56 protein-coding genes (1 of these 56 cut by a window edge) are annotated in these 55,605 nt (G+C 70.6%); 23 read left to right on the top strand and 33 right to left on the bottom strand.

What is annotated here, in order from left to right:
• On the bottom strand, positions 1–1,599 hold the 5' portion of the coding sequence (locus tag ABZ815_RS26490; RefSeq protein WP_357702362.1) for a 1-deoxy-D-xylulose-5-phosphate synthase. The gene continues 150 nt to the left of window position 1, outside the view; the window shows 1,599 of its 1,749 coding nt (coding positions 1–1,599); it begins with the start codon at positions 1,597–1,599; the stop codon falls past the left edge of the window.
• A gap of 131 nt (positions 1,600–1,730) precedes the next feature.
• Between ABZ815_RS26490 and ABZ815_RS26485 the strand changes: the two genes are divergently transcribed.
• From ABZ815_RS26485 to ABZ815_RS26465, 5 genes are read left to right on the top strand one after another with little or no spacing between them, the layout of a single operon-like run.
• Positions 1,731–2,774 (top strand): polyprenyl synthetase family protein, encoded by a 1,044-nt coding sequence (locus ABZ815_RS26485; RefSeq protein WP_357702360.1) that lies wholly within the window; start codon positions 1,731–1,733, stop codon positions 2,772–2,774.
• A gap of 11 nt (positions 2,775–2,785) precedes the next feature.
• On the top strand, positions 2,786–3,727 hold the full coding sequence (locus tag ABZ815_RS26480; protein ID WP_357702358.1) for a 4-hydroxy-3-methylbut-2-enyl diphosphate reductase: 942 nt from the start codon (positions 2,786–2,788) through the stop codon (positions 3,725–3,727).
• A gap of 27 nt (positions 3,728–3,754) precedes the next feature.
• Positions 3,755–5,164, top strand: coding sequence for a family 2B encapsulin nanocompartment shell protein (locus ABZ815_RS26475; RefSeq protein ID WP_357702356.1), 1,410 nt, complete (start codon positions 3,755–3,757; stop codon positions 5,162–5,164).
• 44 nt (positions 5,165–5,208) lie between these two features.
• A complete protein-coding gene (locus tag ABZ815_RS26470) occupies positions 5,209–6,579 on the top strand; it encodes a family 2B encapsulin nanocompartment shell protein (protein WP_357702381.1) in 1,371 nt (456 codons plus the stop codon).
• Complete coding sequence (locus ABZ815_RS26465) at positions 6,579–8,786, top strand: terpene synthase family protein (RefSeq protein WP_357702354.1); 2,208 nt, start codon at positions 6,579–6,581, stop codon at positions 8,784–8,786. The genes ABZ815_RS26470 and ABZ815_RS26465 overlap by 1 nt, the downstream gene beginning before the upstream one ends.
• Here the strand turns inward: ABZ815_RS26465 and ABZ815_RS26460 are convergent.
• Both ABZ815_RS26460 and ABZ815_RS26455 read right to left on the bottom strand, forming a co-directional pair.
• The gene (locus ABZ815_RS26460; protein WP_357702352.1) at positions 8,753–9,100 is read right to left on the bottom strand and encodes an STAS domain-containing protein; all 348 of its coding nucleotides are present in this window, start codon (positions 9,098–9,100) and stop codon (positions 8,753–8,755) included. The genes ABZ815_RS26465 and ABZ815_RS26460 overlap by 34 nt on opposite strands.
• 452 nt (positions 9,101–9,552) lie before the next feature.
• Positions 9,553–9,819 (bottom strand): hypothetical protein, encoded by a 267-nt coding sequence (locus tag ABZ815_RS26455; protein WP_357702350.1) that lies wholly within the window; start codon positions 9,817–9,819, stop codon positions 9,553–9,555.
• Positions 9,820–10,271: 452 nt separating this feature from the next.
• On the opposite strand from ABZ815_RS26455, the gene ABZ815_RS26450 reads away from it, so the two are divergent.
• Entirely contained in the window at positions 10,272–10,706 is a 435-nt protein-coding gene (locus ABZ815_RS26450; protein ID WP_357702348.1) for an NlpC/P60 family protein, read from the top strand.
• Between the two features lie 248 nt (positions 10,707–10,954).
• Here the strand turns inward: ABZ815_RS26450 and ABZ815_RS26445 are convergent, their stop codons facing one another.
• The 3 genes from ABZ815_RS26445 to ABZ815_RS26435 all read right to left on the bottom strand — a co-directional run bounded on the left by ABZ815_RS26445 (position 10,955) and on the right by ABZ815_RS26435 (position 12,980).
• Positions 10,955–11,221, bottom strand: coding sequence for a hypothetical protein (locus tag ABZ815_RS26445; RefSeq protein WP_357702346.1), 267 nt, complete (start codon positions 11,219–11,221; stop codon positions 10,955–10,957).
• 650 nt (positions 11,222–11,871) lie between these two features.
• A complete protein-coding gene (locus ABZ815_RS26440) occupies positions 11,872–12,366 on the bottom strand; it encodes a MarR family winged helix-turn-helix transcriptional regulator (protein ID WP_357702344.1) in 495 nt (164 codons plus the stop codon).
• Positions 12,363–12,980 (bottom strand): DJ-1/PfpI family protein, encoded by a 618-nt coding sequence (locus ABZ815_RS26435; protein WP_357702342.1) that lies wholly within the window; start codon positions 12,978–12,980, stop codon positions 12,363–12,365. The genes ABZ815_RS26440 and ABZ815_RS26435 overlap by 4 nt, the downstream gene beginning before the upstream one ends.
• Positions 12,981–13,041: 61 nt before the next feature.
• On the opposite strand from ABZ815_RS26435, the gene ABZ815_RS26430 reads away from it, so the two are divergent.
• On the top strand, positions 13,042–14,388 hold the full coding sequence (locus ABZ815_RS26430) for an NERD domain-containing protein (protein WP_357702340.1): 1,347 nt from the start codon (positions 13,042–13,044) through the stop codon (positions 14,386–14,388).
• 7 nt (positions 14,389–14,395) lie between these two features.
• Here ABZ815_RS26430 and ABZ815_RS26425 read toward each other — a convergent pair whose 3' ends face one another.
• Complete coding sequence (locus ABZ815_RS26425) at positions 14,396–17,077, bottom strand: BTAD domain-containing putative transcriptional regulator (RefSeq protein WP_357702338.1); 2,682 nt, start codon at positions 17,075–17,077, stop codon at positions 14,396–14,398.
• Positions 17,078–17,192: 115 nt separating this feature from the next.
• Here ABZ815_RS26425 and ABZ815_RS26420 point away from each other — a divergent pair, with 115 nt between their 5' ends.
• A complete protein-coding gene (locus ABZ815_RS26420) occupies positions 17,193–18,101 on the top strand; it encodes a M23 family metallopeptidase (protein WP_357702336.1) in 909 nt (302 codons plus the stop codon).
• A 6-nt stretch (positions 18,102–18,107) separates the two neighbouring features.
• Here the strand turns inward: ABZ815_RS26420 and ABZ815_RS26415 are convergent, their stop codons facing one another.
• Positions 18,108–18,923, bottom strand: a complete 816-nt coding sequence (locus ABZ815_RS26415) for an FKBP-type peptidyl-prolyl cis-trans isomerase (protein WP_357702334.1) — start codon at positions 18,921–18,923, stop codon at positions 18,108–18,110.
• Between the two features lie 95 nt (positions 18,924–19,018).
• On the opposite strand from ABZ815_RS26415, the gene ABZ815_RS26410 reads away from it, so the two are divergent.
• Positions 19,019–20,065: a DUF2293 domain-containing protein gene (locus ABZ815_RS26410; RefSeq protein ID WP_357702332.1), complete on the top strand. Its 1,047-nt coding sequence runs from the start codon at positions 19,019–19,021 to the stop codon at positions 20,063–20,065.
• A gap of 16 nt (positions 20,066–20,081) precedes the next feature.
• Here the strand turns inward: ABZ815_RS26410 and ABZ815_RS26405 are convergent, their stop codons facing one another.
• Entirely contained in the window at positions 20,082–20,687 is a 606-nt protein-coding gene (locus ABZ815_RS26405; RefSeq protein ID WP_357702330.1) for an inositol oxygenase family protein, read from the bottom strand.
• On the opposite strand from ABZ815_RS26405, the gene ABZ815_RS26400 reads away from it, so the two are divergent.
• Positions 20,686–21,060 carry an MmcQ/YjbR family DNA-binding protein gene (locus tag ABZ815_RS26400; protein ID WP_357702328.1) on the top strand — a complete coding sequence of 125 codons (375 nt, stop codon included), beginning with the start codon at positions 20,686–20,688 and terminating at the stop codon, positions 21,058–21,060. The two genes, ABZ815_RS26405 and ABZ815_RS26400, sit on opposite strands and share 2 nt — an antisense overlap.
• On the opposite strand, the gene ABZ815_RS26395 is transcribed toward ABZ815_RS26400, so the two are convergent.
• The 7 genes from ABZ815_RS26395 to ABZ815_RS26365 form a co-directional block, all read right to left on the bottom strand.
• Complete coding sequence (locus tag ABZ815_RS26395; RefSeq protein ID WP_357702326.1) at positions 21,040–21,648, bottom strand: LysE family translocator; 609 nt, start codon at positions 21,646–21,648, stop codon at positions 21,040–21,042. The two genes, ABZ815_RS26400 and ABZ815_RS26395, sit on opposite strands and share 21 nt — an antisense overlap.
• A 247-nt stretch (positions 21,649–21,895) precedes the next feature.
• Positions 21,896–23,107 (bottom strand): serine hydrolase domain-containing protein, encoded by a 1,212-nt coding sequence (locus ABZ815_RS26390; RefSeq protein ID WP_357702324.1) that lies wholly within the window; start codon positions 23,105–23,107, stop codon positions 21,896–21,898.
• A 123-nt stretch (positions 23,108–23,230) separates the two neighbouring features.
• Positions 23,231–24,427: a kynureninase gene (kynU, locus tag ABZ815_RS26385; protein WP_357702322.1), complete on the bottom strand. Its 1,197-nt coding sequence runs from the start codon at positions 24,425–24,427 to the stop codon at positions 23,231–23,233.
• 118 nt (positions 24,428–24,545) lie between these two features.
• A complete protein-coding gene (locus ABZ815_RS26380) occupies positions 24,546–25,061 on the bottom strand; it encodes a 3-hydroxyanthranilate 3,4-dioxygenase (protein WP_357702320.1) in 516 nt (171 codons plus the stop codon).
• Complete coding sequence (locus ABZ815_RS26375; RefSeq protein WP_357702318.1) at positions 25,058–25,483, bottom strand: RidA family protein; 426 nt, start codon at positions 25,481–25,483, stop codon at positions 25,058–25,060. Before ABZ815_RS26375 ends, ABZ815_RS26380 begins: the two co-directional genes overlap by 4 nt.
• Positions 25,480–26,277, bottom strand: coding sequence for a fumarylacetoacetate hydrolase family protein (locus ABZ815_RS26370; RefSeq protein ID WP_357702316.1), 798 nt, complete (start codon positions 26,275–26,277; stop codon positions 25,480–25,482). The genes ABZ815_RS26375 and ABZ815_RS26370 overlap by 4 nt, the downstream gene beginning before the upstream one ends.
• Complete coding sequence (locus ABZ815_RS26365; RefSeq protein ID WP_357702314.1) at positions 26,270–27,679, bottom strand: aldehyde dehydrogenase family protein; 1,410 nt, start codon at positions 27,677–27,679, stop codon at positions 26,270–26,272. The genes ABZ815_RS26370 and ABZ815_RS26365 overlap by 8 nt, the downstream gene beginning before the upstream one ends.
• A gap of 198 nt (positions 27,680–27,877) precedes the next feature.
• On the opposite strand from ABZ815_RS26365, the gene ABZ815_RS26360 reads away from it, so the two are divergent.
• The 3 genes from ABZ815_RS26360 (at position 27,878) to ABZ815_RS26350 (ending at position 29,680) form a co-directional block, all read left to right on the top strand.
• Complete coding sequence (locus ABZ815_RS26360; protein WP_357702312.1) at positions 27,878–28,420, top strand: VanZ family protein; 543 nt, start codon at positions 27,878–27,880, stop codon at positions 28,418–28,420.
• Between the two features lie 153 nt (positions 28,421–28,573).
• The gene (locus tag ABZ815_RS26355; RefSeq protein WP_357702310.1) at positions 28,574–29,326 is read left to right on the top strand and encodes a GntR family transcriptional regulator; all 753 of its coding nucleotides are present in this window, start codon (positions 28,574–28,576) and stop codon (positions 29,324–29,326) included.
• A 123-nt stretch (positions 29,327–29,449) separates the two neighbouring features.
• Entirely contained in the window at positions 29,450–29,680 is a 231-nt protein-coding gene (locus ABZ815_RS26350) for a hypothetical protein (RefSeq protein ID WP_357702308.1), read from the top strand.
• A 157-nt stretch (positions 29,681–29,837) separates the two neighbouring features.
• On the opposite strand, the gene ABZ815_RS26345 is transcribed toward ABZ815_RS26350, so the two are convergent.
• A complete protein-coding gene (locus ABZ815_RS26345) occupies positions 29,838–30,869 on the bottom strand; it encodes a hypothetical protein (protein ID WP_357702306.1) in 1,032 nt (343 codons plus the stop codon).
• Between the two features lie 147 nt (positions 30,870–31,016).
• Between ABZ815_RS26345 and ABZ815_RS26340 the strand changes: the two genes are divergently transcribed.
• On the top strand, positions 31,017–31,538 hold the full coding sequence (locus ABZ815_RS26340) for a gamma carbonic anhydrase family protein (protein WP_357702304.1): 522 nt from the start codon (positions 31,017–31,019) through the stop codon (positions 31,536–31,538).
• Here the strand turns inward: ABZ815_RS26340 and ABZ815_RS26335 are convergent.
• On the bottom strand, positions 31,510–32,412 hold the full coding sequence (locus ABZ815_RS26335) for a hypothetical protein (protein ID WP_357702302.1): 903 nt from the start codon (positions 32,410–32,412) through the stop codon (positions 31,510–31,512). The genes ABZ815_RS26340 and ABZ815_RS26335 overlap by 29 nt on opposite strands.
• Positions 32,413–32,465: 53 nt before the next feature.
• Here ABZ815_RS26335 and ABZ815_RS26330 point away from each other — a divergent pair, with 53 nt between their 5' ends.
• Both ABZ815_RS26330 and ABZ815_RS26325 read left to right on the top strand, forming a co-directional pair.
• Positions 32,466–33,794, top strand: a complete 1,329-nt coding sequence (locus tag ABZ815_RS26330) for a hypothetical protein (protein ID WP_357702300.1) — start codon at positions 32,466–32,468, stop codon at positions 33,792–33,794.
• A gap of 214 nt (positions 33,795–34,008) precedes the next feature.
• The gene (locus ABZ815_RS26325; RefSeq protein ID WP_020540796.1) at positions 34,009–34,170 is read left to right on the top strand and encodes a hypothetical protein; all 162 of its coding nucleotides are present in this window, start codon (positions 34,009–34,011) and stop codon (positions 34,168–34,170) included.
• A gap of 118 nt (positions 34,171–34,288) precedes the next feature.
• Here ABZ815_RS26325 and ABZ815_RS26320 read toward each other — a convergent pair whose 3' ends face one another.
• The 7 genes from ABZ815_RS26320 to ABZ815_RS26290 all read right to left on the bottom strand — a co-directional run bounded on the left by ABZ815_RS26320 (position 34,289) and on the right by ABZ815_RS26290 (position 41,028).
• The gene (locus ABZ815_RS26320; RefSeq protein ID WP_352327377.1) at positions 34,289–34,570 is read right to left on the bottom strand and encodes a metal-sensitive transcriptional regulator; all 282 of its coding nucleotides are present in this window, start codon (positions 34,568–34,570) and stop codon (positions 34,289–34,291) included.
• A gap of 29 nt (positions 34,571–34,599) precedes the next feature.
• The gene (locus tag ABZ815_RS26315) at positions 34,600–35,667 is read right to left on the bottom strand and encodes a glycosyltransferase (protein WP_357702298.1); all 1,068 of its coding nucleotides are present in this window, start codon (positions 35,665–35,667) and stop codon (positions 34,600–34,602) included.
• Complete coding sequence (locus ABZ815_RS26310; protein ID WP_357702297.1) at positions 35,664–36,458, bottom strand: hypothetical protein; 795 nt, start codon at positions 36,456–36,458, stop codon at positions 35,664–35,666. Before ABZ815_RS26310 ends, ABZ815_RS26315 begins: the two co-directional genes overlap by 4 nt.
• A 147-nt stretch (positions 36,459–36,605) precedes the next feature.
• Positions 36,606–38,705, bottom strand: coding sequence for a (Fe-S)-binding protein (locus tag ABZ815_RS26305; protein WP_357702295.1), 2,100 nt, complete (start codon positions 38,703–38,705; stop codon positions 36,606–36,608).
• Between the two features lie 127 nt (positions 38,706–38,832).
• Complete coding sequence (locus ABZ815_RS26300; protein ID WP_357702293.1) at positions 38,833–39,417, bottom strand: TetR family transcriptional regulator; 585 nt, start codon at positions 39,415–39,417, stop codon at positions 38,833–38,835.
• A gap of 16 nt (positions 39,418–39,433) precedes the next feature.
• Positions 39,434–40,222: a class I SAM-dependent methyltransferase gene (locus ABZ815_RS26295; RefSeq protein WP_357702291.1), complete on the bottom strand. Its 789-nt coding sequence runs from the start codon at positions 40,220–40,222 to the stop codon at positions 39,434–39,436.
• Positions 40,219–41,028 carry a sugar phosphate isomerase/epimerase gene (locus ABZ815_RS26290; RefSeq protein WP_357702289.1) on the bottom strand — a complete coding sequence of 270 codons (810 nt, stop codon included), beginning with the start codon at positions 41,026–41,028 and terminating at the stop codon, positions 40,219–40,221. The genes ABZ815_RS26295 and ABZ815_RS26290 overlap by 4 nt, the downstream gene beginning before the upstream one ends.
• A gap of 115 nt (positions 41,029–41,143) precedes the next feature.
• Here ABZ815_RS26290 and ABZ815_RS26285 point away from each other — a divergent pair, with 115 nt between their 5' ends.
• The 5 genes from ABZ815_RS26285 (at position 41,144) to disA (ending at position 45,149) form a co-directional block, all read left to right on the top strand.
• Positions 41,144–41,842 carry a class I SAM-dependent methyltransferase gene (locus ABZ815_RS26285; RefSeq protein WP_357702287.1) on the top strand — a complete coding sequence of 233 codons (699 nt, stop codon included), beginning with the start codon at positions 41,144–41,146 and terminating at the stop codon, positions 41,840–41,842.
• 66 nt (positions 41,843–41,908) lie between these two features.
• A complete protein-coding gene (locus ABZ815_RS26280; protein ID WP_357702285.1) occupies positions 41,909–42,283 on the top strand; it encodes a MerR family transcriptional regulator in 375 nt (124 codons plus the stop codon).
• Entirely contained in the window at positions 42,280–42,588 is a 309-nt protein-coding gene (gene trxA, locus ABZ815_RS26275; protein WP_357702283.1) for a thioredoxin, read from the top strand. Before ABZ815_RS26280 ends, trxA begins: the two co-directional genes overlap by 4 nt.
• 37 nt (positions 42,589–42,625) lie before the next feature.
• Positions 42,626–44,032, top strand: a complete 1,407-nt coding sequence (gene radA / locus ABZ815_RS26270) for a DNA repair protein RadA (RefSeq protein ID WP_357702281.1) — start codon at positions 42,626–42,628, stop codon at positions 44,030–44,032.
• 40 nt (positions 44,033–44,072) lie between these two features.
• Positions 44,073–45,149 carry a DNA integrity scanning diadenylate cyclase DisA gene (gene disA / locus ABZ815_RS26265; RefSeq protein ID WP_357702279.1) on the top strand — a complete coding sequence of 359 codons (1,077 nt, stop codon included), beginning with the start codon at positions 44,073–44,075 and terminating at the stop codon, positions 45,147–45,149.
• A 14-nt stretch (positions 45,150–45,163) separates the two neighbouring features.
• Here disA and ABZ815_RS26260 read toward each other — a convergent pair whose 3' ends face one another.
• Positions 45,164–45,835, bottom strand: coding sequence for a hypothetical protein (locus tag ABZ815_RS26260; RefSeq protein ID WP_357702278.1), 672 nt, complete (start codon positions 45,833–45,835; stop codon positions 45,164–45,166).
• Positions 45,836–45,913: 78 nt separating this feature from the next.
• Here ABZ815_RS26260 and ABZ815_RS26255 point away from each other — a divergent pair, with 78 nt between their 5' ends.
• On the top strand, positions 45,914–46,789 hold the full coding sequence (locus ABZ815_RS26255) for an A/G-specific adenine glycosylase (protein ID WP_357702277.1): 876 nt from the start codon (positions 45,914–45,916) through the stop codon (positions 46,787–46,789).
• Positions 46,790–46,806: 17 nt separating this feature from the next.
• Here ABZ815_RS26255 and ABZ815_RS26250 read toward each other — a convergent pair whose 3' ends face one another.
• The gene (locus ABZ815_RS26250; protein ID WP_357702275.1) at positions 46,807–47,223 is read right to left on the bottom strand and encodes a cupin domain-containing protein; all 417 of its coding nucleotides are present in this window, start codon (positions 47,221–47,223) and stop codon (positions 46,807–46,809) included.
• Positions 47,224–47,268: 45 nt separating this feature from the next.
• Positions 47,269–47,646: a cupin gene (locus tag ABZ815_RS26245; protein WP_357702273.1), complete on the bottom strand. Its 378-nt coding sequence runs from the start codon at positions 47,644–47,646 to the stop codon at positions 47,269–47,271.
• A 59-nt stretch (positions 47,647–47,705) separates the two neighbouring features.
• Here ABZ815_RS26245 and ABZ815_RS26240 point away from each other — a divergent pair, with 59 nt between their 5' ends.
• Positions 47,706–48,176, top strand: a complete 471-nt coding sequence (locus ABZ815_RS26240; RefSeq protein ID WP_357702271.1) for a MarR family winged helix-turn-helix transcriptional regulator — start codon at positions 47,706–47,708, stop codon at positions 48,174–48,176.
• A 13-nt stretch (positions 48,177–48,189) separates the two neighbouring features.
• Here the strand turns inward: ABZ815_RS26240 and ABZ815_RS26235 are convergent, their stop codons facing one another.
• The 5 genes from ABZ815_RS26235 to ABZ815_RS26215 all read right to left on the bottom strand — a co-directional run.
• Positions 48,190–49,128, bottom strand: coding sequence for a TIM barrel protein (locus ABZ815_RS26235; protein ID WP_357702269.1), 939 nt, complete (start codon positions 49,126–49,128; stop codon positions 48,190–48,192).
• 561 nt (positions 49,129–49,689) lie between these two features.
• Complete coding sequence (locus ABZ815_RS26230) at positions 49,690–52,191, bottom strand: ATP-dependent Clp protease ATP-binding subunit (RefSeq protein WP_357702267.1); 2,502 nt, start codon at positions 52,189–52,191, stop codon at positions 49,690–49,692.
• A gap of 1,052 nt (positions 52,192–53,243) precedes the next feature.
• A complete protein-coding gene (locus tag ABZ815_RS26225) occupies positions 53,244–53,576 on the bottom strand; it encodes an Lsr2 family protein (RefSeq protein ID WP_125641669.1) in 333 nt (110 codons plus the stop codon).
• A gap of 514 nt (positions 53,577–54,090) precedes the next feature.
• Positions 54,091–54,579 (bottom strand): RDD family protein, encoded by a 489-nt coding sequence (locus ABZ815_RS26220; protein ID WP_357702265.1) that lies wholly within the window; start codon positions 54,577–54,579, stop codon positions 54,091–54,093.
• 105 nt (positions 54,580–54,684) lie between these two features.
• Positions 54,685–55,605, bottom strand: a 921-nt coding sequence (locus ABZ815_RS26215; protein ID WP_357702263.1) for an RDD family protein, incomplete at its 5' end; no start/stop codon positions are given.

Here is a 55,605-nt window from a genome sequence, read left to right as displayed (position 1 = left end):
CTCCTGCCGGAGCAGGGCGCCGGCCCCACAGGCGGCCAGACCGTCCTCGACGGTCACCACCAGCCGGGCGGCCGCGGCGAGCCCGCGCAGACCGGCAGAAACCGGGATGACCCAGCGCGGATCGGCCACGGTCACGCCGATCCCGGCGGCCGACAACATGGCCGCCGCGCCCAGGCACGGCCCGGCCATCGGCCCGACCGCCACCAGCAGCACGTCCTGGCCGCCCGCGAAGAGCACGTCGACATCGCCGACGCGCCCCGCGCGCGGGATCTCGGGACCGGCGGCCGCCTTGGGGAAGCGCAGCGCGGTGGGCCCGGGGTGCTCGACCGCCTCCTCCAGCAGCTCGCACAGCCGCCGGGCGTCGCGCGGCGCGGCCACCCGCATGCCGGGCGCCGTCGCCAGCGCCGCGAGGTCCCACATGCCGTGGTGGCTGGGCCCGTCGGGGCCGGTGAGGCCGGCCCGGTCGAGCACGAGCGTCACCGGCAGCCGGTGCAGCGCGACGTCCATCAGCACCTGGTCGAAGGCGCGCCCCAGGAACGTCGCGTAGAGGGCGACCACCGGGTGCAGGCCCGCCATGGCCATGCCCGCCGCCGAGGCCAGGGCCTGCTGCTCGGCGATGCCGACGTCGAACATGCGGCCGGGGAAGCGCCGCCCGAAGCAGGCCAGCCCGGTCGGCCCCGGCATGGCGGCGGTGACGGCCACCAGGTCGTCGCGGCGCTCGCCGAGCACGCACAGGTGGCGGGCGAACGCGTCCGTCCAGGTGGCGGCGCCGGCGCCGAGGGGACGGCCGGTGGCCGGATCGGTGGCCGGGATCGCGTGCAGGTGCTCGTCGTGGTCCTGCTCGGCGGGGTCGTAGCCGCGGCCCTTGCGGGTGACGCAGTGGAGCACGACGGGGGCCCGCAGCTCGCGGGCGGCGCGCATGGCCGCTTCGAGGGCGGCGATGTCGTGGCCGTCGACCGGGCCGAGGTAACGCAGGCCGAGCTGCTCGAAGACGGTCACGTCGGCGGCCGTGCGCAGGCGGGCCAGATGGTCGGCGATGCCGCCGTGGGTCGGGGCGTAGGAGCGGCCGTTGTCGTTGAGCACGACGACGACCGGCCGGTGGCGGGCCACGCCCAGGTTGTTGAGCGCCTCCCAGGCCATGCCGCCGGTGAGCGCGCCGTCTCCGACCACGGCGACCACCGCCCGGTCCGCGTCGCCGGCCAGCAGGCGCGCCTTGGCCAGGCCGTCGGCGTAGGCGAGCGCGGCGGAGGCGTGGGAGTTGTCGACGTGGTCGTGGACGGACTCCTCCCGGCTCGGGTAGCCGCTGAGGCCGCCGCGGCAGCGCAGCGCGTCGAAGGAGTCGCGCCGCCCGGTGAGGATCTTGTGGACGTACGCCTGGTGCCCGGTGTCGAAGACGATGGCGTCGCCGGGCGAGTCGAACACGCGGTGCAGGGCGATCGTGAGCTCGACGACGCCGAGGTTGGAGCCCAGGTGCCCGCCACGCGCGCTCACCTTGTCGACCAGGAAGTCGCGGATCTCGCGGGCCAGGCCGGGCAGCAGCTCGGCGGGCAGGGCGCGCAGGTCTTGGGGAGTGGAAACGTACGGCAACAGGCTCGTCATGACATCCCCTGACGGTGTTGCAGGTGAGCCAAAAAGATAGTTGAAAGGCCCAAGACACTTTACACGCTCTGTATTCAAGTAGTAACTATTGGTAGCGCGCGTCCCGACAAGAAGGAGCCGAGCGGATGCCGGTGAGCTTCACGCAGCACTACCTCGGATCGCGGATCGAGCGACGCCTCGCCGACTTCCTTGAGACCTGGCGGGCGCCCGTCTCCGATCCCGACGTGCAGACGGCCTACCGGTTGCTGACCGAGTTCATCCTCGGCGGCGGCAAGCGCATCCGTCCCCTGCTGTGCTACTGGGGCTGGCGGGGCGCGGGCGGCGCCGACTGCGACGAGATCGTCAGCGCCGCGGCGGCCCTGGAGCTGTGCCACGCCGGGCTGCTCATCCACGACGACATCATGGACGGCAGCGAGCTGCGCCGGGGCCGGGCGACGATCCACCGGAACCTCGCCGACCTCCACGACGGCCCGTCCGCGCAGGCGTTCGGGCACGCGGGCGGCATCCTGCTCGGCACGCTCAGCCTGGCCTGGTCCGACACCCTGTTGTCGTCGTGCGGCGTCGATCCCGTACGCCTGCGCGCCGCCCACCACCTCTTCGACGCCATGCGCACCGAGGTCATCAGCGGCCAGTACCTCGACATCCTCGCCCAGCTCCGCGCCGGCGCGAGCGTGACGGAGGCCCTGACGGTGATCCGCTACAAGACGGCCAAGTACACCGTCGAGCGGCCGCTGCAGATCGGCGGCGCCCTGGCCGGCGCCTCCGCCGAGCTGCTGGAGTCCTTCTCCCGGTTCGGCGTGCCGCTCGGCGAGGCGTTCCAGCTCCGCGACGACGTGCTGGGCACGTTCGGCTCCGTGGCCGAGACCGGCAAGTCCGCGCTCGACGACCTGCGCGAGGGCAAGCACACGGTGATGATCGCGCACGCCGTGGCGCACGCCTCGCCCGCGCAGCTCGACTACCTGCGCGCCTGGCACGGCAACCCGGGCCTCACCGAGGAGCAGGCCGCCGGGCTGCGCACCATCCTCATCGACACGGGCGCGCTCGACCAGGTCGAGTCGATGATCGACGAACGCGTGGGCGAGGCCACGGCCGCCCTGGCACGGGCGCCGATCGGGCCCGAGGCCGGCAGCGCGCTGTCCGTCCTGGCCGACCAGCTCGCGCACCGTACCAAGTAGGGGGCTTTCCGATGGGACGCGTACTGCTCGCGGCCCCGCGCGGTTACTGCGCGGGCGTCGAACGGGCGATCATCTCCGTGGAGGAGGCGCTCCGGCGCTTCGGGCCACCGGTCTACGTGCGCAAGCAGATCGTGCACAACACGTTCGTGGTGGCCGATCTCAGCAGCCGCGGCGCGGTCTTCGTCGACGAGCTCGACGAGGTGCCGGACGGCGCGCTGGTGATCTTCTCCGCCCACGGCGTCTCCCCCGCGGTCCGCCGGGAGGCCGGGCGCCGCGGCCTGCGCACGATCGACGCCACCTGCCCCCTGGTCACCAAGGTGCACAAGGAGGCGGTACGGCTGGCCGAGGCCGGCCACGAGATCGTGCTCATCGGCCACGCCGAGCACGAGGAGGTCGAGGGCACGGTCGGCGAGGCGCCCGGCCGCATCCACGTCGTCGACCCGGCCAGGACCCACGAGGTCACCGCGAACGGCGCGGCGCGCATGAGCTGGCTGTCGCAGACCACCCTCTCGGTCGACGAGACCATGGGCGCCGTCGCCGAGCTGCGCGACCGGTTCCCCCACCTGGCCGACCCGCCGAGCGACGACATCTGCTACGCCAGCCAGAACCGCCAGGAGGCGATCACCCGGATCGCCCCCGAGTGCGACCTGGTCATCGTCGTCGGCTCGGCCAACTCCTCCAACTCCCAGCGGCTGGTCGAGGTCGCGCGGCACGCCGGTGCCCCCGCCGCCCACCTGGTCGACCGCGCCGCCGACGCCGATCCCCGGTGGCTCGGCGGCGTGCGGACGGTCGGGGTCAGCTCCGGCGCTTCCGTGCCGGACGTGCTGGTCGACGACCTGCTCGACTGGCTCGCCGGCCACGGCTTCACCGACGTCGAGACCGTGACCGTGACCGAGGAGACGCTCACCTTCTCCCTCCCCCTGGAACTCCGTTCCTCCCGCAACCCCGGCTAGACCCCACACCGAGATTGGCGGTGCACCATGACAGAAACCACCGACTCCAGCGCGCCCGTGAACGGCAACGGACAGCTCAGCCTCAGTACCGAGGCCGCCAAACAGCTCGCGACCACGACCAAGACGCCACCGCAGATGCAGGAGATCACCTCCAGGTGGCTGCTGCGGCTGCTGCCGTGGGTGCAGTGCTCCGGTGGCGTGTTCCGGGTCAACAGGCGCCTGACGTACACGCTCGGCGACGGGCGCATCACGTTCTCCACGACCGGCTCCGACGTGCGGGTCATCCCGGCCGAGCTGACCGAGCTGCCCATGCTGCGCGGCTTCGACGACATGGAGGTGCTGGAAGCGCTGGCCGACCGCTTCCAGCAGCGCGAGATCGAGCCGGGCGAGGCCATCGTCAGGGAGGACGACCCGGCCGACCAGCTCGTGCTGATCGCCCACGGCCGGGTCGGCAAGGTCGGGCAGGGCGCCTACGGCGACGAGCAGAACCTCGGCGTCCTGGCCGACGGCGACCACCTCGGCGAGCAGGCGCTGGTCGGCGGCGGCACGTACGACTTCACCGCCACGGCCAAGACGCACACCACCGTGCTCACCCTGTCCAGGCAGACCTTCGAGCAGCTCGCCGAGCAGTCGCCGGCGCTGCGCGAGCACCTCCAGAACTGGCGCGCCTCCGGCGACCACGCCCAGAACGCCTACGGCGAGGCCGCGATCGACATGTCCTCGGGCCACTCCGGCGAGGTCGCGCTGCCCGGCACGTTCGTGGACTACGAGCAGTCGCCCCGCGAGTACGAGCTGAGCGTCGCCCAGACCGTCCTGCGGGTGCACAGCCGGGTCTCCGACCTGTACAACCAGCCGATGAGCCAGCTCGACCAGCAGCTCCGCCTCACGATCGAGGCCCTGCGCGAGCGGCAGGAGCACGAGCTGATCAACAACCGGGAGTTCGGCCTGCTGCACAACGCCGACTTCAGCCAGCGCATCCGCACCCGTTCCGGCCCTCCCACGCCCGACGACCTCGACGACCTGCTGGCCGTGGTGTGGAAGGAGCCGGCCTTCTTCCTCGCGCACCCGCAGGCCATCGCCGCGTTCGGCAGGGAGTGCAGCAAGCGCGGCCTCTACCCGCAGGCCAGCGAGGTCAACGGCCACCGCATCCCGGCCTGGCGGGGTGTGCCGATCTTCCCGTGCAGCAAGATCCCGGTCACGGGCAAGCGCACCACGTCGTTCCTGCTCATGCGTACGGGCCAGGAGAACCAGGGGGTCGTCGGCCTGCACCAGACCGGCATCCCCGACGAGTACCAGCCCAGCCTCTCGGTGCGCTTCATGAACATCAACGAGAAGGCGATCATCTCCTACCTGGTCAGCGCCTACTACTCGGCCGCCGTCCTGGTGCCCGACGCGCTCGGCGTCCTGGAGGACGTCGAGCTCGGCAGGAACGGCTAGCAGCCCCTTTCGTCCGTCCGGTCCAAGAATTGGTGGTGGTTGAGTTGACGGAGTCGGATCAGCGGCTGAGCCTGGATACCGCCGCGGCGCGGAAGCTCGCCACGACGACCAAGACGCCTCCGCAGATGCAGGAGATCTCCTCCCGCTGGCTGCTGCGGATGCTCCCGTGGGTGGACACCGCCGGCACCTACCGGGTGAACCGGCGGCTCACCTACGTGGTCGGCGGTGGCCGCGTGAGCTTCTCGCGCACCGGCGCCCGGGTACGGGTGGTGCCCCCGAGCCTGACCGAGCTGCCGCCGCTCCACGGGCTCGACGACGACCGCCTGCTCGACACCCTCGCGGGGCTGTTCGAGCAGCGGGAGTACGCCCGCGGCGACACGATCGCACGGGCCGGACGGCCGGCTGACGAGATCATCCTGGTCGCCGACGGCCGGGTCACCAGGTACCAGCCGGGCGACTACGGCAACCGCTTGGTGCTCGGCGCCCTCGGCGAGGGCGACCACACCGGCACCGAGCCGCCGGGCGAACGGGCCGTACGGCACGACACGCTGGAGGCCGGCACCAGGTGCACGGTGCTGGCCCTGCCGTGGGGGGAACTGCGCGCGCTGGCCGAGAGCGCGCCCGCCCTGCTCGAACAGCTCGAACGCCACCGCGCCCGGCGGGCCGCCCCCCAGACCAAGCACGGTGAGGCGGCCATCGACCTGGCGGCCGGCCATCGGGGCGAGCACACCCTGCCGGGCACGTTCGTGGACTACGACCCGGGGCCGCGCGAGTACGAGCTGAACGTCTCGCAGACCGTGCTGCGCGTGCACACCCGGGTCGCGGACCTGTTCAGCGACCCGATGGACCAGACCGAGCAGCAGCTCAGGCTCACCGTGCAGGCGGTGCGCGAGTCGCAGGAGCGCGAGCTGGTCAACAACCGCGACTTCGGCCTGCTGCACAACGTCGACCCGAGCCAGCGCATCCGCACGCTGTCCGGGCCGCCCACCCCCGATGACCTCGACGACCTGGTCAGCCGGAGGAAGAAGTCCCGGTTCTTTCTCGCCCATCCGCGGGCCATCGCGGCCTTCGGCCGGCAGTGCAGCGCCAGGGGCGTCTATCCCGACACCGCCGAGATCGAGGGTGTCCCCGTGCAGTCGTGGCGGGGGGTGCCCATCCTGCCGTGTGACAAGATCCCGATCAGCCGGGCGGGCACCACGTCGATCCTGTGCATGCGCACCGGCGAGAAGGACCAGGGCGTCGTGGGCCTGTTCCAGACCGGCGTCCCCGACGAGCGGGAGCCGGGGCTCAGCGTGAAGCTCACCGGCATCGACCGGAAGGCGGTCATGTCGTACCTGGTCAGCGCCTACTACTCGTGCGCGGTCCTGGTGCCCGACGCGCTCGGGGTGCTGGAAGACGTGGAGGTCGCGAGCTGATGGCACACCCGTTCGAGCTGCCCGAGTTCTACATGCCGTATCCGGCGCGGCTCAACCCGAACCTGGAGGAGGCCCGTACGCACGCCAAGCAGTGGGCGCGCGACATGGGCATGCTGGAGGGATCGGGCGTCTGGGAGGAGGCCGACCTCGACGGCCACGACTACTCGCTGATGTGCGCCTACACCCATCCCGATTGCGACGGCACCGAGCTGTGCCTGATCACCGACTGGTACGTCTGGGTGTTCTTCTTCGACGACCACTTCCTCGACGTCTTCAAGCGCACCGGCGACCTCCGGGGCGGCAAGCGGCACCTCGACCGGCTGCCCGCGTTCATGCCGATGGGCGATGACCTGTCCATGCCGGAGCCGGTCAACCCGGTCGAGGCGGGGCTGGCCGACCTGTGGCGGCGTACGGTGCCGGGCATGTCGGCCGACTGGCGGCGGCGGTTCGCCGAGAGCACCCGCCACCTGCTCAACGAGTCGATCTGGGAGTTGTCCAACATCAACGAGGGCCGGATCGCCAACCCGGTCGAGTACATCGAGATGCGCCGCAAGGTGGGCGGCGCGCCCTGGTCGGCGGGGCTGGTCGAGCACGCGGTGCGGGCCGAGATCCCCGCGCGGCTGGCCGGCACCAGGCCGCTGCGGGTGCTGAAGGACAGCTTCTCCGACGCCGTGCACCTGCGCAACGATCTGTTCTCCTACGAGCGTGAGGTCAGGGACGAGGGCGAACTGAGCAACGGCGTGCTGGTGCTGGAGACGTTCCTCGGGTGCACGACGCAGGAGGCCGCCGACGCCGTCAACGACCTGCTCACCTCGCGCATGCAGCAGTTCGAGCACACCGCGCTGGGCGAGCTGGGCCCGCTCTTCGTCGAGCACGCCGTCGACCCGTTGTCGGCGGTGGGCGTGCTGGCCTACGTCAAGGGGTTGCAGGACTGGCAGTCGGGCGGGCACGAGTGGCACCTGCGGTCGAGCCGCTACATGAACGAGGGCGCGACGACGGCCCGGCCGCTCGGCATGAAGTCGCTGATCAGCGGCACCGGGGCCAAGCGGCTGCGCAACTTCGCCCACGCCGGGCGGCAGCCGGTCGGCCCCTCGCGCATTCCCGAGCTGTACATGCCCTTCGAGCTGCGCCTCTCCCCCCACCTCGACCGGGCCCGGCGGCACGCGGCGGCCTGGTGCGCGTCCATGGGCCTGCTGGAGGCCCAGCCGGGCGTCGCGGGCTCGGCGGTCTGGGACGCCGACAAGCTGGCCGACTACGACCTGCCGCTGTGCGCCGCGGGCCTGCATCCCGACGCCACCCCCGAGGAACTGGACCTGGCCTCCGCCTGGTTGTGCTGGGGCACCTACGGCGACGACTACTTCCCCGTCGTCTTCGGCCGGTCGGGCAACCTGGCGGCGGCCAAGGTCGCGGTGTCCAGGCTCTCGGCGTTCATGCCGCTGGACGGCACGCCCGTGCCGCCGCCCGTGAGCGCGCTCGAACGCGGCCTGGCCGACGTGTGGGCCCGTACGGCGGGGCCGATGCCGCCCGCGGCCCGCGCGCGGCTGCGCCTGTCGGTCGTGACGATGTGCGAAGGCTGGCTCTGGGAGCTGGGCAACGAGGTGGCCGGGCACATCCCCGACCCGGTGGACTACCTGGAGATGCGCCGGCTCACCTTCGGCTCGGAGCTGACGATGAGCCTGTGCCGGCTGCGGCACGCGCACACGCTGCCCGAGGCGCTGTACGAGAGCGGCCCGATGCGGGCGCTGGAGAACGCGGTCATGGACTGCGGAATGTTGATGAACGACATCTTCTCGTACCAGAAGGAGATCGAGTTCGAGGGCGAGGTGCACAACTGCGTCCTGGTGGTCCAGAGCTTCTTCGACTGCGACTACCCGGCGGCGCTGGGCATCGTCAACGACCTGCTGACCTCGCGGATGAAGCAGTTCCAGCACATCGCCGCGCACGAACTGCCGGTCCTGTGCGACGACCTCGGGCTCGACTGCGCGGCGAGGGGGGTGCTCGACGCGTATCTGGCCGACTGCCGCCACTGGCTGAGCGGCATACTCAACTGGCATCGCGGTTGTTTCCGCTACGACGAGCCGTCCCTGCGGCGGCACCACCGGCCGCCGGTCTTCCGGCTGTCGGGTCCCCACGGGCTGGGCACGTCGGCGGCGACCCTGCTCTACAGCGGCGTCTACAGCGGCACGTCGTACGGGCGCGGGGCGTAGAACCAGCCCATCATGCGCAGCAGCCGCCGCACGTGCGGCGTGACGTTGTGCAGGCGGATCCACCGCTCGTCCGGGGGCAGCGCGGGCAGCGCCAGCACCCGCAGCCCGGACAGGTCGATGAAGGTCAGTTCACCGGTGTCGACGTCGATGTACGTGCTGCCCCCGCGCGAGTCGGACAGCGTGCTGGCGAGCGCGGGGCTGTTGGTGACGTCGATCTCCCCCGCCAGGGCGACGGCCGGGGCGCCGGCGGCGACCCGCAGCGTGATGCTGAGCTGCCCGTCCTGATAGAGCAGCCGCTCTTCGAGATCGTTCACGACGTGCGCACCCCCCAACAGCTATGGACCAGGGGGTTGCCGGTGGGATGACCGTCAGGGTTCCTCCCGGCCGTCCTGGCCGCCCTGAGGAGGTCACGGCGCCTTTCGCCGCGCTGACGATTAACCCGAAACCAGGTTACACGAATTATGTTTCACTATGGGATGTTCAGGCAAAAATGACCGAATTGCAGCCCAATGATGAAGGGCCGTCTCCGGGCCTGATCTCCGGTCTCTGAACTCCGCTCTCGGGTCTTCGCGGACGAACGAGGCCGGCCCAGCACGCAGGGCTGGGCCGGCCTCGGACCGTCCTCGCGGCGGGGCTCGCCCGCGTCCCGTCGCGGCCGATCCGGCGGCGTTCCGGCAAGGTGCCGCCACGAGGGGTCGTGGCTGTCGGAACGCCTTCAGGTCAGCCTGACGGGCGCACGGACGGGCCGCCGCCGATCAGTGGTTGCTCAGTTGTTGTCGCCGTAGTGGCTCTGGGCGTCCAGGATGTTGAGCTCGATGTCCTGGAGGTGCAGGGCGGTGAGGACGTCGACGTACTTGACGGAGTCGTTGAGGACGTCGTTGGCCAGCGTCAGGTCGTCCAGGATGGACAGCTGGCTCAGGATGGCCTTGCCGCTGTTGTAGGCGTTGGGGCCGACGTCGGCCGAGGCGCTCGTGGTCGTGAACCCGAACAGCGCGCCGGCGATGGCTGCACCGGTGAGAATGCGACGCATCATTTTTACTTCCCTTTCATCGGAATCGGCGCAGCGGTGCGCGTCATCATTTATTACCCGCCTCCCGAGTGGCAGGAATTTCGCGAATAACGATCTCGTGGGATCACGGTGGCCCGCAAGGGGAATATGCTAAGCCAAAGTCAAGTACCCGCACTTATTCCTTTGGCCGTCGATCGGGAGAAAGTCGTCCCGAAATGCCCGGAAATATCGTGACTCGTCGGATGCGGCGGGCTGTTTTATCCCCATACTCCCGGAGAAGGTAATCGGAAGAAGTCGCTTGAAACGCCGTGCTGTAACGGTGGCATGGCCTGTCACGCGGGGGTGCCTAATATGCCATGAACGGACTACTGCGGTTGCTGGCAATAGCATTGGCGCACATCAGCGTGTGCGTTTTTCATTCGTTTCCCGCGTATGGCGCCGCCGGATGCCATCCGCACGGGTGCCGCGCGCAGGCCGTGGCCGTCCGGTCGGCGGCGGGCTCGATCGCGCTGAGGGCGGCGGTGGAGATGATCGGCGTCCCGTACACGTGGGGCGGCGGCGGACCGGGCGGTCCCGGCTTCGGGATCGGAAAAGGGGCCAAGACCTGGGGGTTCGACTGCTCGGGTCTCACCGAGTACGCCTGGGCGCGAGCCGGCGTGGCCATCGGGACGACGACGTACGAGCAGTGGAGGTCCGGGATCCGGATAGCGCGGGAGGAGATCCAGCCCGGGGACCTGGTGTTCTACGACAGTGACGCCGACACCCCGGGTCCTGAGCACGTGGCGCTCGCGGTGGACGGCACCCAGATCGTGCACGCGCCCTTCAGCGGCGAATCCGTACGGTTCGACGCGCTGGAGCGGCCGCACTTCCTGGGCGTCGTACGCCCGAGCCCGGGTCGTTCCGACGCCTAGGCCGGGTCCGCCGGCTCGGCGCGGGTACGAACGAGCCCCGCGGCCCAGGTCGTCCTGCAGTGATCGACCCGGGCCGCGAGGCGTTCAGAGCTCGGTGCGCACCAAGCCCGTGCCGTGGCCTCGCGAAATGCCACGGCGCGTACTTTCGGTCCACCTCAAGGCACCAGGAAGCCGACCTTGGCCGGGCGGCTCGGCGGCATTGTCCGCGAGACGCCGATCGTCTTCCTGCCTACGCCATGTGAGGAGGCTCAGTTGTTGTCGCCGTAGTCGTCCTGGTTGTTGAGGACGTTGGCCTCGATGTCGTTCAGGTGCAGCAGGGTGAGGATGTCGATGTACTTGATGGAGTCGTTGGCGACATCGTTCAGCGCCGTCAGGTCGTCGAGAATGCTCAGCTGGCTAAGGATGCTCTGCCCGTTGTTGTACGGGTTGGGGCCGACGTCGGCGGACGCGGCGGAGACGGAGAAGCCGAGAGCGGTGACCGCGATAGCTGCACCGGCCAGAATGCGACGGATCATGTTTGCTTTCCTCCATGGATCGGCGCCGAATTTGTGCGCCATGGTCGTTTGTGCAGGGCTGTGAGGTGCCGCAAATAACCATCGCGGCAGGCAGCGAAAATCGCAACCTGGATTGGCCTAACGAAGGTCAAGGGGACGCCTCGATTTCTTGGGGATCGGTTTCCGCGCTCATCGACCGGGGACTGCATATATCCCGGCCCCGCTGCCCGGCGAACGGGATTCTTTTGGCCTTCCGGCGGCGAGGTTGGGGCGTTCGTGCACTGCCGTTTAGGCAACGATCACCCGAAACTTGATGAACGGCCTACGCCGAACGGCGTACCTGGGGCGCCATCCATGGGCGGACGTTCGGGGCGAACAAAGGGGTGACGGCGGGGCCTGAGTTCGGCGAATCCGGAGATCGGACGAGTGCAATGCGGACGGATATCCGCAAGACCGTCGTGGTTATCCATGCGGTCGCCTCGGTGGCGATGCTCCGACCAGCCATTGGAGGGTGTTCCGCCATTACTGGACGACGGTCGAGCCGGTTTCCCCGGCGGCCGCGCTCCGCGCGGGCACGTTCCCGTTCGGCCCCGGGGAATGGCGACGGCCCGCCTCCTCCCCCGGGCCCGGAGAGCGGAACCGGCCCGGAGCCGAAGAGCAGAGCGGGGAGGTCAGGCGTCGGTGAGGTGGGTGAGGGCGGCGGTGAGGTGGTGGAGGGCGGTCAGGGCGTCGCGGGTGGCGTCGAGGCCGAGCACCTCCACCAGGCGGGCGGCGAAGTCGCGGTGGCCCGGGACGATTCCGGCGATCGCCTCGCGGCCCGCGTCCGTCGGCTGGAGCAGCTTGGCGCGGCGGTGGGCGGGGTTGGGCCGGTATTCGGCGAGGCCCCTCTCCACCAGCAGGTCCGCGATCCGCTGCACCCCTTGCCGGGTCATGCCCATCACCCGCGCGATCCCCGCCACGGGCAGCGGCTCCCCCAGGACGGCGCCCAGCACCTGCCACCAGGCCGCGGTCATCCCCGCCGGCTTGGCCAGCTCCTCGGCCACGTGCAGGAACTGGCCGTTGAGCCGGAACGACGCCAGCGCCAGCCCGGACAACAGCTCAGCCGCCACATCCCCACCAGGCACGTCCGCGTGGTTGCCGGGGTCGGGGGTGGTGCTCGGGGTCATGCGGCCATCAGCACCTCGAACGCCGAGGCGTCGCTCTTGCCGAACAGGCGGTACCAGGCGTCGAGGACGTCGGGGCGGTAGATGTCGAGCCGGCGGAAGATCTCCCTGGCGAAGGCGGCGGGCTCGGTGGGCCCGGCGGTGACCAGGTCGCCGTCGAGGACGGCGTCCGCCTCCCGGTAGCGCCCGGCCCCGGCGTACCCCTGCTGGGCCATCAGGTACGGCGGCGCCGCGCTGGTGTGGTCGCGGTCGTCGAGCAGGCCCTCGCGGGCGAGGCCGGCGGTGGCGCCGCAGATGGCCGCCATCGGCACGCCCGCCTCCAGGAACTCGCGGGCCTTACGGGCGAACGGCGCCAGCTCGTCCCCCGCGTCCCAGAGGTCGGCCCCCGGCAGGATGAGCAGCGAGCTGCCCTCGGGCGTGAGCCGGTCGAGCGCGAGGCCGGGCGTGACCCGCAGGCCGCCCATGCTGACGACGGGCTCGGCGGTCAGGCCGACGTTGACGACCTCGTACGCCCCCGGCTCACGCTGGAAGCGCCCGCTGCGCAGATGGGCGGTCGCGTGCCCGGTCTCCCAGTCGGCGAAGGTGTCGTAGACGGCGTGGTGAATGATTCCCTTCATGACAACACACTGTCATTTCGACAGCATGTTGTCAACAGAGAACCGTGGGAGGATAGGCGCCATGGCACAGATCGTCGGCGGAGGACGGCCGGTCAACGACGCCGAACGGCGCGTGATCTCCTACTTGCGCGACCACGCCCCCGCCGACTGGCTGCTGCTGCACAACGTCGAGGTCCCCCGCGGCGACGACGTGTTCGAGGTCGACCTGCTCGTGCTGACCGGCCACTCGCTCGTGGTCGTCGACGTCAAGGGCACCCGCGGGCGCATCGAGGTGTCGGGCACCCGCTGGTACCCGCCGCGCAGGGAGGCGTTCGGCTCGCCGGTGACCAAGCTGCGGGGCACGGCCAAGGCGCTCAAGGGCCTGCTGGTGTCCAGGGCCACCCAGCTCGAACGCGTCTACGTCGACAGCCTGGTCGTGCTCACCTCGCCCGACGCCGAGCTGGTCGACCAGGCCGGCCGCGACGCGCCCAACGTCACCGACCTGCCCGGCCTGGTCGCCACGCTGGGCGACGTCTCACGGGTCAGGCGGGGGTGCAGCCCCGACGCGCGCCCCTACCTGACGGCGGTGCTCGACGCGCTCAACCAGACCGTGCGCCGCAGCACCGCGCCGCCCAGGTTCGGCAACTGGGAGGTCGAGGAGCAGCTCGGCGGCGACGCCAAGATCACCGAGTACCGCGCGTTCAACGCCACCCTGCCGGGCAGCGAGACCGTGCTGCTGCGGGTCTACCAGGCCGACCCGCTGGCCGACCACGAGGCGCGGGCCGCCGAGCGCCAGCGCATCGCCAACGCCTACCAGTCGCTCGCCCGCATCCCGCCCCACCCGTGCGTCGTGCGCTCGCGCGACTTCTTCGCCATCGACGACGAGAGCCGGTTCGTGCTGGTGCTCGACGACGTCCACGGGGAGGCGCTGCACCTGTCGCTGGGCAAGGGGGCCAGGCTGGGCGTGATCCAGGACCTGCTGCGCGGGCTCGCGCACGCGCACGCCAACGGCGTCGTCCACCGGGCGCTCACGCCCGGGTGCGTGCTGGTCACCGACGACGGGCACGCGGTGCTGACCGGGTTCGACTACGCCAAGCCGGGGCCGCGCAACTACACGGTCGCCCACGAGCTGGGCAACGTGCTCGACGCCCATTACGTGGCGCCCGAGTGCCAGGAGCGTCCCGACCGGATGACCACCGCGTCCGACGTCTACGCGGCGGGGGCCATCGCCTACCAGCTGCTCACCGGGGAACTCCCGACCAGCGCCGACGCCCACGGTCCCGACGTGCCCGACGTGGTGCGCCGGATGCTCGACCACGCTCCCGCCAAGCGGCCGAGCGCGGCCGAGGCGCTCGACGCGCTCCAAGGCGTGCCGTTGCAGCAGTCGCGGCTGCGGCGGCTGGTCCGCCGGCTGGTCTCCGGCCCGTGACCCCCCGTCAGGCCGGCAGGCTGCGGCGCAGGGCGCTGGCGTGCCTGAGGTAGTCGAGGGCCAGGCCGGTGCGCCCGGCCGAGCGGTGCAGCTCGCCGAGTAGCTGGGTGGCCGCCGCCTCGCCGCTGCGGTCGCCGAGCTCCTGGAAGACCTCCAGCGAGCGTTCAAGGCCGGTCGAGGCGCGGGTCAGGTCGCCGCGCGCCGCCTGGAGTCCCGCCAGGCTCTGCAGCGCGTACGCCCCGCAGTGGCGGTCGCCGAGCGACTCGAAGATCTCCAAAGCGTGCCGGTGGAACGACATCGCCTGGTGCAGGTGGCCCATCTGGAGGCACACGCATCCCTCCCGGTGGGCGTCCCCGAGCTCCTGGGCCAGCCGCATGGCCTCGCCGAGCGACTCCGCCGCCTGGACGAGGTCGCCCGAGTTCAGGCAGGCCCGTCCGATGGCCTGGTGGGCGAACGCCTCTCCGTGCCGGTCGCCCGAGGCCACGAACATGGCCAGCGCGCGGCGCAGGTGCGCGAGCGACCGGACATGCCGGCCGCGGAACTGGTTCACGGCGCCGAGCCCGCAGACGGAGGTCGCCTCGGCCCTGACGTCCCCCAGTTCGTGGAAGATCTGGCGGGAGAGGGTGAAGCCCTCGGCGGACTCCTCGTACCGGTCCTGGTACAGGCTGACCTGGGCCAGGCCCCTGAGCATGGCGGCCTCGCCGTACCGGTCGCCGGCGGCGCGGGCGGCGGCCAGGGCGACGGTGTGCGTACGGCGCCAGGTGCCGAGGTGGCAGTGCAGATCGAGGTAGGGCACCATGGCGGCGGCCAGCCCCCAGGCCGACTCGGCCAGGCCCAGCTCGGCCGCCAGGTCCACGGCTCCGGCCAGTGCCTCGTGCTCGGACTCGAACCAGCTGATCGGGTCGGCGGTGAGCCGGTCGAGCGTGCGCGCGGGCAGCCGCCACCTGGCCGCCCTGGCCGCGGTGAGGCTGAAGACGGTGGTGGGCAGGCGGGCCATGGCGTGCTCGGTGGTCGCCGTCCAGGCCGCCAGCACCCGGGCCAGCGCGGCACGGTCGGGGCCGCGTTCGCGCGCGTGCCTGCCGACGAGGTCGGGCACCCGGTAGCGCGGCTGGCCCACGTCGTCGGTGCCGACCGGGTCCAGCAGGTGGACGTCCACGAGCAGGTCGGTGACGTCGTGCGCGCCGTGCCGGCCGAGCGCGGCGTCCACCACCCAGCCCGGCTGCGCCCCGGCGGCGGGCCCGAGGACGCCGAGCGCGCTCAGCGTACGGGCGGCCTCCGCCGGCAGCCTGCGGTAACCGGCGTCGAGGCAGCCCCGGACCTCCTTCAGCTCGGCCAGCCAGTCCTCCTCCAGCCGTTCGCGCAGCACCGACAGCGACCAGCCGGGCCGACCCGCCAGCCGGGCTCCGGCGCTCCTCACCGCCAGCGGCGACCCGCCGCAGAGCGTCACGACGGCCAGGGCGTCGGCCGGTTCGCGGGCCACCCGTCCGGCTCCGGCGACGCCGCCGAGCAGCGTCAGCGACTCCTCCGGCGACAGCTCGCCGAGCTCGACGCGCAGCGCGCCGGGCAACTCGGTGATGCGCCGCCTGCTGGTCACGATGACGGCGCTCTCGTTGCCGGGGAGCAGCGGGCCTACCTGGGCGGCGTCGCGGGCGTCGTCCAGCACGACCAGCATCGGGCGCTCGGCCAGCAGCGACCGGAACAGCGCCGACCGCTCGCCGGGCGTCGGCGGCGCGCCGGTCACGCCGAGCGCCCGCAGGACCTCGGCCAGCAGCTCGCCCGGCGCCCTGCCGCCCAGCTCCAGGTAGAGCTGGCCGGCGGGGAAGGCCGCGCGCAGGCGGTGGGCGGCGTGCACGGCCAGGGCCGACTTCCCCACGCCGGGCGGGCCGGAGATCACCGCGACCGAGAACGTCCCGCCCAGCGCGGCGAGGGGCGCGGCCCTGCCGATGAAGTCCGGCAGATCGGGCGGGAGCTGCCGGGGCACGGCGGGCGCCGCGCGTCCCTCGTCGGCCAGGATCAGCTCGTACGCACCGCGCAGCTCCGCGCCCGGCTCGACGCCGAGCTCGTCCACGAGCTGGTCGCGGACCGCCGCGTACGTGCGCAGCGCCTCGGCCTTGCGGCCCCCGCGATGCAGGGCGAGCAGCAGCCGGCCCCACAGGTCCTCCCGGTAGGGATGCTCGGCCAGCAGGCCGCGCAGCTCGTCGGCCGCGCCGTCGTGGTCGCCGGCCTTGAGCCGCCGCTCGATCAGGCACTCGGCGGCCCGCAGCCGCAGCCGGTGGAGGTGCTCGATCCGGCGGTCCCAGACCGGGCTGCCGGGCAGGTCGCTCAGCGGCGCGCCGCGCCACAGCGCGAGGGCGTGGCCGTACTCGCCGCGGCCGGTCAGCTCCTCGAACAGGCGCAGGTCGAGGGCGTCGTCCGCGACGTCGATCGTGTAGCCCGCCCCGGCGGCGCGCAGGCCGACCGGCCCGAGCTGGGACCTCAGCGCGCTCACGTAGGTGCGGACGTTGGCCAGGGCCGAACGCGGGGGCCGCCCCGGCCAGAGCACCTCGGCGAGCCGGTCGGCGCCGACCACCTGCCCGGCTTCCAGCAGCAACGTGGCCAGCAGCATGCGGGGTTTGCCGCCGGAGATCCGTAGGGGGCGGCCGCCGGAGCGGATCTCCAGCGGCCCGAGGACGTGGAAGGTGACCGTCATGACAGCATCAGCCCCTTTACGGGAGATCTGACAGCTCTTTGTATCGGTTCTGGATGATTCTTGTGCGGCCAATGCGGACTCTGGTGTCACAGATCCCACTGGAAAGGATCACCCCATGAAGCTCAGCCGATCAATGGTCGCGGGCCTCGCATTGTTACTCGGCCTCGGTACGACGACCCCCGCCTTCGCCGACCCGGAACCGGAGTCCGCGCAGGCGCAGCTCCTCGCGACGAACTTCCAGATGCCGTTCCCCTGCGGCCAGACCTGGACCGGCAACTCCAGCGGGAGCAGCGCCCACCAGTCGTGGGAGATCGACTTCAACCGGGGCAGCACGGCCGACGCCGACCTCGGCGACCCGGTGGTGGCCGCGGCGTCGGGAACGGTGGCGATCTCGGCGCACCAGGGCTCGACCAACGGCTACGGCAACCTCGTCAAGATCGACCACGGTGGCGGCTGGACCACCTACTACGCCCACCTGAACACCCGGCTGGTCAGCGCCGGCCAGTCCGTCTCGCAGGGCCAGCAGATCGGCACGGTCGGCAACACCAGCAAGCCGGGCAACAACATCAGCCCCCACCTGCACTACGAGGTGCGCCTGGGCACCAGTTACCCGTCGAACATCCAGAAGGCCGTCTTCAACGGCGTCACCTTCGGCTACCCGGTCCAGACGGTGACCTCGAAGAACTGCGGCGGGTCCGCCAACCCGTACACGCCGCAGGAGGCCTGCGGCTCCGGCTACGACGTGATCGACTCGGCCGGGCTCGGCGCCGACGGGACCGTCTACCTGCTCTACAACAACTCCAACGGCAACAACTGCGTGGTCACCATGAAGGCGAAGTCGCTCGGCACGGCGACCGCGACGACCGCCTACCTGGAGGTGCAGGGCAGTACCAGGAAGACGGACTCGGGCAATTACGGCTACTACGCCGGCCCGGTCTACGCCGCCGCCGCGAACACGTGCGTCAAGTGGGGCGGCAAGGCCGGCGCCTCGGCCTACGACAGCCCGTTCGAGCACTGCGGCTGAGACGGCTCAGATGGGCGTGATCGTGTCGAGGACGTCGATCACGTACAACATGGGCCGCTCCCCCGGGGAGCCCACGGCCAGCCGGCTGCCGACCTGCTGGCCGACCAGGGCCTCCAGCCAGGCGGGCGGCACCGAGCCCGGCTTGAGCGTGAAGGCGCTCGGGCCGCCCCTCCGGTAGGACGAGTCCACCACCGAGCGGGACGGCCAGGACGCGGCCACGTACTGGATCACCACCTTGGAACCCGCCGTGACGTCCCGCCCCGAACCGTCGATGAGGGTCCGGGGCGCGGAGTCCGGCCGCAGGTCGGACGGGATCGCCGGCAGGGCCCGTCCGACGAGCCGCGCGTCGGGCGGGTAGCCGCCGAGGATGTCGAAGACCACCACCAGCGTGTCGGCCGGCGAGACGCCGGTCAGCGGCACGTTCGGGCCCAGGGCCTCCGACGCCGGGCTGACCAGCATGACCCGGCTGCCGGCCGGCCTGCCGATGAGCGAGGCCCGCCAGGTCTCGGAGACCTGCCTGCCGTCGAAGACGACCGTGGTGGGCTGGTTGCCGTCGTAGGTGCTGAGATACGGCTTGTTCCCCGACCACCGCCGGATGTCCACGTCGGCGAGCACGACGTCCCCCGGGACCGTACGCCGGCCGTTGCCCATGGAGAGCACCGTGATCCGCGGCGTGCGTCCCGGCTTCCCCCGAGGTATGGCGACGACGGGCTTGCTGCCGAACGCACCCGTCACGACGGGCTGGGAACCGTCCTCGGCGACGCCACACGAGGTGGCCAGCATGAGTACGGCAGGCCAGAGCAGGCGCACGATTTCCCCCAAGATGCCAGATCCGAAGGGGTTACTTGCCGCAATAGCCAAAAGGAAAGCTGCGGGTCTCGCCATCTCACGACAAAGGGCGCGGGAGACTGGACCGCGTGAGCAAGCCCAACCTGGCCCGCAGGGTCGCAGCAGCAGCCGAGATCGCGTTGACCAGCCGCCACTACGTGACGTTCATCGACGTCGTGACGGGGTTGCGCTGGCTGCACTCCCGGCACGTCGACCTCTGGCGGCAGGGCCGGGCCGGCACGCTGGCCGAGCTGGCCGCGGTCGACGAGGAGCGCCTGCTCGCCACGGCCGGGCTGCTGCGGGAATGGGCCCTGGCCAAGGGGCTCAAGCCGGTGGACACGCCGTACGTGGCCGGCACCCGCGACCGGCGCGACCTGCGCTTCACGTCCGGGCACGGGCAGGACGCCTTCCGCGTCCACTGGATCTCGCCGGACCTGAGCGAGGCCAGGGTGCGGCGGCTCACCGAACGGCAGAGCAAGGCGCCCGACCTGGTGGCGGTGGCCTCGCAGGAGCCGTGGAGGTGCGCGTCCTGCGGTGACACCGGGCCGTACCTGATCATGGAGGACGACCGGCCCCACTGCCTGAGCTGCGCCGACATGGACCACCTGGTGTTCCTGCCGTCGGGGAACGCGGCGCTGAGCCGGCGGGCCAAGCAGGAGAGCGGGCTGTCGGCGGTGGTCGTCCGGTACAACCGGCGGCGCAAGGTCTACCAGCGTCAGGGCGTCCTGGTCGAGGAGGCCGCCCTGACCGCGGCCGAGGAGCGCTGCCTGGCCGACGAGGAGGCGCGTATGCGCCGCCGGGAGCGCGACCAGGAGCGCAGGGCCGAGCAGGACGTCGGGTTCCAGGCGGCGATGGCGGCCGAGATCGCCCGGCTGTTCCCGAGCTGCCCGGCCGAGCGGGCCCACGAGATCGCCGAGCACGCCGGCCAGCGCGGCAGCGGCCGGGTGGGCCGGACGGCGGCGGCCAAGGCGCTCGACGAGAACGCCATCACACTGGCGGTGATCGCGTCGGTCCGGCATCTCGACACCGACTACGACCGCCTGCTCATGTCGGGCGTCCCCCGCATGGAGGCCCGCGACCGCATCAGGAACGCCATCGAGGCCAAACTGACGGAGTTCCGGCGACCGTCCCGGTGAGCGATCGTGGGCAGGCTCACCGGGTTCCGGCGAGCGTGTCGATGATCGGTCGCCAGGTGGTCAGTTCGACGAGGGGTGGGCGGGTCAGGCCGACCACCTTGCCCAGGTCGTCGGCGCGGCGCAGGGCGACGGCGGCCGGGCCGTGCGGCGCGGCGGCGAAGGCGGCGGCCTCCGCGGCCGACATCGGGCCACCCTGGAGCTCCAGCGTCCGCGCCGACTCCGGCGACAGGCCGCGTCCCGGCTCCACCGTGGCCAGGTAGCGCTTGGCGGGCACGTGCAGCTCGACCAGCGCGGCCACCCGGTCGCCGAGCAGCCCCCGCACCGCCGCCGCGCCGACGGCGGCGTGGCCGGCCTCGTCGCCCGGGGCCAGCAGGTGCCCGAGGTCGTGCACCAGCCCGGCCACCTGGAGCTCGCGGTCGCCGGGGTGCCGATCGCGCAGCACGGCGGCCACCTGGAGGCCGTGGTCGAGCAGCGGCACGGGGTCGCCGGTCCGGTCGGGGGCGTCCCAGGCGTCCTCGCACCGGGCCAGCAGGTCCATCAGCTCGTCGACCGTCACGTCACCAGCCTCCCGCGCCGCCGGCCAGTGCCGCCAGGCGGGACTTTTCGATACCGTCCATCGCATGGACGACTGGCACACCGTACGGGAGGAGCTGCGGACCTTCGCGCTGGGCCTGCCCGAGACCCACGAGGACCATCCGTGGGGCGAGACGGTCATCAAGGTCAACAAGAAGGTCTTCCTGTTCCTCGGCCTGGACGAGCAGACGGAGAAGTGGGACCCGACGTTCGGCGTGAAGCTGCTGTCGGAGGCGCACGGCCACGCGCTGACCGTCGAGGGCGCGGCCCCCAGCGGCTACGGCCTGGGCAAGGCCGGCTGGGTGACCGTGCCGTTCCTGTCGGCGCTGCCCGAGACCGACGTGCTGCTCGACTGGGTGGAGGAGAGCTACCGGACCATCGCCCCGAAGCGGGCGGTCAAGCTACTGGACGGCGAGCCGTAGCGCGAAGGCGACCAGCAGCACCCCGGTCACCTGCTCGACCCTGGCCCGCACCCGCGGCCTGCGCAGCAGCGCGCTCACCCGGTCGATGATCACGTTGTAGAGGCTGAACCAGAGCACGTAGAGCACGGCGATGATGCCCGACAGCAGCAGGGCCCGTCCCAGGGTGTCGCCGTGGCCGGGCAGGAACTGCGGCAGCCAGGTCACGAAGAGCAGCAGCACCTTGGGGTTGAGCAGGTTCGACAGCAGCCCTCTGCGTACGTGCACGAGCGGCGAGCCGGTCGGGGGCGCGGCGGCCTCCACGACCTTGGTCCGGTTCCGGCTGGACAGCAGCGCGTGCACCCCGAGCCAGAGCAGGTAGCAGATGCCGAGGGCGCGTACCACGGTGAAGGCGGTGGGCGAGGCGACCAGCAGCGCCGACAGGCCGACCGCCGCGGCGGCGGCGTGCACGGAGAGGCCGAGCAGGCCGCCGAGCATGGTCAGCAGGCCGGCCACGCGGCCGTGCGCGAGGGAGTTGCGCATGATCAGCGCGGCGTCGGGGCCGGGAATCATGATCATGATGAGCGTCGTGACCGCGAAGGTCAGCAGCATGGCGGGGGTCTCCCGGAGCCGAGGGCGCGCTCCCGCCCGACCCGCCGGGTGTGCGGAGGTCGCACGGTCACGCGGGCGAACATCGTCAGTGCCTTGTGGGCACTGACCATGATACTGGGACCAGTTTGCCCAAACACGCCAGGGCGGCCGATAAGGGATCTCTCCGGCGAAAGCCACCCTGGGCGCCCTGACGGGCCCCTACCGGGCGAAGACCGGGGGGCCCTACTGGGCGAAGGCCGCAGGGCCCCTACTGGGCGACGGTTGCGGGCGCCTCTTTGGCGAAGGCCGCCAGCGCGACGCCGAGGCCGCGCTCGTTCTGGCCCTGGGCCTTGGCGTCGGTGGAGTTGATCGAGTAGACCACGACGCGGCTCAGGTCGCGGGTGGCGCCGATGCCGGTGGAGCTGCCGTACCGGGCGCCGGTCTTGCCGTACGCGACGATGCCGCCGGGCAGCACCAACTCGGTCAGGCCGGAGGTGTAGTGGGCCGGCTCGTCGTCGGTGCCGAACATGGTGACCTTCGGCACGGTGAACATCAGCTCCAGCTGCTCGGCGGGCACGAGTCCGCCGCCGAACAGCGCCTTGGCGAACTTCTCCAGGTCGGCGGTGGTGGAGATGAGGTCGCCCGAGGCCCAGGTCGAGGTGACCTCCATCTCGGTGACGTCCACGACGTACCCCTTGCCGTAGGCGAAGGAGTCGGGGAAGCCCTTCGGGACGACCTGGTAGCCGCTGTTGTGCCGGCCGTGGACCTTGACGGACGCGCCGGGGAAGTAGCTCTGGTTCATGCCGAGCGGGCGCAGGATGCGGTCGCCCACCTCCCGCTCGTACGACCTGCCGGTGACCTTCTCGATCAGCAGGCCCTCGACGAAGGTGTTGATGTTGAGATAGTGCTGCTTGGTCCCGGGGGTGAACTCGATCGGGTTGAGCACGGCCTGGCGGACGTACTCCTTCGGGGTGATCGTCTTGAAGCGGTCGGCGTAGACCCGCTCGAAGCCGCCCTCCGACTTCGGCGCGGGCAGGCCGCTGGTGTGGTTGAGCACCTGGGACAGCTTGACCGGCGGGTAGTCGGCCGGCAGCAGCCCCGGCAGGTAGTCCTGGACCGTGCGGTCGAGGGAGAGTTCGCCCTCGGCCACGAGCTGGAGCACGACCGCCGTGGTCAGCACCTTGGTCACGCTGCCCGCCCGGAACCTGGCCCCCTCCCGGGCCGGGTGCTTCCCGCGCAGGTCGGTCACCCCCGAGACGCCGCGCCACGAGCCGGCCCAGCCGCTCACCCTGACCTCGGCGGCGGTGGCGTCGGGCGCGGGCAGCCCGGCGATGCTCTTCCGCAGCGCCGTCTCGTTGATCGGCGGCACCTGCACGGTGACGGCGCTGTGGGAGCTCGCCTGAGTCTGGGCCAGGGCGGGGGCGCTGACGGTCAGGGCGGCCAGAGCGAGGACGGCGGCGGCGATACGCGTGCGCTTCATGGGGGATCTCTCCAGGTCACATCGGCTTTCGATGGGACAATCCTGGCTGGCGACCCCCCGGCGGCGGATCGCCGACGACGGCGATCTTCCGGCTCGCTCTCAAGAGGGAGGGGACTCGCCCGATCAGGTGACCGCGAGCCGCCGGGCGTACTTCTCGTCCCGCCACAGCTCCTTGTCCAGCACCTCCAGCAGCGTGACGGCCGCGTCGTAGACGTCCGTGTAGCCGATGTAGAGCGGCGCGAAGCCGAACCGCAGGACGTCCGGCGCGCGGAAGTCGCCGTGCACGCCCCGGTCGATGAGGGCCCGCATGACCGGGTAGCCGTCGGGGTGGTGGAAGCAGACCTGGCTGCCGCGCGACTCCGGCTCGGCGGGCGAGGCCAGCTTGAGCGCGTCGCCGACGAGGTCGGCGAAGAGCGAGGTCAGGGCGATGCTCTTGGCCCGCACCTGGGCCATCGGCACCCGCTCCCACACCTCCAGAGCCGCCTCCAGAGCCGCGAACGACACCACGTGCGGCGTGCTGACCGCGAACCGCCGGATGCCCTCGGCCGGACGGTAGCCGGTCTCGAAGGCGAACGGCTCGGCGTGGCCGTGCCAGCCGGACAGCACGTTCTCGGCGTTGGCGTGGTGGCGCGGGTTGACGTAGAGGAAGGCGGGCGCGCCCGGCCCCGCGTTGAGGTACTTGTACGTGCACCCGACCGCGAAGTCGGCCTGCGACACGTCCACCTCCATGGCGCCGACGCTGTGGCACACGTCCCAGACCATGAGCGCCCCGGCCGCCTGGACCTGGGCGGTCACCGAGGGCACGTGCCGCCTGGCGCCCGTGCGGTAGTCCACCTCCGACAGCAGCACCACGGCCGCGTCGTCGAACCGGCCCTCGGCATAGTCGCGCACCTCGTAGTCGCCGAGCAGCCGGGCCAGGCCCTGGGCGATGTAGTGGTCGGTGGGGAAGTTCCGGGGGTCGGAGACGATCACCTTGCGGCCGGGGCGCAGCCGTACCGCGGCGGCCAGCGCCTGGTAGGCGGCGATCGTGGTGGTGTTGCCCACGACGACCTGGCCGGGGCCGGCCCCGATCAGCGGCGCGATCCGGTCGCCGGCGGTCAGGGGCTGGTCGTACCAGCCGGCCGCGTTCCAGCCGCCGACGAGCTGGCCGCCCCACTCGTCCACGACCGTGCGGCGCACCCGTTCCGCGGCGCGGCGGGGCATCGCGCCGAGCGAGTTGCCCACGAGGTAGACGACCCCTTCGGGCAGGACGAACTCGTCCTTGAACGGCCGCAGCGGATCGTCGGCGTCGAGGGCGAGGCAGGCGTCACGGTCCAGCACCGGTTGCGCTCCTTACAGGGGTGAGATGGTGGCAATTATCCGGTTTACACCATTCTGGTGCTGGTTGACGTACCAGTTCTGCACCGGATCGTGTGCCCGATCTCCGTGGCCAGTACGTCTAGCCCTTGCCGGGGTGCAGAGCACCGCACCGGTCGCACGTACGGGCCTTCTCGTCAGCGTAGAACGCCTCGAAGACCGGCGGCAGGTCCTTGACGATGTCGCGCACCTGGAGCTCGACCTCGTGGACCTTGGCGCCGCACTCCATGCAGTACCACTGGAACCTCTCCAGCTCGCCCTCGGGCCGGATCCGCTCCACCACCAGCCCGACGGACCCCTCCTCGGGGCGCTGCGGCGAGTGGGGCATGCGCGCCGGCAGCAGCCACATCTGCCCCTCGCGGACGTGCACGGTCTCGGGGCCGTTCTCCGTCACCACGTTGACGTGCATGTTGCCGCGTACCTGGTAGAACAGCTCCTCGTACGGGTCGACGTGGAAGTCGGTCCTGGAGTTGGGCCCGCCGACCACCATCACGATGAAGTCGCCGGCGCCCTCGAAGACCACCTTGTTGCCGACCGGCGGCTTGAGCAGATGGGCGTGCTCGTCGATCCACCTGGTGAAGTCAATGGGGGGAATCATGATCGCTCCTGTGGATGGTAGGCGACGGCCTGCATCTCGATGAGCAGGTGCGGATGCGGGAGCTGGTGCACCGCGACCGTGGTCCTGGTGGGACCCTCCTCGTCGAAGAATTCGGCGTACACCTCGTTGTAGCCCTTGAAGTCGTTCATGTTTACCAGGTACGTGGTGATCTGTACGAGATCGGCCAGCGAGCCTCCGGCGGCCTTGAGCAGGTCGCCGATGTTCTCGATGACCGCCCGCGTCTGGGCGCGGATGTCCAGGTCGGTGACGCCGTACCGGTCGGCCTGCGCGCCCGCGAAGGTGCCGTCCGGCCTGCGGGAGCTGGTACCGGAGACGTACAGGAAGTCGCCCGCGCGTCTGACGTGCGGGAAGCGTCCCCGGGGCACGGCCTTGCCGGGGACGGTGACGGCCTCGCGGCTCATGCGCCGAACACCGCCCGCACCGATCCGAGCCCCTCGATCCTGGCCTCGAACACGTCCCCGGCCTCGACCGGCACCACCGGGCCGAGCGCGCCGGTCAGGACGACGTCCCCGGCGCGCAGCGGGTGGCCGGCACCGGCCAGTGCGCCGGCCAGCCACAGGGCGGCGTTCAGCGGGTTGCCCATGCACGCGGCCCCCGACCCCGAGGAGACCTCCTCGCCGTTGCGCGTCATCGTCATCGCCGCCGTGCCGAGGTCGAGCGCCGTCAGCTTCTTCGGCGTGCCGCCCAGCACGTACGCGCCGCCGGAGGCGTTGTCGGCGACCGTGTCGGCGATCGTGATGTCCCAGTCGGCGATGCGCGAGTCGGCGATCTCGATGGCGGGCAGCGCGAACTCCACCGCCCTGATCACGTCCACCAGCGTGAACGGCCCCTCGGTCAGGTCCCGGCCGAACACGAGCGCGACCTCGGCCTCGGCGCGCGGTTGCAGGAACCGCTCCACCCGGACGGGCCGGCCGTCGAGCTCGGCCATGTCGGCGAAGAGCATGCCGTAGTCGGGCTGGTCGATGCCGAACTTCTGCTGCAGCAGCGGGTTGGTGGCGCCGATCTTCCTGCCGACCAGCCGCCGGCCCTCCTCCAGCGCCCGCCGGGTGTTGATCTCCTGCACCGCGTAGGCGTCGGCCACCGTGGTGATGAGGTCCCTGAGCGGCGCGCAGGGCTTGCCGGTACGCGCGGCCTCGACGAGCCGATCGGCGGCCTGCCCCCGGGTGTCGACGGCCAGGGACCATTCGTCATGCATCGGGTTGCTCCAGTTTGATGGTGATCGTGGTGGGCTCGGAGTAGAAGTCGAGCGACTGCGTGCCGCCCTCCCTGCCGATGCCCGACAGCTTCACGCCGCCGAACGGGGTGCGCAGGTCGCGCAGGTACCAGGTGTTGACCCAGACCAGCCCCGCCTCCAGGCGCTGGGCCACGCGATGGGCGCGGTCGAGGTTGGCGGTCCAGAGGGTGGCGGCCAGGCCGTACTCGCTGCCGTTGGCCAGGTCGACGGCCTCGGCCTCGCTGTCGAAAGGAGCCACGTGGCACACGGGACCGAAGATCTCCTCTCGATTGAAACGGGACCACTCCGATAACCCTGTCATTACCGTTGGTTCCACGAAATATCCGGTATCGCGGTGATCGCCGAACGTGGGGACGCCTCCTCCTGTGAGCACCTTGGCTCCCTCCGAGCGGGCCAGGGCGTAGTAGGACAGCACCTTCTCCCGGTGTCCGGCCGAGATCATCGGCTGCAGCTCGACCTCCTGTGCCCGGGACGCGAGCCGGCCGCAGAAGTCGTCGAAGATCGTCCGCTCGACGTAGAGCCGTTCGGTGCACAGGCACACCTGGCCGCCGTTGGTGAAGACCGACTTCACCGTCCCCTCGACGGCCCGGCCGAGGTCGCAGTCCTCGAAGACCAGGCCGGCGTTCTTGCCGCCCAGCTCGAACGAGATCGGCTTGACCCGGTCGGCGGCCGTCTTCATGATCTGCGTCCCGGTGGCGGTCGAGCCGGTGAACGTCACACCGTCCACGCCCGGGTGCTCGACGAGGAGCTGGCCCGCCGGGCCGTGCCCGAAGATGATGTTGACCACGCCCGGGGGCAGGCCGGCGTCGGCGCAGATCTCGGCGAAGACCGCGGCCGAGCCGGGCGTGTGCTCCGACGGCTTGACCACCACGGTGTTGCCGGCGACCAGGGCGGGCGCGAGCTTCCACGTCATGAGCAGGAACGGCAGGTTCCACGGCACGATCACCGCGACCACGCCGAGCGGCCTGCGGACGGTGTAGCTCAGCACGCCGGCCAGGTGGAAGGCGTCGTCGGGGCGCTGGGAGGCGATCTCGGCGAAGGCGCGGAAGTTCGCGATGCCACGCGGGACGTCGAGCGTGCGGGTCTGGCCGAGCGGTTTGCCGGTGTCGGCGATCTCGGCCGTGACCAGGTCGTCGAAGCGCACCTCGATGCCCTCGGCGAGGCGGCGCAGCCAGCCGGCCCGTTCGGCCACCGGCAGCCCCGCCCAGTCGCGCGCCGCCTCCCTGGCCGCGCGCACCGCCCGGTCGACCACCTCCGGGTCGGCCTCGTGGACCTGTCTGATCACCCCGCCCGTCACCGGGTCGTGGACCGGGAACGCCTTGCCCGCCGCCACCGGCAGCCCGCCGATGAAATGGGTCAGCACAGCAGCCTCCTCTAGCCTCACTCCCCGGTATAGATCGTCGGGCGACGGTGAGACAACAGTCCGGCGGGAGCGGGAAGCGCGCCGGGCCGTCATGCCCCGGTGGCGACGGTGACACTGAGCCACCCCTCGGCCGCGTCCGGGAGGACCTGTCCGTACGGACATCTTCCGGTACCCCTCGGCTCCCGAGATGATGACCGAATGGCGCGCACATGGGAGCTGTGGGGAAATATCGTTATTGCTGGTGTTTTAGCGCTTCCGGTGGCCCTGCTGGCCAGCATGGCGCTCGCCCGCCAGCGCGCCCGCGCCGGGCATCCGGCGCCGCTGCGCACCTCGCTCGCCGACGTCGGCATCGCCGTCGGGACCGCGCCCTGGATCTGGATGATCCTCACGCCGTCCACCGGTCGGGCGGGGGTCGGCCTCGTCCCGTTCGCGGACCTCGCCGATCTCGTCGGGGCGTCCTGGGAGACGGTGTTGGTGCAGGTCGGCGGCAATCTGCTGGTGTTCGCCGCGCTGGGGGCGCTGCTGCCCGTACGCACCGCCGCGATGGCCTCCTACGGCCGGGTCGCGGCCGTCGCGGCGGCCCTCTCGATCACGGTCGAGTTCCTCCAGTACGCCCTGAGACTGGGCCGGTTCTCCTCCGTAGACGACGTGATCATGAACACCGCGGGCGCGGTGCTCGCCGCGTCGGTTACTCGCCGCTGGTGGGCCCCGCGAATAGCGGCCGGGACCGTTCCACGATAACGGCCTGCATAAACGTCCTCCACTTCATCACACAGGCACGATCAGCTCAAAAGAAGCTCGGGACCAACCTCTGTATCTGTGCGATCGTGGACAAGACGGGGCAAGTTCTCTGGAGACGCCACAACCTGGTTGGTGACAGAGGGTGATCGAAACGTGTCTGAATCCCCGGTACCCCACGAGCCTCCTATTTATCGCCGCATCGCCGACGGCCTCCGCTCCCGGATCCTGTCCGGCGAACTGCGCGACGGGGACCGCCTACCGGGCGAGAACGCGCTCATGGCCGACTACGCAGTCGCACGCGCCACCGCCAGGCAGGCGCTTGCCGTACTGATCAACGAAGGGCTGGCGGTGCCCAAACGAGGCTCGGGGGTCTATGTGCGCCTGTTCAAACCGATCCGCAGGCACGGCTCGCGCCGCCTGTCACGAGAGCAGTGGGGTCAGGGGCGTGCCATCTGGGACGCCGACACCCGGGGCCGTCCGTTCACCGTGGACCAGGTGGAGGTGGTGCTGGAGCGGGCCCCGGAGGAGGTGGCGGACGTCCTGGAGAGCGGCGAGGTATGGGTTCGTCGGCGTCGCTACTCGGTGGACGGCCGGCCCGTGCAGCTGGCGACCTCCTCCTTCCCCGCCCGGCTGGTCCAGGGCAGCGCCATCACGCTGCCCGACAGCGGACCGGGCGGCGTCTACGCCAGGCTCGGCGACCTGGGCCTGCCCCCGGCCCACTTCACCGAGGAGGTACGTGCCCGCATGCCCGGCCCCCGCGAGACCGGGCTGCTCGACCTGCCCGGCGGCACCCCCGTCATCGTCATCGCGCGCACCGCGTACACGGCGGGCGGCCTGCCCGTCGAGCTCAACGAGATGGTCCTGGACTCGGCGGCGTACGTACTCCAGTACGACTTCGACGCCTAGTTCACGATCTGTCAAGCGATAGGTGGACCTGTCCACCCCGATCATTGAATTCTCTAGAGAAGTCCCTCATCTTCTAAGGAGATGGAACCGTTCAGGAGCGTGGGGCCCGGGAGAGGTGTGCAGATGTCCGTCGACCGGCATCTTGCCGAAATCGCCCGGGAGTACCCCAAGTGGACCATCTGGCGGAGCGACGCGGGCCGCTGGTGGGCCACCCGGCACCATCCGCTCGACGCGGCGCAGCGCGAGGCCGGATGTGCGACGACCATCGACGCCGACGACCCGGACGGTCTGCGCGACCAGCTCCGGGACCAGGAGGAGCGGACCGGCCGGCGGGCCGGCCCCGCCCCTCCCTGACGCGGGCCGTGGAGCGTTCCCCGGCCCGCACACGAGCAGCCCGGTGCCGGGTCCAGCGTCTCGGCGGCCCCGGTACCGGGCCACCAACGGGGCCACGTACGCGGAAGTCTCCGACCCTATCGGGGGCGGGGGCTTCCGCTCCCCGCCCCTTCACCTTCTAGGAGTGGTACTCGCCCAGCCGCAGGATGTGCACGTCGGTGTCGTCGGAGACGCCCTCCTTCGGCTTCTCCTCCTCTTCGACGATGACCCGCACGTCGTCCTGGACGGAGAACTGCGGGACCGGCTGCGGCGCGGCCTCGATGGCGGGCTCGGGCGTGCGCGCCGGCACGGCCGCGGGCTGCTGGGCGGCCGGCACGGGCGGCAGCGCCGACTCCGGCACGAGCTGCCCGGCCCCCGCCTCGGTGCGCATGAGGTCGCCGAGCACCGAGCCGATCTCGGTCAGCCGCCGCACGACCTCGGTGTGGGTGTTGGTCAGGTACTCCACCCGGCGGCCGGCGTGCTCGTCGAGCGAGGCGGTGCGCTGACGCGCCGCGGCCAGCATCGACTCGGCCTCCGCGTGCGCCCCCGACAGCAGCTGCTCGGCCTGCCCGTTGGCGGTCGCCATGACGCGCTCCGCCTCGGCGTGCGCGCCGCCGAGAACCCGCTCGGCCTCGGCGTGCGTCTCGCGCAGCAGGCCCTCGGCCTCGGCGCGGGCCGACCCAAGCTGCTCCTCCGCGTCGGCGCCCGCCTGGGCCAGCATGCGCTCGGCCGCCTGCGTGGCCTCGGCCACCCGCCGCTCGGCCTCCGCCTGAGCCGAGGTCAGCATCTTGTCGGACGTCTCGCGCGAGGTCGTCACCAGCCGCTCGGCCTCCGCCCTGGCGCTCTCCCGCACGGCGGTCGCCTCGGCCTCCGCGTCCGCGCGCTTGGCCGCGGCCTCCTCCTCGCCCAGCTTGAGGATCTGCGCGAGCCTCGGGCTGAGGTCCTCGTAGCTCTGGGGCGCCTCGACCATCCGCCGCCTGGCCTCCGCCAGCTCGACCCGGCCCTGCTCCGCCTGGTCGATCGCCCGTGCCAGCCGCTCTTCCAGATCCCGGATCTGGTTCCGGGTACGGATCATGTAGTCGTGCACCTGACGGCGGTTGTAGCCGCGCATCACGACTTCGAAGGTGTCCTCTTGCATCAGATCGGGAATGCTCTCGTGCTGGTTTGTCATGGGGGTTACCTAAGGGTTTGCGTGAGGCGGGGGAAAACTGCGAGTTGTGAGGGTCTGACGACGAGACGTCAGGAAACGACTTTCCTGCCATCTGCCCACGTCCGCAACCGGAACGCCACACCTGAGGCGGGAATTACGATTGGACGAATGTACATAGCAGCGTTGGACAACGGGGCGGTGCCGGACCTCCATCCGGAGGCGTACATCGCGCCCGGCGCCGTCGTGGTCGGAAGCGTGCGGGTGGGCCGGGCGTCCAGCATCTGGTACGGCTCCGTTCTCCGAGGGGACGACGAGCGGATCGAGATCGGCGAAGAGTGCAACGTACAGGATCTGTGCTGCCTGCACGCCGACGCGGGCCAGCCGGCGATCCTTGAGGACCGGGTCAGCCTGGGCCACAAGGCCATGGTCCACGGCGCGCACGTCGAGACCGGCGCGCTGGTCGGCATCGGCGCGATCGTGCTGGGCGGCGCCCGGGTGGGCGCGGGCACGCTGGTGGCGGCCGGCGCGCTGGTGGGCCCGGGCAAGAAGATCCCGTCCGGGGTGCTGGTGGCCGGCGTGCCCGGCAGGATCGTGCGCGAGCTCACCGACGACGACCGGGCCTCCTTCGCCCGCACGCCGGACAACTACATGGCCAAGGCGATCAGGCACCGGCAGGCGTCAGCAGTTTGATCAGGACCTGGTCCGACACCGAGGCGGTGTTGAGCGGGTCTGCGTAGTCCGGCAGCTCGGGGCGGAGGAAGCGGACGAAGTCGACGGTCAGCTTGAGGTCGGGGGTGCCCTTGATCTGCTTGGCGTTGGCCTTGGCGGCGTCCTTCTTGAGCGCGCCGTAGCTGTCCCAGTCGGTGTAGGCGGTGACACCCCATTGCAGCACCTCGGGGAGGTTCGAGGGCCAGCGCCTGGCCACCTTCCAGGCGCCGCCGTCCTCCTTGTAGAGCGCGACGGCGACCCGGCCCAGCCTGGCCAGCACGAGGTCCACCCAGCCGCTCTTGACCGCCGTCTCCAGCGGCTTGGAGCTGCCGTCCAGGGTGAACTTGGCCTCGACCTGCCCGGCCGCGTCGGCGGTGCCGGTGGTGACGGACATCCAGTTGGGCTTGTCGTACGTGCCGGGCTGGCGGGCCATGAGCCCGCCGAGCGAGAACTTGCGCGCGGGCCTGCCGCCCTTCGCGCCGGTGACCTTGACCCGGGCGTGCATGACGATGTCCCCGGCCAGCTCCTGGTAGACGAACGGGCCGCGGAAGCCGTCGTACCAGGTGGAGGTCTTGGGCTCCAGGTAGAGGGCGCCCTTGGCGGTCTTGTTCACGTCGAGCTTGGCGATCCTGTCGACGTCCTTCTCGGTGTCGCTCAGCTTGCTCCACACGGCCAGCTCCGCGGCGTCGGCGAACTCGCCGGAGGCCGACCCGACCTCGCCGCCGGGCGCGGGCGCCTGGGCGTTCTGGACGGTCAGCACGCCGGGACCGGTGGGGGTGGGCGGGGCCTCGGCCGCGAGTCCGCAGCCGCTCACCACTCCAGCCACCGCCAACACCCCTGCCACCTTTGCCCTCATAGCGGACATTCTGCCGTGAAATGCCGACAGGTAGAGTCCGGCAGGCCAGTACGATGACGGCCGTGCGCCCCTGGGATGCGTTCACCTCGACAGAGGCGGAGGTCCGCGCGATGGTCGCGGACCCGCGCTGGCAGGGCCTGTCCGTGCCCGACCGCGCGCACGTCCTGGCAGCTCGGGTCCTGGTGACCCCCGACGGCGACCGCTGGCTCCACGGCGCGTACGCGCGCTGGCACCTGCACGACCCCGGCGACGGCCGCTGGCATCCCGCGCCGCCTCCCAGGGGCGAACGGGCGCGCAAGGTGGGGCACGTCACAGCGGCATTGCCGGACGAGGTGGTGCCCACCGGGCCCGACTTCGCCGCCGAGCCCGGCTCGACCCAGGCGTTCATCGGCCCCGACGTGCCGCGGGCGGTGACCGAGCAGATCGCCGAGACGGTCCGCGGCGCCGGCCGCAAGTCGGAGCTCGACTACCCGCTGACCGCCTTCGGCGAGATCTTCGCCGCCGACGTGCCGAGCACGGTCGCCGCCGTCTGGGGGACGATCATGTGGTGCGCGTACGCGCCGGCCTTCGACGGCAACGAGCGCCTGATCACGCTCTTCGGCGAGTACCTGCGCCGCTCGCTGCCCGGCGACGAATGGGTGCGCTGGCTGCCCGCGCCGCCGCTGCTCGACCTCGTCACGCTGGTGTCCGAGCGCACCCGTGCCGGCCGCCCGCGGGCCGCGCTCCGGCTGGCCGCGCTGATCGCCGACACGGCCCAGGTGCTGCTGTCCGACATCCGGTTCAGGCCGCGGGCGCTGGCGCTGCTCACGATGGTGGAGCCGACGCTGCGCCGGCCCGGCCGCGACGACGCCGCGGCCGCGCGGGGCGACGACGCCGTACGCCGGGCCTGGCTGGACCGTTGCCCGCCGCGGCTGGCCCTGGCCCTGCTGCCGGAGACCGATCCCGGCGCCTGCTTCGCCCACTCGGTGTACGACCTGGTCGAGGCGCTGAGCTTCGTGGGCGACGCGTCGGGGGCGGCGGCGGCGTACCTGGCCGATCTGTCCGACTCCAGGAGGATGTTGCCCGAGCGGCTGAACCACCGGCTGCGGCGGGCGTACGGGGAGTTGGAGCGTGCCGGGCTGACGGGCACCTCGGCGGCCGAGCGCACCGAGCCGGAGGGCTTCGCCGTACGTCCGGGCGGGGAGCCCGTACCGCAGGCGGCGGTGGTGACGCCGCCGGACCGGGAGAGCAAGGCGGCCGTGCTGGGCGCGGCGTACGCCACGTGCCTGGCGTGGAGCCGGCTGACCGGGGCCAAGGTGCCGCAGCACGGCCTGGCCGGCCAGAGCGCGCTGGTCCGCGAGCTGATCCACGAACGCGACGATCACCACATCGGTCACACGTAACCCACTATTACCGTAATTTCACCCTTACTACGCCCATATCCCCGTATCACTTCAGTCACCGGGCAATTCGCTGAATTGTGATCTCGACTTCGGGAAATGATCCCTGTGGGGCCCCCGTGACGCCGAAAGGAATGACTCCGATGGGCCATGTCGCAGGAAGGGCGCTCGCCGTAACCTCGTAGAGGGTGTGGGCTGCGGAAGGAAGGACGACGCGGTGGGGCACGACGACCTGGACTCTCGGGTCCACGACCGTGTCGCGTTGGACGAGATTGCGCTCTACGCCGAGGTGCTCACCGCCGTCGCTGTCAGCGAGCGGCGGCTGACCTTGGACGAACTCGACGACGCGCTCGGATTGCGGACTTCGGCGAGTCGCTGAAGACCATCGAAAATTACCTGTCCCGGGCTCCGATGGGGTCCGGGACAGTCGTTCCCGGGGATTCCAGGTAACTAGTCAATCGAGGGTGTCTCTCTCCTACGTATGGAGGAGAACGGCCCTATGACTTGACCAGGCGGGCGATGGCGGCCGACGCCTCCTTCACCTTCGCCTCGGCCTCCGGGCCGCCCGTGTTGATCGCGTCGGCGACGCAGTGGGAGATGTGCTCCTCCAGCAGCCCGAGCGCCACGGCCTGAAGGGCCCGCGTGGCCGCGGAGACCTGGGTGAGCACGTCGATGCAGTAGGCATCGTCGTCGACCATGCGCTGCAGGCCCCTGATCTGGCCCTCGATTCGCCGGAGGCGCGTCAGATATGCCTGCTTGTCTCCGCTGTACCCATGCATGCTTCTACGGTACCCGTAACCCGTATGAGCTAGCGGAGATCTGAGAGCAGCTTCTCCCACTGTTCGGCGACTTCCTCGGCCGAATGGCGTACGGCGGTGTCCAGGGCACCGGCCGCGAGCGAGCGACGGCGGCGCTCGTCGTCGATGAGCGCGAGCAGCGCGCCCGCGAAGTGCTGCGCCTCGCTCTCGCTCTCGGGCACCAGCACGCCGTTGTAGCCGGTCGCCACGAACTCCCTGGGGCCCCTCGCGCCCTCGAAGGCCACCACCGGCACCCCGCACCCCATGGCCTCCAGCACGGTCATGCCCAGGTCTTCGCTGCGGGAGGGGTTGGCCACGATCGACGCCTTGGCGAACTCCCCCGCCAGGTCGGGCGTGACGCCCATGAAGTAGACGTGGTTGTGCAGGTCGAGCTCGCCCACCAGCGACCGCAGCCGCCGCTCCTCGGGGCCGCCGCCGTACAGGCGCAGCCGCCAGTCGGGACGTTTGTCCGCCACGATCGCGAACGCCCTGATCAGCCGGTCGTACGCCTTGACCGACACCCACCTGCCCCCGGCCGCCACGATCCGGTTGTCCATTCGCGAGCGCGGCCACGGGCCTCCCGGCAGCGCGTCCGGCACGGAGTGGACGGCGAGCCCGCCGCCGAGCAGCCTGACCCATTCCTCCTGGGCCGACTCCGTGGCCGTCACGACCGCGTCGAGGCGCGGGTAGAGCCGCTGCACCGGCCCGGGGACGGCGGGCCGCCCCCACTCTCTGGCGATCTTGAGGGTTTCACGTGGAGCATGCCGCGCCACCTGGACGCCGATGCCCGGCCTGGCGGTGATCACCACGTCGGCCCTGAGCCCGCGCAACATCCGCCAGAGCGCCATCTCGGTGCGCATCTGGCCGCGCGGCAGCAGGTGGCGCACCCCGGGACGGGCGTCGACCACGCTGCGCATGGCCACCTTGGCGCCGATGGGGAAGAACGGCTTCTCCTTCTGCCGCCTGACGCTGACGACCTCGACCTCGTGCCGCTCGGACAGGGCGGTGGCGAGGTTGAGCATCGCGCGCACGTCGCCGCGCATCCCGTACGCCGAGGCGAGGACCAGGCTGACCTTCATCCGCCCACCTCGATGCGCAGCTCGTCGTCGGCGGTGTAACTGGGCCGGACGGGCACGCCGTCGATCTCGGCCGACGGATAGTGCAGCCGTCTGCGTTTGCCGTCGACGTCGTCGAGCCAGGCGCCCAGCCGCAGCGGCGTGGGCACGCCCTCGACCTCCAGCGCGGGCTCCCACGTTCCGGCCGTGTCGGGATCGGCCTCGACCACGTTCACCAGCGACACCGCCGCGTGGAAACGCACGCCCTGGACGGTGGCGGTGGACGACACCCGTTCCCTGGTCGGCCTGCGGTCGAGGGTGAGCGTGGCCTCGCGGCGCGCGTCGTCGTCCTCCAGCCCGGTGTACGCCAGCAGCCCCGTCACCTCGAACCGGCCCTCCCTGAACCAGATCGCCCGCACCTCGGCCACCGGCGTGGCGTCGGCTATCTTCAGGGCCAGAAACCCGTTCCGCGTCCGGTACGACCGGTAGGCCAGCGTCCGGCGGCACAGCGCGTACGCGTCGAGGTGGTCGAGCGAGAACCCGGGATCGACGCTGCGCAGTCTGCTGCGGCCGCCCTCGTGCCGCAGGTAGGCGTCCCATCGGCCGGCGGTCAGCTCCAGCGGCGCGAGCGAGACGGCCAGCGTGGCCTCCCGCGTCCGGCTTCCCGTCCGGCCCAGACGCACGTCGCGCTCGACCCCCGTGGCGCGATGGCGCAGGACGAGCTCGGTGCCGTCACCCAGGGGCTCGTCGATGGCGAGTCGCAGGGAGAGCACGTCGGCCAGGGTGACTTCGGCGTCCGTGACCACGACGCGCATCACTAGCCCCCTCCCCGTCGAATAAGGCCATGCGACGTTGAGGTTACCGTGATTTTCCCGTTATGTGGATGGGAGATTTCCTGGGCATGGCCTCGTGACGTGCGAAACTCCTCTACAGAGCCTGTAGAGGAGTCCGACTTTTCGAGGTCAGGAAGCGCCCTTGACAGATTTGATCAAGAGCTGCGCGACGTCCACGACTTCCAGCGTTTCCTTGGCCTCGCCGTTGTTCTTCTTCTCGTTGATCGCGTCACCGAGCATCACCATGCAGAACGGGCACGCGGTCGAGACGGTGTCGGGATTCGTGGTCAGCGCCTCGTCGACCCGCTCGGTGTTGATGCGCTTGCCGATGCGCTCCTCCATCCACATGCGCGCGCCGCCCGCGCCGCAGCAGAAGCCGCGGTCCTTGTGGCGGTGCATCTCCTGGGTCTGCACGCCGGGCACCTTCGACATGATGTCGCGGGGCTGGGAGTAGACCTTGTTGTGGCGGCCGAGGAAGCACGGGTCGTGATAGGTGATCTTCTCCTCGATCGGCGTGACCGGGGTGAGCAGACCCTCGTCCACCAGCTTCGACAGCAGCTGCGTGTGGTGCACGACCTCGTAGGTGCCGCCGAGCTGCGGGTACTCGTTGGCCAGCGTGTTGAAGCAGTGGGGACAGGTCGCGACGATCTTCTTGACGCCGGCCTCGTTGAGCGTCTCGATGTTCTGCTGGGCGAGCATGTTGAACAGGTACTCCATGCCCAGGCGGCGGGCCGGGTCGCCGGTGCACGCCTCCATCGGGCCGAGCACCGCGAACTTCACGCCCGCGATGTGCAGCAGCTCGGCGACCGCCTTGGTGGTCTTCTTGGCGCGGTCCTCAAGGGCGCCCGCGCAGCCCACCCAGAACAGGTACTCGGCGTCCTCGGGCATCTTCTCGTCGACCAGCTCGACCTCGAAGTCGAGCTCCTCGATCCAGTCGGCCCGCTTCATCTCGGACATGCCCCACGGGTTGCCCTTGTTCTCCAGGTTCTTCACCATCACCCCCGCCTCGGACGGGAACGACGACTCCACCATGACCTGGTAGCGGCGCATGTCGAGGATGTGGTCGATGTGCTCGATGTCCACCGGGCACTGCTCGACGCACGCGCCGCAGTTGGTGCACGACCACAGCACGTCGGGGTGGATGACGCCGTCCTCGCCGACGAGCGGCTTCTCCAGCAGCGCGAGCACGTCGGTGCCGGCGTGCTCGTTGCTCGCGGCCATCAGGTACGGGGCCACCTTGAAGGCGTGGTCGCGCTGGTCGAGGATGAGCATCTTCGGCGAGAGCGGCTTGTCGGTGTTCCAGGCCGGACACTGCGACTGGCAGCGGCCGCACTCGGTGCAGGAGTAGAAGTCGAGGAAGCCCTTCCAGGTGGTGTCGCCGATCTTGCCGCGGCCCAGGCGTTCGGCGTCGAGCTCCTCGTCCTCGAAGTCGACGAGCTTGCCGTCGACGCGCAGCTCCGAGGCGGCGCCGAGGCCGTCGGGACGCCGGGAGAAGAGCACGTTGAGCGGCGCGGTGAAGATGTGCAGGTGCTTGGAGTTCACCACGATGACCAGGAACACCAGCATGAAGCCGATGTGCAGGAGCAGCGCGATCTCCTCCAGCAGCGGGCTCGCCGGCAGCGCGTCGCCGAGCGCCAGGGAGACGAAGGCGCCGGAGGAGTAGGGGAAGTTGCCGTTGGCCGCCGAGGCGCCGCGGGCCAGGAACAGCGTCCAGATGATGTTGAAGATCATGAACAGGACGAGCCACGCGCCGCCGAGGTGCGAGCCGGAGAAACGCGACTTGCGGCCCAGCGTCTTGGGCGAGTTCTTGACCCGGATGATCGCGAAGGCGACCAGCCCGAGCAGACACGCGACCGCGATGAAGTCCTGGAGGAAGCCGAGCACGCCCCAGGTCCCGATGAGCGGGATGTGGAAGTCGGGCTCACCGGTGATGGCGCCCTGGATGATCGCGCCGTACGCCTCGATGTAGACGGTCAGCAGGATGAAGAACGCCCACATGACGAAGAAGTGGGCGATGCCCGAAGGCGTCCACTTCAGCAGCTTCTTCTGGCCGAAGACCTCGACGAGCTGGGCCTTGAGCTCATCGGCGGCGTGCTCCTTGGCGTACTCGACGCGTTCGGGCGCCGGTGGCCCCGAGGTCGCCAGCTTGAACAGGAACAACACCCTGCGGCCGGCGACGGCCACCGCCAGGACGGTCATGACCAGCCCGATGATCGCTACCCAGAGCACGGGGTCCTCCCACAGACGACGATGGCTGCCAGCATACGGACACGTGTTTTCCAGGAATCTTACCGGCCAGTAACTTCCCGGGACGACACCTATACCCTAAGGTCAGTGCCCTATACCGAACAATGCTCTACGCCGTGAAGTACCTCTGGATGGTCGGCGCGATCAGCTCGACCAGCTCTTCCGGGTCCGCGCCGGCCAGTGGCTCCAATTTGATCACGTAGCGGGCCATGATGAGGCCGTACATCTGGGCGAACGCGGCCTCGATCCGCAGGTGCGGCACGCCGAGGCTGTCGGCCACCTGGAAGAGCAGGGCGTTCGTGATGAACTCGCGGAACATCGCCGCGGCCTGCTCGTTCGTCAGCGCCGAGCGGATCAGGGCGATCATCGGCTCGCGGGTCTCCGGCTCGGCGGTCACGCCGAGGATCGTCCGCACCAGCCGCTCGCCGATCTCCTCGCGCGGGCCGTCCAGCAGCATCGGGACGATCTCGTCGGGGGTGATCGGCAGTTGCAGGGCCGCCGCGAACATGCCCTCCTTGGTCTCGAAGTAGTGGTGCACCAGAGCCGGGTCGACCTTGGCCTCCCGCGCGATCCCGCGCACCGTGGCCTTGTCGAAGCCCTTCTCGGCGAACACCCGCCGCGCCGCCGCCAGGATCTCGCCGCGCGTGTCGGCGGACCCGGGCCTGCGTCCGGGCCGGCGTCGTACGTCGGTCATGGCCGCGCCCCGCCGGTCACCGGCCCACCGCCAGGTACACCCGCATCGGCACCGACAGCACGCCCTCGGGGAAGACCTTCCCCAGCTCCCCCCGCTGCCGGGCGACCAGCCCGTCAGCCGCCTCCGGCGACAGCGCCGCCATGTACGAGTGGGACCGCAGATCGAGCAGGAAGTCCTCGATGCCGACCAGCCTCGTCCACGGGATCCAGCGCTCCTCGACCACCTCGAAGGCCGCGGCGATGGGCGGCACCGACCACTCCTCGACCGCCGGCCCCCAGTACGTGGGCACCGCCTCGGCCAGCCGCGCCTCGTAGGCGGCCAGCCAGTCGGCCTGCGCCGCGTGGTGGAGGTTCCAGCAGCCCACGATCGCGCCGCCGGGCCGCAGCACCCGCCTGGCCTCGGCGATCGAGACGACGGGGTCGAGCCAGTGCCACGACTGGGCGTACGTCACCAGGTCGGCCACCCCGCCGGCCAGCGGCAGCGCGTTGCCGTCGGCGATCAGCGCCGTGACGGCCGGCGGCTCGCCGTCGATCCGCGTGACCAGCCGGGCCAGCATCTCCGCGCCCGGGTCGACCGCGATCACCTGCGAGCCGCGGGCCCGCAGCGCGTGCGTCAGGATGCCCGTGCCCGCGCCCACGTCGACCGTGGTGGCGCCGTCGAGCTCGACCCCGGTGATCTCGGTGAGCGCGCGGAACATCTCGTCGGGATAGGTCGGGCGGCCCGCGTCGTAGGCGTCGGCCACGCTGTCGAAGACCCTGGCGAGGTCTCTGGTCGGCCCCACGTTCCTGGTCGGCCCCACGTTCATCGGGACGCCGCCAGGTGCAGCCGGGCGAAGGCCAGCGCCTCGGCCAGGTCGTCGACGCGCTCGGTGCGGCTGGCCGCCTTGCGGGTGTTGATCTCCAGCACCACCAGGCCGCCGTAACCGGAGGTCGCCAGGCGTTCCAGCATCTGCGCGCACGGCTGGTTGCCCCTGCCGGGGACCAGGTGCTCGTCCTTGTTCGTCACGCCCATGCCGTCGGCCAGGTGGAGGTGGGCCAGCCGGTCGCCGAGCTTGGTGGCCATCTCCATGGCGTCGGAGCCGGACACGGCGGTGTGCGACAGGTCGAGGGTGACCTGCGGGAAGTCGTAGTCGATCGGGTTCCAGTCGGGCGAGTACGGCACCACGTCGTTGCCCCTGGCGCGCAGCGGGAACATGTTCTCGACCGCGAACGTGACCGCGGTCTCGTCACGCATGCGGGCCAGGCCGTTCTCGAAGTCGCGCGCGTAGTCGCGCTGCCAGCGGAACGGCGGGTGCACCACGACGGTCGAGGCGCCGAGGCGCTCTGCGGCCTTCTGCGCCCTGACCAGCTTGGCCCAGGGGTCCCTGCCCCAGACCCGCTGCGTCACGAGCAGACAGGGCGCGTGGATCGCCAGGACGGGCACCTGATAATGCTCCGACAGCCGCTCGATCACGTCGATGTCCTGGCTCACCGGATCGGCGCCGACCATGATCTCGACACCGTCGTAGCCCAGGCGCGCGGCCAGTTCGAACGCGTCGGGAGTGCGTTCTGGATATACCGAAGCGGTGGACAATGCGATCTTCGCATTGGGCACGCGGATGACATCAGCCACGTTGCCAGCCTAAGCCGGAGAAGCGCCTCTGGCGCGTGAGCCCCACCAGATAGCCCTACCCAACCCCCCATCCCACCCCAAAGACGCTCCCCCACACCCCACTACGGTTGGGACCATGCCACGGATAGCCAGAGGCGCGATCCCGAGCCCGAACATCTGGAACACCCCCCAGGTCTACGAGCTGGAGAACCGCGCCGTCGACCCCCAGGGCGCGGCCGACGCCGCGATGCGCGAGCTGCGCCCCTGGGCCGGCGCGACCGTGCTCGACATCGGCTGCGGCACCGGCTACCACCTGCCCGTCCTGGCCGCCGACGCGGCCGCCGTGATCGGCGTCGAGCCCCACGGCGACCTGGCCGGCCTGGCCCGCCGCCGCTGCGCGAACCTGCCCAACGTCTCGGTGCACGCCGCCACCGCCCAGGACCTCCCGATCCCCGACGGCAGCGTCGACGTGGCCATGGCCCGCTGGGCCTACTTCTTCGGCCCCGGCTGCGAGCCCGGCCTGCGCGAGCTGTCCCGCGTCGTACGCCGCGGCGGCGCGGCCTTCGTCATCGACCTCGACGCCACCCGCGGCTCGTTCGGCCGCTGGTTCTCCCGCACGGTGCCGGCGTACTCGGCGCGCGAGGTGGAGGCGTTCTGGGTCCGCCAGGGCTGGCAGCGACGGCCGCTCGACCTCACGATGTCCTTCGAGCGCCGGGCCGACCTGGAGGCGGTGCTGCGCATCGAGTTCGCCCCCGACGTGGCCGAGCAGGCCGTCGCCGAGACCCCCGGCCTGGAGATCTTCTACCCGAACGTGCTGCGCTGGCGCTACTTCTGAGCTCATGGCCGCACCTCGCCCGGAGGACTTGACGTTGACGTCGGTGTCAACGTTTACCTTGGACGCATGCGCATCGGGGAGCTGGCGGAACGCACCGGGGTGAGCACCCGTTCACTCCGCTACTACGAGCAGCACGGCCTGCTCTCGGCCAGACGCGGCCCCAACGGCTACCGCGAGTACGCCGAGGAGGACGTCAAGCTGGTGTCCGAGATCCGGTCGTTGCTCTCGGTCGGCTTCACGCTGGAGGACACCAGGCCGTTCGTCGACTGCCTGCGCTCGGGCCACAGCTCGGGCGGCTCCTGCTCGGAGTCCGTCGAGGTCTACCAGCGCAAGATCATGCAGATCGACGAGGAGATCCGCGTGCTGCTCGCCCGCCGCGCCGAGGTCGCCGCCCAGCTCGCCCAGTCGTGCCCGGGCTGTTTCGTAAGGGGAGACAAATGATCACGTTGACCACCGACAACTTCGAGGAGCAGGTGCTCAAGAGCGACCAGCCGGTGCTGGTCGACTTCTGGGCCGAGTGGTGCCCGCCGTGCCGCATGGTGGCCCCCGTCCTGGACGAGATCGAGGCCGAGCACGGCCTGGCCATCGGCAAGCTCAACACCGACGAGAACCCCGAGATCATGTCCCGCTACGGCGTCATGGGCCTGCCCACGCTGCTGCTGTTCGAGAACGGCGAGCCCGTCAGGCAGATCGTCGGCGCCCGTCCCAAGCGCCTGCTGGTGCAGGAACTGGGCCTGTCGCGGTAGTCGAGGATTGTCGGCACGGGCCGCTAGCCTGCTCGACATGGCCAAGACAGCGCAGAAGCCCGGTTACCGCTGTGCCGAGTGCGGCTGGCGCACGAGCAAGTGGGTCGGCAGGTGCGGCGAGTGCCAGGCGTGGGGCACTGTCGACGAGGAGGGCGCGCGCGCCGGGGTCAGCGTCGTCCAGGGCGGCGCGACCACCGGGCCCGCGCTGCCCATCGGCCAGGTCAAGGCCGAGGTGGCCACGGCCCGCACGACCGGGGTGAGCGAGCTCGACCGGGTGCTCGGCGGCGGCCTGGTGCCCGGCGCGGTGGTGCTGCTGGCCGGCGAGCCCGGCATCGGCAAGTCCACGCTCCTGCTGGAGGCCGCGGCCCGCATCGCCGAGCGCACCACCGTCCTCTACGTGACGGGCGAGGAGTCGGCGGCCCAGGTCCGCCTGCGGGCCGACCGCATCGGCGCCATCCAGGACAATCTCTACCTCGCCGCCGAGACCGAGCTGTCGGCGCTGATCACCCACATCGACAAGGTCGAGCCGAGGCTGCTGGTGGTCGACTCGGTCCAGACGATCGGCTCGGCCCAGGCCACGGGCGTGCCCGGCGGCGTGACCCAGGTGCGCGAGGTGGCCGCCAACCTGGTGCGCCTGGCCAAGGAGCGCAACCTCGCCACGGTCCTCGTCGGCCACGTCACCAAAGAGGGCTCGATCGCCGGCCCCCGCACCCTTGAGCACCTGGTCGACGTCGTGCTCAGCTTCGAGGGCGACCGCCACTCCAGGCTGCGCATGGTCCGCGCGATCAAGAACAGGTTCGGCCCCACCGACGAGATCGGCTGCTTCGACCTGCACGAGCGCGGCATCGAGGGCATCACCGACCCCAGCGGGCTGTTCGTCTCCCGGCGCACCGAGCCGGTCGCCGGCACCTGCGTCACCGTCACCGTCGAGGGCACCCGCCCGCTGCCCGCCGAGGTGCAGGCGCTCGTGGCCCGCACCGAGGCCCAGCAGCCGCGGCGATCGTCCTCCGGGCTCGACACCTACCGCGTGCAGATGATCCTCGCCGTGCTGGAGCGCCGGCTCAACGCCCGGCTCGGCGGCTGCGACGTGTTCACCGCCACCGTGGGCGGCATCAAGCTGGCCGATCCCGCCGTCGACCTGGCGGTGATGCTCGCCGTCGCGAGCGCCGCGGGCGACAAGCCGCTGCCGGCCGGGCTGGTGGCGCTCGGCGAGGTGGGCCTGGCGGGCGAGCTGCGCCCGGTCAAGGACGTGCGCAGGCGGCTGACGGAGGCGGCCAGGCTGGGGTTCAAGCGGGCGCTCGTCCCCGCCGGATCCCTCGAAACGGGCACCGGGAAACGCAACGGGCAGCGGGCTCTGGTGCCTGTGGGGCCCGTCGCGTTCGCCCCCGGGTTCGAGGTCGTCCAGGCCGAGAACGTCTGGGACGCACTCACGCACGTCACATAGCACGGCTAAGCTGGGCGTGACCAATCGACACGGGGGTCAGGTGGACAGGAGTCTTGACGACCGCCGTCGCGACGCTTTGGCCGCTGTGGCGCCGGGCACTCCGCTGCGCGACGGCCTTGAGCGCATCCTGCGCGGGCAGACCGGCGGGCTGATCGTGCTCGGCCACAACCGGACCGTCGAGGAGGTCTGCAGCGGCGGCTTCGAGCTCGACGTCGAGTTCTCGGCCACCCGCCTGCGCGAGCTGGCCAAGATGGACGGCGCGATCGTGGTGAGCAACGACCAGAAGATCGTGCGCGCGGCCGTGCACCTCGTCCCCGACCCCGCGATCCCCACCGACGAGTCGGGCACCCGCCACCGCACCGCCCAGCGCGTGGCCAGGCAGACGGGCCTGCCCATCATCGCGATCAGCAAGTCCATGCGGATCATCGCCCTCTACCTCGACGGCATCCGCTACGTGCTGGAGGAGTCGGCGGCCATCCTGTCCAAGGCCAACCAGGCCCTGGCCACCCTTGAGCGTTACAAGCACCGGCTCGACGAGGTCTCCGGCACCCTGTCGGCGCTGGAGATCGAAGACCTGGTCACCGTGCGCGACGTGTCGGCGGTGGCCCAGCGTCTGGAGATGGTCCGGCGCATCTCCGACGAGATCAAGGGCTACGTGGTCGAGCTCGGCACCGACGGGCGGCTGCTGTCGCTGCAGCTCGACGAGCTGGTGGCGGGCGTCGACTCCGAACGCGAGCTGGTCGTGCGCGACTACCTGCCGGCCCCCGCGAGCCGCCGCCAGAAGCGCCTGACCGAGGCCCTCCACGACCTCGACCACCTGTCGGGCGGCGAGCTGCTCGACCTCTCGGCCGTGGCGCACGTGCTGGGCCACGGCGGGGCCGAGCGGCTCGACAGCCCGGTGAGCCCGCGCGGCTTCCGGCTGCTGGCCAAGGTGCCCCGGCTGCCCGCCACGGTGGTCGACCGCCTGGTCAACCACTTCGGCGGCCTGCAGAAGCTGCTGGCTGCCAGCATCGACGACCTGCAGGAGGTGGGCGGCGTCGGGGAGTCGCGCGCCCGCAGCGTCCGCGAGGGCCTGTCGCGCCTCGCGGAGTCCTCGATCCTCGAACGTTACGTCTGAGCGGGCCGCCCCGGTCAGCGCAGGTGGAAGACGCCCTTGCCGCTGCGCAGCGCGCCCATGCGGGCGGTGGCCACGTACGTGCCGGGCAGGGCGGCGGCCGGGGTCGAGCGGCAGTCGGTGCTCGACCGGCGCCGGTCCCACTCCAGGGTCCGCACGTACGGAACCCCGCGCTGCAACTCCCTGACCTCGGTGCCCAGCCCGCTGACGCAGTCGGCGGTGGACCAGATGCGGTCGGCGCCCGAGGTGATGCGGATCTCCATGGCCCGCGGCCCGACGTCGGCCGTGCACATCACCGGCCCGGTGTTGACCAGCGTGACGATGAAGGTCGGCCGCGTCGCGCCCGTGTAGATCGGCTCCTTGCCGCCCTGGAGGCTCAGCACCAGGCTGTCCTGCGGGCACGGCTCCCCCGGCCGTCTGGGTTTGACGGCCGGGCTCTCCTTGGGCGCCGGGGTGGGCGAGGGGCTGGCCGTCCCCATGGCGAGCGTGCGCAGGCCGGCCAGCAGCGGATCGGTGGCGGGCGTGGCGCTCGGTGAGCTCTGCGCGTTGGACGGTCGTTCCGGCCCGGAGCCCCCGCTGGAGCACGCCCACGCCACCACGGCCACCACGACGAGAACGGCCACCAGCACGCTCATGCGACGCCGCCAGTAGACGTCACCGCCGTCGCCACCCATCGAATCCGGATCCATAGGCACAGCATGGTAATTGATCGGCTACCAACAGTGACGACACGCCGAACGAGTCCGTCTCCGAATACGCTTGACCCCGTGGTTGAGCCGAACCTCCTGCACGCCCCCGTTCTGGAGTGGTACGAGGGCAACGCCCGAGACCTCCCCTGGCGCGCTGACGACGCGACCCCGTGGGGGGTGCTGGTCAGCGAGATCATGCTCCAGCAGACCCCGGTCGTCCGCGTCCTGCCGGTGTGGCTGGAGTGGATGGCCCGCTGGCCCACGCCCAAGTCGCTGGCCGCCGAGCCGCCGGGCGAGGCCGTACGGCATTGGGGCAGGCTCGGTTATCCGCGCCGGGCGCTGCGGCTGCACGCCTGCGCCCGTGCCATCGCCGACGAGCACGGCGGCGAGGTGCCCGACGACCACGCGACCCTGCTGGCGCTGCCGGGCATCGGTGAGTACACCGCCGCCGCGGTCGCCAGCTTCGCGTACGGCGGCCGGCACGCCGTCCTGGACACCAATGTGCGCCGGGTGTTCGCGCGGGCCGTACGCGCCGAGGAGTACCCTCCCACGGCCACCTCCGCGGCCGAGCGGCGGCTGGCCGAGTCGCTGCTGCCCGAGTTGGGCGCGGCCCGCTGGGGCGTGGCCGTGATGGAGCTGGGCGCGCTGGTCTGCACGGCCCGCGCGCCGCGCTGCGCCGACTGCCCGATCGCCGACCTGTGCGCGTGGCGGCTGGCCGGCAAACCGCCGCACACCGGCCCCGTCCGCAAGGGCCAGACGTACGCCGGCACCGACCGCCAGTGTCGCGGCCGCCTGCTCGCGGTGCTCCGCGCGGCCCACGGCCCGGTGCCGAAGACGGCCCTCGACGTGGTGTGGGACGACGCGGTCCAGCGCGAACGCGCACTCGACGGCCTGGTCACCGACGGCCTGGCCGAGGTGCTCGACGACGGCACGTACCGCCTGCCGCACTCCTGAGCCGGCCGGGCCGCCCGCTAGGCCATCCACGGGGGCACGGTGCGGTCCGTGCCCTTCGGGGCCAGGTCGCAGGCGTCGGGCGCGGACTCGCCGCCGGGGTTGTAGACCTCGACCCCCGCGGGCGCGACGACGATCGAGACGAACCCCCGCCCGGGGGCGGCGAACATCCGCCGGCTCACGTCGGCGGGCAGGACCATGGTGTCGCCCGGCCCCACCTCGAACCGCTCGCCGCCCAGCTCGACGACCGCGCCGCCCTCCAGCCAGGTCCACACCTGCTCGCCGGCGGCGGCGTGCACCGGGCCCTCCATGCCGGGGTTGGCGTCCACGCGCCACATGGCCACCCCCGCCCGCCCCTGGGTGGGCGAGGCGAGCGTGGTCATCAGGGCGTTGGGCGTACGGACTTCACGGGCGTCGGCGGACATGACGACTGGCATCGCACGAACTCCTTGGGTTCTCGGCTGGAACGTTCCTGATGGCGATCACGCGATCCACGGCGGGGTGCCGACGTCGGTGCCGTCGGGCATGATGGCCCTGGCCCCGGCCGCGGCGGTGACGACGGCCGTGTAGCCGGCGTCCGGGTCGGCCAGCACCCTGCGCAGCACGCGGGCCGGCATGACCACGGTGTCGCCCGCGGACACCACGAACCGCTCGTCACCCAGCTCGACGGTGGCCCCGCCGGAGAGCCAGCTCCACACCTGCTCGGTGTCGATGTCGTGCCGGGGCCCTGCGACGCCCGGCTTGGCGTCGACCCGCCAGAGCGAGCACGAGGCCCCGCCCTGCGTCGGCGAGGCGAAGGTGGTCATGACCCCGCCCGGCGTCTCGGAGCGCCGGGAATCCGCGTCACGAATGACAGACACGATGCGACCCCTTAAGATAGGTAACTACGTTGTCTATATAGTTAACCAGGTTGTCTATCGTGTCAAGCGACACCCCGGGCTTCGAACTGCCTCTGCGGCTTCTGCTCGCCTTCCGCACGCTCATCGACGAGCTGCACGCCGAACTGGCCCGCCAGGGCCATCCGGACATGCGCCCGAACCACGGATTCGTCATGCAGGCGATCGGCCCACGCGGCACGACCGCCGTCGACCTGGGCCGTACCCTGGGCGTCTCCAAGCAGGCCGCGGGCAAGACGATCGAGGCCCTGGAACGCGTCGGCTACGTCGAGCGCACCAGGGACGACGCCGACACCCGGCGCAAGATCGTGCGCCTCACGCCCCGCGGCGTCGACGCGCTCGACCGTTCAGCGCGGATCTTCGACGACCTGCGCGCCCGTTGGGCCGCGGAGCTGGGCGAGGACCGCCTGCGGGCCCTGGAGTCGGACCTGCGCAGGATGACGCCGGCGAACGTGTGGCGCCTGGACACGCCAGGCTGGTTCGCCGGCCTCTGAGGGGATCAGGGGGTCAGGCGGCCAGTTGCAGGCCGAGGCTGGTCAGGTTCGTACGGGCCCAGGCCAGCTCCTCGGCCAGCAGCGACACCAGCGCGCCCGGCCCCTTCGCCCGCCCCGGCACGAACAGGTTGTGCGTCTCGACCTCGATGTGCGCGCTCCCGCTGACCGCGCCCGACAACATCGCCGTCAGCGTGTCGTGCAGCACCGCGCCGGTGCTCGGCGTCTCGCCCGTGTGGTTGTGCACGTGCCCCAGCTTGACGACGGGCGCGCCGGCCTCCGCCAGGCCCTTCAGTGCCGCGCCGGGCTCCTCGGCCCCGCAGGCGAGGTGACAGGCGTCCAGGCACACGCCCAGGTGCTCGGAGTCGATGCCGCCCACCCGCTCCAGCGCCTGCTCGGTCGTCTCCAGGACGCAGCCCGGCCACGGCTCGAACCCGACCCTGATGGTCTTGCCGGTCACGCTGTAGATGCCGCGCAGCTCGCGGGCCAGCCGCTCCAGGCGGCGGGTGGCGATGGCGTGCAGGTCGGCGGGCCAGTCGCGGCGCCAGCCGATCGGGATCGTCGAGATGCTGCCGAACCGTACGTCGTCGGGCAGCAGGAACGCCAGGATCTTGGCCAGCGCCATGGTGTAGCGGTAGCGCTCGGGCTTGGCCCAGTCGGGGCCGGGGACCTCCTGGTTGCGGCCGCCGGTGCCGTTCAGGCTGACGACCTCCAGGCCGCGCTCCTCCAGGGAGCGGCGCAGCCGTACGAGCTCGATGCGGTCGGCCGTGAGGTGATCGGCGACGCCGGGCGACAGCCACAGCCCGATGCCCATCCGCTCCACGCCCAGCCTCTTGCGCACCGGCACCGCGTAGCGGGTCAGGTGGGCGATCAGGTTCTCCAGGTCCTCGGCAGGATGGATACCTGCGTTGTAGGCGAGGTGAACGAGCGTTCCGTCGTTGTGACGCAGGCGCATCGGTTCCTCCACGGCTTGCTTGAGTGTTCCCGTCGCCCGCCTCAGACGCGCGAACCCTGTGAGCATGCCTGCTTCCGGGTGGCGCACGCGTCCGCCCTGAGTTGATTCCTTACTACTCCCCAGGGAGCAGCCCTGACTCTAGGAACACGCTCTTGCGGATCACTTGGATGAGACTTGGCGATGCTCTACGGAGTGTAGTACTACTAGCGGTGGCGATGTACCCAACCACCCAACAATTACGCAACAACCCCGTCTCGCAGCTTCGAACGCCCCCGCCACCATGCAGGAAGTGCCGCCCACCATAGGCGAGCCGAGATGGGACGCGGCGGCACTCAACGGTCACGAGCGAACGCACCCCAGAGCCACGCCGAAAGCCAGGGGGCCCCGAAACCGGGATATGCGCGGCGTGATGTTGGCCGGCCCCGTGCGGCGTCCGGGCTTGCTTGGCCCCGCCGCGAAGAACCGGCGTCCGGGGAACACACGGTGCTGCGGACGGTCGGGCCCGGACATGCGAAAACCCCCGCCGGGGCGGGGGTTTTCGGTGGTGCGTCGGTGCGTCGGTCAGTGCTGGATCGGCGCGGCGATCGCCGCCGCCGAGTCCGGGACCTCCGTGGTGGACTCGCCCTTGAAGACGAACTTGGCGTTGTCGCCCTCGCCCTCGATCGTCACCTTCACGACCTGCCCCGGACGGAGCTCGCCGTAGAGGATCTTCTCGGACAGGGAGTCCTCCAGCTCGCGCTGGATCGTACGGCGCAGCGGCCGCGCGCCCATGACCGGGTCGTAACCGCGGTCGGCCAGCAGCTGCTTGGCCTCGGGCGAGACGTCGAGCCCCATGTCGCGGTCCTTCAGCCTGGCGTCCACCTGGGCGAGCATCAGATCGACGATCTTGATGATCTCGTTCGGCGTCAGCTGGTGGAAGACCACGATGTCGTCGACACGGTTGAGGAACTCGGGCCGGAAGTGCTGCTTGAGCTCCTCCTGGACCTTCGCCTTCATCCGCTCGTAGTTGGACTCGGTGTCGTTGGACTTCGCGAACCCGACCCCGATGCCCTTGGAGATGTCACGGGTGCCGAGGTTGGTGGTCATGATGATGACCGTGTTCTTGAAGTCGACCACGCGGCCCTGGGCGTCGGTCAGGCGACCGTCTTCCAGGATCTGCAGCAGCGAGTTGAAGATGTCGGGGTGGGCCTTCTCGATCTCGTCGAACAGGACCACGGAGAACGGCTTGCGCCGCACCTTCTCGGTGAGCTGGCCGCCCTCCTCGTAGCCGACGTAGCCGGGAGGCGAGCCGAACAGCCTGGAGACGGTGTGCTTCTCCATGAACTCCGACATGTCCAGGCTGATCAGAGCGTCTTCGTCGCCGAAGAGGAACTCCGCCAGAGCCTTGGACAGCTCGGTCTTACCGACACCGGACGGGCCCGCGAAGATGAACGAACCACCGGGACGGCGCGGGTCCTTCAGACCGGCGCGGGTACGCCGGATGGACCGCGACAGCCCCTTGATGGCGTCGTCCTGGCCGATGATCCGCTTGTGGAGCTCGTCCTCCATGCGGAGCAGGCGCTGGGACTCCTCCTCGGTCAGCTTGAAGACCGGGATGCCGGTGGCGGTGGCCAGGACCTCGGCGATGAGCTCCTGGGTGACCTCGGCCACGACGTCCATGTCGCCGGCCTTCCACTCCTTCTCCCGGCGCTCGCGCTTGAGCTGGAGCTGCTTCTCCTGGTCGCGGAGCGCAGCGGCCTTCTCGAAGTCCTGCGCGTCGATCGCGGACTCCTTGTCGCGACGGACGTTGGCGATCTTCTCGTCGTACTCGCGCAGGTCCGGCGGAGCGGTCATCCGGCGGATGCGCATCCGGGAACCGGCCTCGTCGATGAGGTCGATCGCCTTGTCGGGCAGGTAGCGGTCGCTGATGTAGCGGTCGGCCAGCTGCGCGGCGGCCACCAGGGCGTCGTCGGTGATGGACACGCGGTGGTGGGCCTCGTAGCGGTCGCGCAGGCCCTTGAGGATCTCGATCGTGTGGCTGAGAGAGGGCTCGGCCACCTGGATCGGCTGGAAGCGGCGCTCCAGCGCGGCGTCCTTCTCAAGGTACTTGCGGTACTCGTCGAGGGTGGTGGCGCCGATCGTCTGCAGCTCGCCACGGGCCAGCATCGGCTTGAGGATGCTGGCGGCGTCGATCGCGCCCTCGGCGGCGCCCGCGCCGACGAGCGTGTGCAGCTCGTCGATGAACAGGATGATGTCGCCGCGCGTGCGGATCTCCTTGAGGACCTTCTTCAGGCGCTCCTCGAAGTCACCGCGGTAGCGGGAGCCGGCGACCAGGGCGCCGAGGTCAAGCGTGTAGAGCTGCTTGTCCTTCAGCGTCTCGGGCACCTCGCCCCTGACGATCTTCTGCGACAGGCCCTCGACGACGGCGGTCTTGCCGACGCCGGGCTCGCCGATCAGCACCGGGTTGTTCTTGGTCCTCCGGGAGAGGACCTGCATGACCCGCTCGATCTCCTTCTCACGGCCGATGACCGGGTCGAGCTTGCCCTCGCGGGCCGCCTGGGTCAGATTACGGCCGAACTGGTCGAGCACCAGGGACGTGGACGGCGCCGACTCCTGCGGACCACCCGCGGCGGCCGGCTCCTTGCCCTGGTAACCGTGGAGCAACTGGATGACCTGCTGCCGGACACGGTTGAGATCAGCTCCAAGCTTGACCAGCACCTGGGCGGCCACACCCTCACCCTCGCGGATGAGCCCGAGCAGGATGTGCTCGGTGCCGATGTAGTTGTGGCCCAGCTGCAAGGCCTCACGGAGCGACAGCTCGAGGACCTTCTTGGCCCGCGGGGTGAACGGAATGTGCCCCGACGGAGCCGACTGGCCCTGGCCGATGATCTCCTCGACCTGCTGACGCACACCCTCAAGGCTGATGCCGAGGCTCTCCAGAGCCTTGGCGGCTACGCCCTCACCTTCATGGATCAAACCAAGAAGAATGTGCTCAGTGCCGATGTAGTTGTGGTTGAGCATCCTGGCCTCTTCTTGGGCCAAGACGACAACACGCCTCGCTCGGTCGGTGAACCTCTCGAACATCTCGTCGCTCCTCACAGAGCGGTCAGTCAGGCCGGTAAATCCGGTCCCGTCATCCCGCATGCTAGCCCTGGCTCGGCGAACCGTGCCCACTGCCGCTGACACGCTCTATAGCAGAGACGTTCCCCGAGAGCAGGGCGTTCACCCTCTATCCAACTACTGTTCGGGGGTGACGTGTTCCCGATACGCCGCAAGCGAACGATGTTTAGGCGCTTCCCGGAAGCGCCTGGAATTCGACGCCCGCGGCCCAGGGCGGACCAACACGGATCGGCCATCGGACGCTGGGCGAAGCCGGCCTTGGGGTGCCCGTCCGCCCACGCATCTCGGATGCCCGCGCCCGTATCTGTTACGCAATCATCGTATGTCCTGCACCAAACCGAGTCCAAGCGCGGACGCTACGCCCTGAGCACAACGCGGCACGGAACGCACGCCACGCGTAATCCCCATCGGGTCAGCCGGGTTACCGGTCCGCCGTCCCCGTGGGGCTCCCGCGACGGGACAATGTGCGGCACAAGGGAGAGGACGCCGGTTTTCCATCGCGTCCCACCAGTCGCACGGCCACGTTTTGCGGCCGTCCGCGACGCCGTCACCGAGAAGCCCGAGAACCCCGCAGAAGACCGTAAGAAGCCGGTGCGCAAGAGGGCGGACTCAGGACGCGCCAGAAGGGCCCACCAGAAGGGCGCGGTCCGGTTTGTGTGGCGGAGCGTCACCGCTTTGCGCGTACGCCGCAGGAGCCGGGAACGGGAACTTTGCGGCGGGTGACGGCATTGGCCCGTTCCCGGCGCGGGAGGCGGCGAAGAAGCGAGCCCGCCGGGGCGCCCGGGAATTGGCACGGACGCCGCCGCAAAGCCCGGCGCGTTCCACTCCCCCACAAGACGCCTTCCACGGCGTCCTAGGAGAGCAATACGCCCACATTTGGGCGAATCAGAAGATCAACAAGTGGCCGGGAAGATTCGCGAACTCCCCACAAAAACGATCATGCGCTTATGGCGCTCGCCGGGGTCCTAGGCGAACGGCATAAGCGCATGGTCAGGAGATGGCTCTCTCGACGAGGCTCAGTGAGCCGCTTCGTACTTCTCCACGACGGTGGAGGCGATGCGGCCGCGCTCGCTGACCGGCAGACCGTGAGCCTTGGCCCACTGCCGGATCTCCGAGCTCTTCTCGCGGCTCATCGCACGGTTGCCGCCGCGACCACGGCGGCGGGCGGACACGGCTCCTGCCCTGCGGGCGTGCTGCACGAAAGGCGTGAGTGCGTCCCTCAGCTTCTTGGCGTTAACGTCGCTGAGGTCAATCTCATAGGAGGAGCCGTCAATAGCGAAGCTGACCGTCTCATTGGCCTCGCCCCCATCGAGGTCATCGATGAGAATCTCCTGGATCTGCTTGGCCATCTACGCAATCCTTTCCCGGAGCATTGTTTCATTCGCTCGCCCAAACATATACCCGGAAAGGCGCGGAGACAATTCAGCGCCACGTGGATTCGCTGACTGGCAGATCAGTTCTGGTTCTCGGCCTGATCCTGGTGGTTTGACCGGCGCCCGGCGACCTCGGAGCGCAGCAACTTCACCGCGCCAAAGATGAAGGCGCCGCCTACCACGACCGGGGGGATGAGCGCTGACAATACGTCTGTTACGGCTTCCATTCGTCCTCGCCTCCAGGGCTAGCGGGGTTTCGGGGGCGCTAAATACGCATCCCGGCGCGACCTGCGGAGCACGCCGGACGCTCATGACGCCTAGGTGACAACTCACCCGGAACCGACCATAGCCACACACAGTCGCCCTCAGGGAGCAGGGGCACCGACATCCGGCAACCCGGACGCCCCATAGCCTAATGCCAGTCTCTCCAGGCTCCTTACCGGATCAAGGGAAAATTTTGCGAAAAGGCATCTTCCCAGGTGCGGATGCCTCAACGAAGATCTTTTACCACCCGCGTTCCGGCCAGCCTGTCATGCGGCCCGCGCTCCAACGGCTTGTCGATCAGGATGAGCAGGCCGACGCCGAACAGCAGCATTCCGGCCAGCAGATTGACCACCGGAATGCCCATCAGCATGACAGGCCCGGGATAGATCAGCGCTCGTTTCAGCAGGGCCCGGCGCGGCAGGGCGTCCGGCGCCAGGCGAATCTTCATGATCGCTTGGCCGAAGGTCCGCCGGCGCAGGCAATGGGCCCGCCAGTCATAGGCCGTATAACACAGGCCGGCCAGGAACCACGCGAAGATCCCCGGGAGCCGCCCGTCGAACGCCTCCAACATCCCGACAGTTCGGAAGATGCCCCACAGCGCGATGAACAGAATGTAATAGAAGACCCCGAAGACCAGCGCCTCAATGAAGCGGGCGGCGAGGCGTTCCCACCATTCCGCGGGCACGGTGCCCGCCCACGACGGTGTCCCGGCCATATCCCACCTCACGGGGTCGGCGGTCGTCCCCCCATTTTGGTACGCCCCGCACACACAAAACAGAGGCCGGCGGGAAGCCGGCCCCTGTTTTACGCTGACGCGGGATTACTTGATCTTCACGACCACCGTGCCCGCGAACTTGTCCGCGAACGTCTGCTGCAGCGGCTTGTCCCACAGCTGCGAGGCGCCGTTGACCGCGACGCACACCCAGCCGATCAGCGCACCCAGGATCGGGATGATGCTCAGGATGTAGCCACCCCAGGTGACGCCGGCACGCTTGATCGCCATGTCGGACGCGAGCCCGCCCGGAGCCAGCGCCTGGCCCACCGGGACGACCTTGATCCCCATGACCAGCTTGCCGACCGTCTGGCCGTTCGACTTCGTCATGAAGAACTCGTAGACCACCCAGATGGCGGTCGTGACGATCGTCGACAGGATGGCGATGACGAAGGCCGACATGAAGCCGGACGTCGAGCCGGTCGCCGAGTCGTAACCGATCGCGAACAGGCCGAAGATCAGGCCGATCACGAAGTTCACGATCCCGAGGATGACGCCGTCGATGATCCTCGCGACCAGACGCTGCCACCACTCCGCCAGAGGGGCCGGAGCGCCCGGGGGCTGCACGCCGACGGGCTGACCGTAGGGCTGGCCGTAGCCGGGCTGACCGTAGGGCTGCGACTGCTGCTGCTGGCCGTATGCCTGGCCGTACTGCTGCTGGTCACCGTACTGCTGTTGCCCGTAGCCCTGCTGCTGCTCGCCGTACTGCTGCTGGGCGTAGCCCTGCTGCTGGTCGCCGTACTGCTGCTGGGCGTAGCCCTGCTGGCCCGAGGCGGGCTGCTGGCCGTAACCCTGCTGGCCGTACTGCTGCTGGGCGTAACCCTGCTGCTGGTCGCCGTACTGCTGCTGGCCGGAGGACTGCGGCTGCTGGCCGTAACCCTGCTGGCCCTGCTGCCCGTACTGGGCCTCCTGGCCATAGCCCTGCTGCTGCTGACCGTAGTCGGGCAGCGACTGGGGCTGCTGGCCGTA

Origin of the sequence: Nonomuraea sp. NPDC047529 (assembly GCF_040642995.1) — a bacterium.
Classification (GTDB): domain Bacteria; phylum Actinomycetota; class Actinomycetes; order Streptosporangiales; family Streptosporangiaceae; genus Nonomuraea.
Note: the sequence above shows the minus strand (reverse complement) of the source record. Positions and strands in the feature narration are given on the sequence as shown.

Excerpts from the sequence above, each read along its gene's own strand:
- ABZ815_RS26480 (WP_357702358.1), top strand. The coding sequence starts at position 2,786 with ATGGGACGCGTACTGCTCGCGGCCCCGCGCGGTTACTGCGCGGGCGTC.
- ABZ815_RS26475 (WP_357702356.1), top strand. The coding sequence starts at position 3,755 with ATGACAGAAACCACCGACTCCAGCGCGCCCGTGAACGGCAACGGACAG.
- ABZ815_RS26465 (WP_357702354.1), top strand. The coding sequence starts at position 6,579 with ATGGCACACCCGTTCGAGCTGCCCGAGTTCTACATGCCGTATCCGGCG.
- ABZ815_RS26455 (WP_357702350.1), bottom strand. The coding sequence starts at position 9,819 with ATGATGCGTCGCATTCTCACCGGTGCAGCCATCGCCGGCGCGCTGTTC.
- ABZ815_RS26445 (WP_357702346.1), bottom strand. The coding sequence starts at position 11,221 with ATGATCCGTCGCATTCTGGCCGGTGCAGCTATCGCGGTCACCGCTCTC.
- ABZ815_RS26440 (WP_357702344.1), bottom strand. The coding sequence starts at position 12,366 with ATGACCCCGAGCACCACCCCCGACCCCGGCAACCACGCGGACGTGCCT.
- ABZ815_RS26435 (WP_357702342.1), bottom strand. The coding sequence starts at position 12,980 with ATGAAGGGAATCATTCACCACGCCGTCTACGACACCTTCGCCGACTGG.
- ABZ815_RS26430 (WP_357702340.1), top strand. The coding sequence starts at position 13,042 with ATGGCACAGATCGTCGGCGGAGGACGGCCGGTCAACGACGCCGAACGG.
- ABZ815_RS26425 (WP_357702338.1), bottom strand. The coding sequence starts at position 17,077 with ATGACGGTCACCTTCCACGTCCTCGGGCCGCTGGAGATCCGCTCCGGC.
- ABZ815_RS26420 (WP_357702336.1), top strand. The coding sequence starts at position 17,193 with ATGAAGCTCAGCCGATCAATGGTCGCGGGCCTCGCATTGTTACTCGGC.
- ABZ815_RS26400 (WP_357702328.1), top strand. The coding sequence starts at position 20,686 with ATGGACGACTGGCACACCGTACGGGAGGAGCTGCGGACCTTCGCGCTG.
- ABZ815_RS26405 (WP_357702330.1), bottom strand. The coding sequence starts at position 20,687 with ATGCGATGGACGGTATCGAAAAGTCCCGCCTGGCGGCACTGGCCGGCG.
- ABZ815_RS26395 (WP_357702326.1), bottom strand. The coding sequence starts at position 21,648 with ATGCTGCTGACCTTCGCGGTCACGACGCTCATCATGATCATGATTCCC.
- ABZ815_RS26390 (WP_357702324.1), bottom strand. The coding sequence starts at position 23,107 with ATGAAGCGCACGCGTATCGCCGCCGCCGTCCTCGCTCTGGCCGCCCTG.
- ABZ815_RS26380 (WP_357702320.1), bottom strand. The coding sequence starts at position 25,061 with ATGATTCCCCCCATTGACTTCACCAGGTGGATCGACGAGCACGCCCAT.
- ABZ815_RS26375 (WP_357702318.1), bottom strand. The coding sequence starts at position 25,483 with ATGAGCCGCGAGGCCGTCACCGTCCCCGGCAAGGCCGTGCCCCGGGGA.
- ABZ815_RS26370 (WP_357702316.1), bottom strand. The coding sequence starts at position 26,277 with ATGCATGACGAATGGTCCCTGGCCGTCGACACCCGGGGGCAGGCCGCC.
- ABZ815_RS26360 (WP_357702312.1), top strand. The coding sequence starts at position 27,878 with ATGGCGCGCACATGGGAGCTGTGGGGAAATATCGTTATTGCTGGTGTT.
- ABZ815_RS26350 (WP_357702308.1), top strand. The coding sequence starts at position 29,450 with ATGTCCGTCGACCGGCATCTTGCCGAAATCGCCCGGGAGTACCCCAAG.
- ABZ815_RS26345 (WP_357702306.1), bottom strand. The coding sequence starts at position 30,869 with ATGACAAACCAGCACGAGAGCATTCCCGATCTGATGCAAGAGGACACC.
- ABZ815_RS26340 (WP_357702304.1), top strand. The coding sequence starts at position 31,017 with ATGTACATAGCAGCGTTGGACAACGGGGCGGTGCCGGACCTCCATCCG.
- ABZ815_RS26335 (WP_357702302.1), bottom strand. The coding sequence starts at position 32,412 with ATGAGGGCAAAGGTGGCAGGGGTGTTGGCGGTGGCTGGAGTGGTGAGC.
- ABZ815_RS26330 (WP_357702300.1), top strand. The coding sequence starts at position 32,466 with ATGACGGCCGTGCGCCCCTGGGATGCGTTCACCTCGACAGAGGCGGAG.
- ABZ815_RS26320 (WP_352327377.1), bottom strand. The coding sequence starts at position 34,570 with ATGCATGGGTACAGCGGAGACAAGCAGGCATATCTGACGCGCCTCCGG.
- ABZ815_RS26315 (WP_357702298.1), bottom strand. The coding sequence starts at position 35,667 with ATGAAGGTCAGCCTGGTCCTCGCCTCGGCGTACGGGATGCGCGGCGAC.
- ABZ815_RS26310 (WP_357702297.1), bottom strand. The coding sequence starts at position 36,458 with ATGCGCGTCGTGGTCACGGACGCCGAAGTCACCCTGGCCGACGTGCTC.
- ABZ815_RS26300 (WP_357702293.1), bottom strand. The coding sequence starts at position 39,417 with ATGACCGACGTACGACGCCGGCCCGGACGCAGGCCCGGGTCCGCCGAC.
- ABZ815_RS26295 (WP_357702291.1), bottom strand. The coding sequence starts at position 40,222 with ATGAACGTGGGGCCGACCAGGAACGTGGGGCCGACCAGAGACCTCGCC.
- ABZ815_RS26285 (WP_357702287.1), top strand. The coding sequence starts at position 41,144 with ATGCCACGGATAGCCAGAGGCGCGATCCCGAGCCCGAACATCTGGAAC.
- ABZ815_RS26280 (WP_357702285.1), top strand. The coding sequence starts at position 41,909 with ATGCGCATCGGGGAGCTGGCGGAACGCACCGGGGTGAGCACCCGTTCA.
- trxA (WP_357702283.1), top strand. The coding sequence starts at position 42,280 with ATGATCACGTTGACCACCGACAACTTCGAGGAGCAGGTGCTCAAGAGC.
- radA (WP_357702281.1), top strand. The coding sequence starts at position 42,626 with ATGGCCAAGACAGCGCAGAAGCCCGGTTACCGCTGTGCCGAGTGCGGC.
- ABZ815_RS26260 (WP_357702278.1), bottom strand. The coding sequence starts at position 45,835 with ATGGATCCGGATTCGATGGGTGGCGACGGCGGTGACGTCTACTGGCGG.
- ABZ815_RS26250 (WP_357702275.1), bottom strand. The coding sequence starts at position 47,223 with ATGCCAGTCGTCATGTCCGCCGACGCCCGTGAAGTCCGTACGCCCAAC.
- ABZ815_RS26235 (WP_357702269.1), bottom strand. The coding sequence starts at position 49,128 with ATGCGCCTGCGTCACAACGACGGAACGCTCGTTCACCTCGCCTACAAC.
- ABZ815_RS26230 (WP_357702267.1), bottom strand. The coding sequence starts at position 52,191 with ATGTTCGAGAGGTTCACCGACCGAGCGAGGCGTGTTGTCGTCTTGGCC.
- ABZ815_RS26225 (WP_125641669.1), bottom strand. The coding sequence starts at position 53,576 with ATGGCCAAGCAGATCCAGGAGATTCTCATCGATGACCTCGATGGGGGC.
- ABZ815_RS26220 (WP_357702265.1), bottom strand. The coding sequence starts at position 54,579 with ATGGCCGGGACACCGTCGTGGGCGGGCACCGTGCCCGCGGAATGGTGG.